Below are 54,741 nucleotides of genomic sequence, written 5' to 3'. Positions count from 1 at the left end.
CTGTCCACCAAGAACACCATTCTGAAAACCTATGACGGCCGTTTCATGCACCTGTTCCAGAAAGTGTTCGACGAGGAATTCGCCGACAAGTTCAAGGAAGCGGGCATCACCTATGAGCACCGCCTGATCGACGACATGGTGGCCTGCGCCATGAAATGGTCCGGCGGCTATGTCTGGGCCTGCAAGAACTATGATGGCGACGTGCAGTCCGACACCGTGGCGCAGGGCTTCGGCAGCTTGGGCCTGATGACCTCGGCGCTGATGACCCCGGACGGTCAGGTGGTCGAGGCCGAGGCCGCCCACGGCACCGTGACCCGCCACTACCGCCAGCACCAGGCGGGCAAGGAGACCTCGACCAACTCCATCGCGTCGATCTTTGCCTGGACCGGCGGGCTGAAGCACCGCGCCAAGCTGGACAACAATGCCGAGCTGCTGCGCTTTGCCGAGACGCTGGAGCGCGTGACCGTCCAGACGGTTGAGGATGGCCATATGACCAAGGATCTGGCGCTGCTGGTTGGCCCGGATCAGAAATGGCTTAGCACCATGGGCTATCTGGAAAAGGTTGACGAATACCTGAACAAGGCACTGGTCAGCTGAGCGCGGCCACTGTGCGACAACCGGAAAAGGGGGGCCACACGCCCCCCTTTTTTCTGCGCGCAGCTGTGAACGCCTGCGGAATTGTCGCGCGGTCGCGGGCACGCTAAACTCCGGCCTGTATCAAAGGGGACAGGTATGCGGAACTTCACCTTGCGCGGCGTGATCGCGGTCATGGCCCTGGCGCTGGCGGCCTGCACGCTGGAGCCTCTGCCCCCGGTCAGCACCGCGCCGCCCTCTGCTCCCGCCCCCTCGGCCCCCGGCACCGCCACCACCCGCGCCGATTTCGCGCAGGTGGTGACCCGGATGCGCCCCGCCGCCAATCAGGTCTGCCGCGAACGTGCCCCGCATCTGGATTGCAACTTCCTGGTGGTGCTCGATGATCGCCCCGGCCAGCCCCCCAACGCCTTTCACACCCGTGATGAACGCGGGCGCCCGGTGATCGGATTTACCCTGGCGTTGATCGATGACATGCGCAGCCCCCATGAGATCGCGCTGGTCTTCGGCCATGAGGCCGCCCACCATATTGCCGATCACCTGCCCCGGATGCAGGAACAGGCCATGACCGGCGCGCTGCTGGGCGGGCTGGTGGCGGCGCTCTCGGGCGTCAGCGACGCCACCGCGCGAGAGTTGGTGAATGTCGGCGCCACGGTGGGCGCGCGGCGCTATTCCAAGGCGTTCGAGCTGGAGGCCGACCGCCTTGGCGCGCTGGTCGCCGCGCGTGGTGGCTACGATCCCCTGCGCGGCGCCGAACTGTTTCGCCGTCTGCCGGATCCGGGCAACCGTTTCCTTGGCACGCACCCGCCCAATGCCGAACGCCTGCGCGAGATCGAGCGCGCCGTCGCCAACATGAACGCCGGCCGCCCGATCTGAGCGCTCACATCACCCGGTCCAGGAAGCGCAGCAGCCCCGACCAGCTGTCGCGGTCGGCGCGCAGATCGTAATCCCCTGACCCCCAGACGGTGAAGGAATGGCGCGCACCGCCAAAGACCTGCGCATCATGGGGCACCCCGGCGTCTTGCAGATCATCCAGAAGCGCTGCCAGATCCGCCATCCCGGACACCGGATCGGCCGAGCCATGAAACAGCATCACCGGCGCGGCGACGGCGCTGTAATCCTGCCCTTCTGGCAGGTCCAGCCCACCGTGAAAGCTGACGAACCCGTCCAGCTCCGCGCCCGCGCGGGCCGCTTCCAGCACCGCCGCCCCGCCAAAGCAATAGCCCATCATCACCACCGGCCCGCCCGCCCCGGGCAGGTCCGCAGCCGCTTCGATCCCGCCCATCAGACGGCTGCGGAACATGTCCCGGTCGGCATACATCTCGCCCGAAAGGCGGCGATAATCCTCGATCCCCTGCGGGTCCGCATCGGCGCCATAGACATCGATGGCAAAGGCGGTGAACCCTTCGGCCGCCAGCATCTCGGCGCGCTGGCGTTCATAGGCGTCAATCCCGTTCCAGTCATGGACAATCAGCACCGTCCCGCGGGACTGCTCTAGATTGCTGTTCCAGGCGACATAGCCCTCATAGGCCATCCCGTCGATCTCGTAACTGACGGTGTCACCCATGATCTCGGCCGCCGCCATGCTGCTACCCATGGCGATCGCCAGCGCCGCAAATCCGGCCAGCGGTGCACGCATCCTGTCCATCGGCTTCATGAAACCCTCCTGTTCGCTGCCGGACTGGACGTAGCGCGAACCCGCCCCCGGTCCAGAGCCGCCGCCCGCTTGCCCCGGGCAACAGATTCTGCGACAGCTTGCGTCTGAAACCCTCGCACCCCGGAGTCCGCCCATGCACTGGCTGTTTCTCGGCCTCGCCGTCCTGTTTGAAACCATCGGCACCACGGCGCTGCAGGCCAGCCAGCAATTCACCCGCGCAGGGCCGTCGGTGGTGGTGGTCTTCGGCTACGGGATTTCCTTCTACCTGCTGTCCATCACCCTGCAATACATGCCCGTGGGCGTGGTCTATGCCATCTGGTCGGGCCTGGGGATCTGCTTCATCGCGGCCATCGGCTACCTGGTCTTTGGCCAGAAACTGGACCTGCCGGCGCTGGCCGGTATCGGCCTGATCATGGCCGGCATCCTGGTGATCAACCTGTTCTCCGACACGGCGATGCACTGATCCGATGACCACGCCAACACCCCCAGCCCCCCAGCCGCATTCCCTGCTCGAAGATGCGCAGGGCCTGCTGTTCGGTTCCCTGATCTGCGCCTTTGGCGTGCATGTGCTGACCTCGGCCGGTCTGGTGACGGGCCAGACCGCCGGGCTTGCAGTGCTGATCTCCTACGCTACGGGCTGGAGCTTCGGCCCGGTGTTCTTCGCCATCAACCTGCCGTTCTATGCCCTGGCGCTCGCGCGCATGGGCATGGGCTTCACGGTGCGCACATTCGTCGCCGTAGGGCTGCTGTCACTCTTCAGCGCTCTCATCCCGCTGCTGATCACCTTCGACAGGCTGCACCCGCTGGGCGCGGCAATCCTGTTCGGCGTGGTGACCGGTCCCGGGCTGCTCGCGCTGTTTCGCCACCGCGCCAGCCTTGGCGGTGTCGGGATCCTGGCGCTCTGGGTGCAGGACAGGCTCGGCGTGCAGGCGGGCTGGGTGCAACTGGCGGTCGATGCAGGCATCTTCGCCCTGGCCTTCGCGCTGATCGACCCGATGCTGGTGCTCTACTCGGCGCTCGGGGCGCTGATCGTCAACCTTATCATCGCCATCAACCACCGCCGCGACCGCTATATCGGCACCTGATCGAACATCGGCAGGAAGGGCTGGAGCGGGTAGCGGGAATCGAACCCGCCTCCTGGGCTTGGGAAGCCCATGTAATAACCACTATACGATACCCGCAGCTTCGGTCCCATTACTCCATCACCCGGCGCTGCGCAAGTGCTCTCACGCAGCGCCGGGCGATGGCGAAAGCGCCAACCGGTCGCGCAGATCGGCAAAGCCCGGATCCTCGGCATATAGCCGCTCAAACGCGCGCCGCGCCTGCGCTCGGCGGCCCATCTGCTCATGGAGCACCGCGCGGTCATACCGGATCTGGCGCATCAAGGTAACGGGGCGGTCCTTGCGGCGCCGGTTCGCCAATGTCAGCACCTTGATCGCGGCCTCCGGCAGGCCCAGCGCCACCAGCGCCCGCGCGCGATACAGCAGCACCGCCGTATCCACCGGGGTCTCATTCACGTGCCCCGCGGTCACCTCCACCACCCGCTCCATCAAAGCGCGGTCCCCGGGTGTATCAAGCGCCAGTTCGGCGAAGGAGAGCACCACCACCGGATCGCCCGGGCCCGCCACCAACAATGCCTCGATATGGCCCATGGCGCTGGCGGGATCGCGCTCGGCCTGGGCTATCTCCACCAAGGCCAGCCGAGTCCCGCGCTCCCGCGGCCGGACATGGGCGGTGATCTCATCGGTCACCGGCAGGCTGATCTGCGCATCGATCCCGTATTTGGCATAGAGCACGCCCAACTCCGCCCGCCCCTCCAGCGCCCGGGTCAGATGTGCGCGGGCAGTGGCCAGATCCTCGCGCTGCAGACGCAGCATCCCCGCCATCCAGGCCGCGTCAGGCAGCGTGCGCGCAGCCTCCAGTTCTTCCAGCGCCACCGCGTCCTTGCCGTCGTTCAGGGCGCGCAACCCATCGACAAAGCCACGCTCATCGGCGGGCGTGACCAACCGGCGAAAGAACCCCAGAGACAGCCGGTCCCGCTGCGGCACCCGCGCGCCGCCCGGCCGGTCATGCACCGTATAGAACAGCCCCGTCCCCGGCAGCCCCACGGTGGAGCGATTGCCCCGCGGGCTGATGGTGTATTTGGCCCCGCGCGGCCCGAACGAGACCGAGGCCGTGGACTTCGACAGGTTCAGCGTGACACCGGGCGCCAGTCGAACGCGCCGCCAGAACCGAAAACTCATGCAACCCCCTTGCAATGCACCCCCCCGAACGTGCCCGAAGGCTGGCATATCCCCGGCCGCCCGGCAACCGCGCCGATCGGTCACGGCAGCGGCGCCCGGGCCGGGCGGCCCGCTCCACGCCCGGTCCAGGGCCGCACCCCCGCGCGCTCGGCCACGCTGACCCCGCGCAGCGCGCCGTTGCGGTCCAGCGCATAGGCCAACGCACCGCTGTCGCGCAGGTCCGAGGGCGCGAGGATCAGACACCCGCCGGGGCGGTCCTCGGGCTCGACCGTGATCACCACCACCCGCCCGGGGCGGCAGGCATCCGCCAGCGCCGCGCGCGCGCCCCGCCCGCTCAGATGCACGAACTCCGTTTCTCCCAGCCGCAGCACCACTGCGCCGCGGTCTTCGGGGGTGAAACGGCGGGCAAAGGCCTCCGCCTGCGCGGCGCCGTCACCATCGCCTGCCAGCCAGTTCGCCGCCGCATAGCCCGAGGATCGCGGCTGGCTCAGCACCCGGCCCTGCGGCGTCATCGCCCCCACCAGAGCTGCATCCCCCGAAATCAGCACGCCCGGCCGCGGCGCCATGCCCCAGCCCAGCAGGGCCAGGGCGCAGGCAGCTACCCCCGTTGCCCGCACCCACCCCGGGATCAGGATCACCCATAACGCCCCCAGCGCCATCACCGGCAAGACCCAGCCCGGGGCGGCGGGGACCGGCATCACCGCCCCCTCCAGCCCCGCCACCCAGGCCGCCACCCAAAGGATCCAGCGGGTGCCCAGATCCATCAGCCACAACCCCACCCACTGCAACCCCAGCGGCGCCAGCACCGCCGCCAGCACCGCCGCCGGCATGATCAGCGACCCCATCAGCGGCACCGCCAGCAGATTGGCCAGCAACCCGTATTCCGAAACCCGGTGGAAATGCGTCGCCGCAACCGGTGCCGTGGCCAGCCCGGCCACCACCGAACAGACCACCAGCCCCACCACTGGCATCGTCCAGCGCGGCATGCGCGCGCGCCAATCCCGTTCCTCGCGCAGGGCGCGGAACACGGCAACCAGCGCAATCGTGGCCGCAAATGACATCTGGAACCCGGCCGAAAGCAATGCCTCGGGCCGCAGGCACAGGATCAGCGTTGCCGCAATCGCCACCGACCGCAGCGAGATCGCGCGCCGGTCCAGCATCACCGCCACCAGCATCACCGCCACCATGACAAAGGCGCGTTCCGTGGCCACATTCCCCCCCGAGAGCAGCAGATAGAACGCCCCTGCCCCCAGCGCCCCCAACGCCGCCATCTTGCGCGTGGGCAGGCGCAGCGCCAGCGGCGGGATCAGCGCCAGCCCCAGCCGCAGGGCGCCAAACACCACCCCCGTCAACAGCCCCATATGCAGCCCCGAGATCGCCAGCAGATGTGCCAGGTTCGAATCGCGCAGGTCCTGCAGCCGCTCACGGCTGATGGCCCCGCGGTCGCCGGTCAGGATGGCGGCGGCAAAGGCGCCGGTATCGCCGGGCAGTTCCGCCTGCACGGCCGCCGAAATCCGCATCCGCAACCGCTGCACCGCCAACCCTGCGCTCCCCTCAACGGCCGGCGCCAGCGCGAGGACGGGCGTGCGCGTGTAACCGACTGCGCCCAGCCCTTCGAACCAGGCATGGCGGCGAAAATCGAACCCGCCGGGTTCCGAGGGCGCGTTGGGCGGCGACAGATGCCCGGTCAGGATCACCCGCATCCCCGGTTCGGGCGTGATGAAGCCCTGCTGCCCGTGCAGCGAGACCCGCACCCGCTCCGGGGTGCGCCCGGGGCTGATCCGCTCCAGCACCACCTGATCCAGCGTCAGCCGCAGCGCATCGCCCGAGGATCGGTCGATCACCACGATCCGCCCCTCGATCGCGCCGTAGTAGTGCCAGCCCAGCACCGGCGCGGCGACCAGATGCGTGCGCAGGCCCGCCACCCCCAGCCCCGCCCCCAGCAGCGCCAGCCCCAGCGCCAGCGGCGCGGCGTTCTCCGGAAGTCGCCAGGCCGCACCCGCCAGGGCCAGAACCGCCAGCCCCAGCGCCGCCCATTCCTGAGGCGTCGGCTCTCGCGGCAGGGAAAAATAGGCGCCGATCCCGCAGGCCAGCACCACCGGCACAAACAGGAACAGCCGCCCCCGCAGCCCCGCCACCCAGGCCAGCGAAAGCCCCCCGGGGGCCAAACCCCGTGGCCACCCCCGCAGGGGCGCGGTGACATCCTGCAGCACTCTTGCCACCCTACTGCCGATTCCCTAAGACATTGCCACTGTGTCCTTGCGCCTTAGCTGACACGCATCTTGGTTACAGAAAGGTTAACACCCGCAATGACACCCCCGAACACCCCGACCCCGGTTGTGACCCGCTTTGCGCCTTCGCCCACCGGGTTCCTGCATATCGGGGGAGCGCGCACGGCGTTGTTCAACTGGCTGTTCGCGCGCGGTCGCGGGGGAAAGTTCCTGCTGCGGATCGAAGACACCGACCGCGCCCGCTCCACCCCCGAGGCGACCGAGAAGATCCTGACCGGCCTGCGCTGGCTGGGGCTGGACTGGGACGGCGAGGCGATCAGCCAGGCCGCCCGCGCCGACCGCCATGCCGAAATCGCCCATGCCATGCTGGCCAGCGGCGCCGCCTACAAATGCTTTGCCACCCAGGACGAGATCGAGGCCTTCCGCGAGGCCGCCCGGGCCGAGGGGCGCTCGACCCTCTATCGCTCGCCCTGGCGCGAGGCCGACCCCGCCACCCACCCCGATGCCCCTTATGCCATCCGCGTGAAGGCCCCGCTGGAGGGTGAGACGGTGATCGCGGATGCGGTGCAGGGGGATGTGCGCATCGGCAATGACCAGCTCGATGACATGATCGTCCTGCGCTCGGACGGGACGCCGACCTATATGCTGGCGGTGGTGGTGGATGACCATGACATGGGCGTGACCCATGTGATCCGCGGGGATGATCACCTCAACAACGCCGCGCGGCAGATGCTGGTCTATGCCGCCATGGGCTGGGAGGTGCCGGTCTGGGCGCATATCCCGCTGATCCATGGCCCCGATGGCAAGAAACTGTCCAAACGCCATGGTGCGCTGGGGATCGAGGAATACCAGCGCATGGGCTATCCCTCTGCGGCCATCCGCAACTATCTGGCGCGGCTGGGCTGGAGCCATGGCGATGACGAATTCTTCACCGATGCCCAGGCGCTGGAGTGGTTCGGGCTGGAGGGGATCAACAAGGCCCCCGCGCGGCTGGACCTGAAGAAACTGGACCATCTGACCGCGCTGCACATGAGCGCGGGCGACGATGCTGCACTGCTGCATGAACTGGAGGAATTCCTGGCAATCACCGGTGCCCCCCCCTTGACCGAAGGTCAGCGCGATGGCCTGATGCGCGCCATGCCCATGGTCAGGGATCGCGCGAAGGGTTTTCCGCAAATTATTGAAAAGGCGCATTTTGTAATGACTTCGCGCCCGATCGAGCCGGACGCGAAAGCGGCCAGGGCACTGGACGATGTATCCCGTGGTATACTGAGGGAATTGACGCCGCAGCTGCAAAATGCTATCTGGCAGCGCGAGGTTCTGGAGGGGGTTGTCACCAAAGCGGCCGAAGCGCGCGACCTGGGGCTGGGCAAGCTGGCCCAACCGCTGCGCGCGGCCCTTGCGGGACGCATGGCCACCCCGAGCGTGTTTGACATGATGCTCGTACTGGGCCGGGAGGAAACCCTGGCCCGGATCGAGGATGCTACAGCCTGACAGCGGCGGCAGATGGCCGCCCATAGAGGGCTCAACCGCCTGCTTGGCGCCCCGGCGCGCAGGCTTCTGGGAAAGGATGTGCTATGGCTGAAAACACCTCGAAGGCGACGCTCAGCTTCAACGGCAAAACGCTTGAACTGCCGATGCAATCGCCCACCGTCGGCCCCGATGTGATCGACATCCGAAAGCTTTACGCCGATGGTGATGTCTTCACCTTCGATCCGGGCTTCACCTCGACCGCATCCTGCCAATCCTCGATCACCTATATCGACGGCGACCTGGGCGAGCTGCTGCACCGCGGATATCCGATCGACGAACTGGCTGACAAGTCACATTACCTGGAGGTCTGTTACCTGCTGCTCTATGGCGAATTGCCCACCGCCGCGCAGCTGGAGGATTTCGAAACCCGCGTCACCCGTCACACCATGCTGCATGAACAGATGCAGTATTTCTTTCGCGGGTTCCGGCGCGATGCCCATCCGATGGCCATCATGGTCGGTGTGGTCGGCGCCATGTCCGCCTTCTACCATGACAGCACCGATATCAGCGACCCCTGGCAGCGCGAGGTCGCCGCGATCCGCATGATCGCCAAGATGCCGACCATCGCCGCCTGGGCCTACAAGTATTCGATCGGCCAGCCCTTCGTGTACCCCAGGAACAACCTGGATTACGCGGCCAACTTCCTGCACATGTGCTTTGCCGTTCCGTCCGAGGAATACGTGGTTGATCCGATCCTGGCCAAGGCCATGGACCGTATCATGATGCTGCATGCCGACCATGAGCAGAATGCCAGCACCTCGACCGTGCGCCTGGCCGGGTCATCGGGGGCCAATCCGTTTGCCTCGATCGCCGCCGGCATTGCCTGCCTCTGGGGGCCGGCCCATGGCGGGGCGAACCAGGCCTGCCTGGAGATGCTGCGCCAGATCGGCACCGTGGACAACATCCCGGAATACATCAAGCGCGCCAAGGACAAGGATGACCCCTTCCGCCTGATGGGCTTTGGCCACCGGGTCTACAAGAATTTCGACCCGCGCGCCAAGGTCATGAAGGAAAGCGCCGATGAGGTGCTCAACCTTCTGGGGATCGAGGATAACGAGACGCTGAAGGTCGCCAAGGAGCTGGAGCGAATCGCGCTGGAGGATGAGTTCTTCGTGGAGAAGAAGCTCTATCCGAATGTCGATTTCTACTCCGGCATCATCCTTGAGGCCATGGGCTTTCCGACCTCGATGTTCACACCGATCTTTGCGCTGTCGCGCACCGTCGGCTGGATCAGCCAGTGGAAGGAAATGATCGGCGATCCCCAGCAGAAGATCGGGCGGCCGCGTCAGCTTTACACCGGGGCGCCGCGTCGGTCCTATTCCGAAGTTGAGGATCGCTGACCCCGGACGGGGTTTTCCGGGCTCAACCGGCGGGCAGGCAGCGCCCATGCGTCGCGCCCGCCCACCCACCCCGCGCCGCATGGGCGCTGCCCGGCACGAATGCGTGCCGGGCGTTTTCCTTTGCAGGGCTACGCGTATATATCCCTGCCTGCAGAGTACTTTGGCAGGTGATGCTCATCCTGTCCGAAGCCCTGCAGGCTTGCCACGGCGGTCTGCCGCTGCACCCTGACCCGCGGTGGCGCATGAAATTGCGATCCCGTCCCGCCCGGGGGGTTTGACAAGCCCTGCTCTGCGCCCTATCGCTTCGCCTGCTCCTTGCGATCAGAGGGGCGCAACATAGCGGAACGTTGATGGACGGCGGTTCCAGTCTGGCCCCGAAAGCGGGGGCAGGCCTATCAGCGGGGCAAGCGCCCCGGAACATGACGCGCAGGGCCGCGCCCGGCATGCGGGAGTGATCGCCTGCTGCCCCGCCCTTGCGCTTTGGCAGGAGGATCGGGGATGACGAAACACACCACCCTTGCGGATTTCCGATTTGATCCCGATGCTCAGCAGGACGGCTATGTCGATGCTGCCTTCATCGCACTGGAAATCACACGCCTGTTGCGCGACAACGAGCTGACGACGGTCCGCGAATTCCTGGAAACGCAGGAACTGGCCGATGTTGCCGCCTATGTCGAAGAGCTGGACGCAGACCATGACCTGCAGGCCATGCGCCTTTTGCCGCTGCATGATCAGGCCGAGTTGATCGGCTATCTGCGCCCTTCCAGCCAGGTGGCGATTGCCACCGCCCTGTCACGGCGCGAACTGGCGCGGCTGATGACCGCCATGAGCCATGACGAACGCGCCGACCTCTACAAGCATCTGGAGCCCGAGGCGCAGGAGGCCATCCTGCCTGCCCTGACCAAGGCGGAGCGCGAGGATCTGCGGCGGCTGGCGGCCTATGAGGAATGGACCGTGGGGTCGGTGATGACCTCGGACTATGCCACGCTGCGCCCGGAGATGACCTCGAGCGAGGCGATCGAGGCCCTACGCGCCCAGGCGCTTGAGGCCGAGACGATCTACAATGCCTATATCGTCAATGACGCGCGCCAGCTGGTGGGCGTGGTCAGCCTGCGCGACCTTCTGACCGCGCGCCCCCGCCAGCCGGTCTCGGACGTGATGGAGACCGATCCGATCTGGATCCGCGCCGAGGCCGAGCAGGAGGAAGCCGCCCGCATGGTCGCCCGCTATGACCTGCTGGCGCTGCCGGTGCTGGATGCCGAGGACCGGCTGGTGGGGATCGTCACCGCCGATGACGCCATGGACGTGGTCGAAGACGAAACCACCGAGGACATTCACAAGAGCGGGATGGTCGCGCCCTTTGAGACCTCGGTGGCCGAAGCGACCATCGCCATGCTTTACAAGGCGCGGATCTACTGGCTTGTGCTGCTGGTCTTCGGCAACATCTTCTCGGGCGCGGGGATCGCGGCCTTCGAGGATACCATCGCCGCGCATCTGTCGCTGCTGTTCTTCCTGCCGCTGCTGATCGCGTCAGGCGGGAATGCGGGCACGCAATCGGCCACGCTGATGGTGCGCGCGCTGGCGACGGGCGATGTGCGGGTCAGCGATTTCGGCTGGCTGTTGGGGCGTGAGGCGGTGATTGCGCTGGCGTTGGGGCTGACCATGGCGCTGGCGGTATCGCTGATCGGGGTCTGGCGCGGGGGGCCGGAAATCGCCGTGGTGGTGGCGCTGTCGATGGTGGCGATCGTGCTGATCGGGGCGCTGCTGGGCATGTGCCTGCCGTTCATCTTCGCCAAGGTTGACCGCGACCCGGCGGCGGCCTCGGGGCCGCTGGTGACCTCGATTGCCGATGTGCTGGGGGTGCTGATGTATTTCGGCATCGCTTCGGTGCTGCTGGATTTCTGAGCGGGCAGCGCGCGGGCAGCGGGGGCTCAGCGTCCTGCCACGGCGGCGACCTCGCTTTCCAGCAGGCTGCGGCAGCGCCGGATCGCCGCGTCTATGGCGGCAAGGCAGGCTGCGGGGAATATGCCGCCGTGCAGGGCCTTTTCCGCCTGAATACACAGCGTGTTCAGATCGTCGCAGCCGGCATTCGAGGCCACGCCGCGCAGGGCGTGCAGGGCAGCGATCACCCCCTCCCGCCGGGAAACCGCCTTGCGCAGGTGTGCGTGTGGCTCCTCCATGTCCTGCAGAACCTGCCGCAGAAGCAGGACATAATCCTTGCCCATGAGGATGCGTAATTCGCGCAGGCGCTTGGGATCATTCATGATGTCACTCTACATGACCACCCCCCCGAGGCAACACCCCCGGGGCTTCAGGCACGGGCGGGTTGCGGCGTTCGGGGCCGCAGCGTGCGGCTCAGGATCAGCAGCATGATGGCAATGTTCATCGCGTTCCAGACGATCCCGTTGATGAAGGCCAACTGGTACGAGCCGGTGACATCATGGATCCAGCCCGACATCCAGCCCCCCAGCGCCATGCCCAGGATGGTGGCCATGATCACGAAGCCCACCCGGGCGCCAGCCTCACGCGCGGGCATGTATTCGCGCACGATCAGCGCATAGGCCGGCACGATCCCCCCCTGCGCCAGCCCAAAGACCAGGCTGACCATATAGAGCGAAACCAGCCCCCCCGCAGGCAGATACAGGAACAGCGCCAGCATCTGCAGCACCGATCCAATCAGCAGCGTCAGCACGCCCCCCAGCCGGTCCGCCACCAGCCCCGAGACCACGCGCGAGACCACGCCCCCCAGCAGCATCAGGGACAGCATCTCGGCCCCCACTGCCGGGCCATAGCCCAGGTCCACGCAGAGCGCCACGATATGCACCTGCGGCATGGACATGGCCACGCAGCACCCCACCCCGGCCAGGGCCAGCAGCCAGGCCAGGGCCCTGGGGGAAAATCCCGTGCCGCCGCGCGGACCCCAGGCATGGCCCGCCGTTGCCGTCATGGTCAGCTCCGGCACCCGGCGGCGCAGCAGCAGCGCCAGCGGGATCACCAGCACCGTGACAATCACCGCCAGCGCCAGGCAGACCGCGCGCCAGCCATGGTCCGCCAGCACCCCCGCCAGCACAATTGGCCAGATCGCCCCGGACAGGTAGTTGCCGCTGGCCGTGACGGCCACGGCAATGCCCCGGCGCCGGAAGAACCAGTGCGAGATATCGGCGATGAGCGGCCCGAAGCTGGCCGCCGTGCCCAGCCCGATGACGAAATGCACCAGCGACAGCATCAGCATCGACCCGCTGGCCGCCGCTCCCAGATAGCCCAGCCCCGACAGCAGGCTGGCCCCGATCAGCGCATAGGTCACGCCAAAGCGGTCCACCGCGCGGCCGATCACCAGATTGCCCAGCGCAAACCCCAGCATGGTCAGCGTATAGGGCAGCGCGCTGTCCGCCCGCGAGACGCCGAACTCCGCCTGCACCGCAGGCAGGATCACGATGACCGACCACATCCCCACATTGCCGATGGTGGCAATGACCAGGGTGACCGCCAACCGGGTCCAGGAATAGCGGCTGTCAAAGATCTGCGGGTCGGACATCGGGGGCTCGGTCTGCTCTGGGGCGGGGCGGGGCAAGGGGCGCGGGGTTACTCAAGCCGGGCGGGGAACCCCTCGGCGCGCAGGTCGGTGTCCAGCAGATCCTCCAGCAACCTGGCGATCATGGGCGATTCCGCCGACCCGCCATAGGCGGCACGCGCGGCCACATAAGTCTGTTCCGTGGCCGATGCCAGATCCAGCGGCACGCCGAATTCGCGTCCGAATCCCAGCGCAAAACCCAGATCCTTGAGCGCCAGATCGATATTGAACCCGATGTCATACGAGCCGTTCAGGATCAGCGCGCCTTCGGTTTCATGCACGAAGGAATTGCCCGAGGACGCCTGGATCGCCGCCCAGGCCTGGCCCAGGTCCAGCCCGCCGCGCTTTGCCAGCATCAGCGCCTCGGCGCTGGCTTTCAGGTGGATGAAGGCCAGCATGTTGGTGATCACCTTGATGATCGACGCAGACCCCAGCGGCCCGATGTGAAAGACCCGGTTGCCCATGGCCTCCAGCGCAGGCATGTGCAGCTCTACAAGATCGACATCGCCCCCGGGCAGCATGGTGATCTCACCCCGCGCGGCCAGATGCACGCCCCCCGTCACCGGCAGTTCCAGCATCCGCACCCCATGGGCGCTGGCGCGTTCGGCAAAGGCCAGCACATCATCGCGCCCCAGGGTGGACATTTCGATCCAGGTTGCGCCGGGGCGCATCTGCGTCAGGATCTGGTCCAGGACCTGCGCCGTCACCGCCGGAGACGGCAGGCAGGTGATGACATGATCCACCGCACCGGCCAGATCGGCGGGACTGTCGGCCCAGGCCGCGCCCAGCGCAATGCACGGCGCGGCCTGGGTCCGGTCCAGATCATGCACGCTCAGCCCAAACCCCGCCTGCGCCAGCCGCGCCGCACAATGCCCCCCCAGATTGCCCAGCCCGATATAGCCATAATGCATCGCCGCTTTCTCCCTTTATTTCAGATTACTGCGCGGCAAAGCTCAGTCATCGCCGTAACCGACCAGCGCCTTCAGTTCGCAGAAATCATGGATGGCCCAATCGGCATATTCGCGCCCGTTTCCGGATTGCTTGTAGCCGCCAAAGGGTGCGTGCACGTCCCAGTCCGGCGCGTTGATCTGCACCTGCCCGGCCTGCAGGCGCCGCGCCACCGCGCGGGCCTCATCGGGGGCGCCCTGGACATAGGCGGCCAGGCCATAGACCGTGTCATTGGCCATGGCCACGGCGTCATCCACGCTGTCATAGGGCAGGACAGACAGCACAGGGCCAAAGATCTCCTCGCGCGCGATGGTCATGGTATTGGCCACATCCCCGAACACCGTGGGCCGGGCGAAATGGCCCCGGTTGAGGCCTTCGGGGCGGCCCGGTCCTCCGGCGATCAGGCGGGCGCCTTCGGCCATGCCGGCCTCGATCAGGGTCTGAACCTTGTCGAATTGCGCGCGGCTGACCAAAGGGCCCATATCGGTTTCGCTGTCCAGCGGATCGCCCACACGCTTGGCATCGGCGCGGGCAGCTGCGGCTTCCAGCGCGCGGGCATAGGTATCGCGGGGCACGAACATGCGCGTGGGCGCGTCACAGCTTTGCCCCGAGTTGTCCATGCAGGCATCGACCCCGGCGGCCACTGCCGCGTCCAGATCGGCCGAGGCCAGGATGATGTTGGGCGATTTGCCGCCCAGCTCCTGCGCGACGCGCTTCACCGTGGGCGCCGCGGCCACGGCCACCTGCACGCCCGCGCGGGTGGAGCCGGTAAAGGACACCATATCCACCATCGGATGCGCGGACATGGCGGCGCCGACCTCGGGGCCGGTGCCGTTGACAAGGTTGACCACACCGGGCGGCACGCCCGCCTCATGCAGGATTTCAGCAAAGATCAGCCCGGAAAGCGGTGCGATTTCCGAAGGTTTCAGCACCATGGTGCAGCCCGCCGCCAGCGCCGGCGCAACCTTGCAGACGATCTGGTTCATGGGCCAGTTCCAGGGCGTGATCAGCGCCGCCACGCCGATCCCCTCGCGGATCAGCCGGGTGGTGCCGCGCGTGTCTTCCCATGCGAAACGCTCGGCGGCCTCGATCGTGGCGGCCATGTGCAGATCGCCCGCCGCCACCTGCGCCTCATGCGAGAAGGTGATGGGCGCGCCCATTTCGGCGGTCATGGCATGGGCCAGATCATCGGCCCGGTCCAGATAGGCGGCGTGGATACGGCGCAGCAGGGCGATACGCTCGGCCACGGGGGTGGCCATGAAGGCGGGCCAGGCATCGCGCGCGGCACCTGTGGCGCGATCCACATCCGCCGAGGTGCCACAGGCGATATGGGTGACGGTTTCCTCGGTCGCGGGGTTTTCGACGGCAAGCGTCTGCGCGCCCGGGGCCGGGTCTACCCATGCGCCACCGATATAGAATTGCGACGGATGCTGCGGCAGGGTCATGGCGGGTCTCCGGTCATCAAGGTCATCTGTGCGCAGTGATGCAGTTTCCCGCCGCGATTCCAAGCGCCTTCTTGCGCCGCGGCGCTGCGCTTTACTTTTCCGTCAGCCGATCGCAGTCTGCGCAGCCTGTTGCCCCGACCAGAGGATCCCCCATGCCCCCCATCCCCGTGAACCCCGACCGTCTTCTGGCCGAACTGGACCACCTGCGCACCATCGGCGCCGTCGGGACCGGCGTTGCGCGCATTGCCTTCAGCGCCGAGGATATCACCGCGCGGCGCTGGCTGGCCGAGCGCATGGCCGCCGCCGGGCTGGAGGTCACGGTGGACGCCTGCGGGAACCTGTTCGGCCTGCCGCCCGGGGATGCGCCCTGCCTGCTGGTGGGATCGCACAGCGATACGCAGCCGCTGGGCGGGTGGCTGGACGGGATCTATGGCGTGGTTTGCGGGCTGGAGCTGGCCCGCGCGGCGCTGGAAACCGGGGGCTCGCGGATTGCCGTGGTGTCCTTTCAGGATGAGGAAGGCCGCTTTGGAGGTCTGGGCGGCAGCGCGGTCTGGGCGGGCCGGATGACCCTGGCCGAGGCGGATGAGACAGTCGATGCCGAAGGTGTCCGCTTTGGCGATGCCCGCCAGGCGGCCGCGCAGATCGGCCCGATGGGAGACATGCCGCCCGCACGCTTTTCGGCCTATGTGGAGCCGCATATCGAACAGGGCCCCGGGCTGGAGGCCGCCGGGCTGGCCCTTGGCGTGGTTGAGGCGATTGTCGGCGTCCGGCGCTGGAGCTTCACCTTCACCGGACAGGCAAATCACGCAGGCACCACGCCCATGGCACTGCGGCGCGATGCGGTGCAGGCGCTGGGGCAGTATATTCACGAGCTTAACGGCGTCTTTGCGCCACTGGTGACCGAGCGCACCGTCTGGACCCTGGGGCGCATCACGGTGGACCCCAATGCGCCCTCGATCGTGCCCGGGGCGGCGACGGTATCGGTGCAGATGCGCGATGCCGAGGCCGCGCGACTGGATGCCATGCGCGATGCGGCGCTGGAACTGGCGCAGCGGGTGGCCGCGCAGCGGGGGCTGCAACTGGCCACCGAGGAGGGGCTGAAGCTGGACCCGGTGCGTATGGATGAGGCCCTGGTGGACCGGCTGGCGGCAGGGGCCGAGGCTGTGGCGCCGGGGCGCTGGCAGCGCCTGCCATCGGGCGCGCTGCATGATGCGTGCAATGTCTCAGCGGTGGTGCCCTCGGCGATGCTGTTCGTGCCCTCCATCGGCGGGATCAGCCATAACCCGGCCGAAGACACGGCCCGCGCGGACCTGCGCACGGGGCTTCTGGCACTGGCCAGCGCCCTGGGCTGAAACGTCACCGGGCCTGGCAAGCGCCGCAGAAGCGCCCCCGGGCCGCGCCCACCCACCCACCCCGCGCGCCCCGGGGGCGCTGCCCCTGCCGATGGCAGGGGCAGGATATCGCAGCCGCGCAGCCCCTTTCGGCACCGCCTGATTTTTGAGCCTGTCGCCCAAATTCCGTGCATCGAAGGACGGTCGAGCGAACGTCCCGCCCCCATCCCCGCCGCGCAAGATTGAGCTTCGCCCGCCCTGGTGTCTTGGTCATGGGCGAACGGGGGAAGGGCATGAACGCGCAGGCCGGGATCGAACAGCTGCAGCGAAGCAAGGGCGCGGCCCATGCGGGGTTTGCCCTGTCGGACCGGCGCATATGTCTGCGAGAACTGCACCAGTCCGGGTCAGCCAAGGCGATCGTGCTGCCGGGACCCGCGCCAGAGGTGGTATTCCTCAACACTTCGGGCGGGCTGACGGGCTGTGACCGGCTGGATTATGCGCTGACCCTGGGCCCCGGCTGCCATCTCACCGCCACCACCCAGACCGCCGAGCGCATCTATCGCAGCCCCGGCGGGCTGGCGCAGATCGGCGTGCGGGCGCAGGTCGGCGCGGGCGCGCATCTGGACTGGCTGCCGCAGGAGACGATCCTCTTCGACCACGCGGCCGCCCGCCGCCGGACCGAGATCGACCTTGCCCCGGACGCCACCTGCCTGATGGCGGAAACCGTGGTTCTGGGCCGCGCCGCCATGGGCGAGAGGGTAGCCCGGACGGCATTCACCGACTGGCGCATCCTGCGGCGGGGCGCGGTGCCCCTGCATATGGAAGTGCTGCGCCTGTGCGATGCCGCCCTGCGCATGGGGGCGGCGGGGCTGGACGGGGTGCGGGCGGTGGCCTCGGTCATTCTGGCGGCGCCGGGGGCGGCGGATGCGCTGGGTCCGGTGCGCGCGTCCCTGGACGTGGATGGTGTGCGGGGGGCGGCCTCGGCCTTCGCGGGGCGGCTGGTGATACGCCTGATGGCCGCCGATGCCTGGCCCCTGCGGCTGCAGATGGTGCGCCTGCTGTCGGTGCTGCGCCCCGGCCCCCTTCCCCGCGTATGGCAATGCTGAAAGGACGCGCATGAACCTGAACCCGCGTGAAAAGGACAAGCTGCTGGTTTCCCTGGCCGCCATGGTGGCGCGCAACCGGCTGGACCGGGGTGTGAAGCTGAACCACCCCGAAGCCATTGCGCTGATCACCGATTATGTCGTCGAAGGCGCCCGCGATGGCCGGTCCGTCGCTGATCTGATGGAGGCCGGTGCCCATGTCATCACCGCCGATCAATGCATGGCCGGGGTGCCCGCGATGATCCATTCGGTGCAGGTTGAGGCCACATTCCCCGATGGCACCAAGCTGGTCACCGTCCACCACCCCATCCGTGAAAGGGCAAGCGCATGATCCCGGGCGAAATCATCACCCCCGAGGCCGAGATCGAGGTCAACACGAGCCAACCCGTCACCAGCCTGATGGTGGCCAATACCGGCGACCGGCCCGTGCAGGTGGGCAGCCACTATCACTTCGCCGAGGCCAACCCGGGGCTGGAGTTCGACCGCACCGCCGCGCGCGGGCAGCGGCTGGACATCCCCGCAGGCACCGCCGTCCGGTTCGAGCCCGGGCAGAAACGCGAGGTGCGGCTGGTCCCCTATGGCGGCGCACGCGCGGTTTATGGGTTCAACGGGCATGTGATGGGGGCGCTCTGATGGCCTACAGCATTTCCCGCGCAGCCTATGCCGACATGTATGGCCCCACGGTGGGCGACAAGGTGCGGCTGGGCGATACCGACCTGATCATCGAGGTCGAGCGCGACCTGATCGCCGAACGCGGCGGCTATGGCGAGGAGGTCAAGTTCGGCGGCGGCAAGGTCATCCGCGACGGCATGGGCCAAAGCCAGATCACGCGGGCGGATGGCGCGATGGATACCGTCATCACCAACGCGCTCATCGTCGATCACACCGGCATCACCAAGGCCGATGTGGGCCTGCGCGACGGGCGCATCCACAAGATCGGCAAGGCCGGCAACCCTGACACGCAACCGGGCGTCGATGTCATCATCGGCCCCGGGACCGAGATCATCGCCGCCGAGGGCAAGATCCTGACTGCGGGCGGGTTTGATGCGCATATCCATTTCATCTGCCCCCAGCAGATCGACGATGCCCTGCATTCCGGCCTGACCACCATGCTCGGCGGCGGCACGGGTCCGGCGCATGGCACGCTGGCCACCACCTGCACGCCGGGGCCGTGGCATATCGGGCGGATGCTGCAGGCGGCGGATGCCTTTGCCATGAACCTCGCCTTCGCGGGCAAGGGCAATGCGTCCCTCCCCGCTGCCCTGCATGAACAGGTCCGCGCGGGCGCCTGTGCGCTGAAACTGCATGAGGATTGGGGCACGACGCCTGCGGCCATCGATTGCTGCCTGTCCGTGGCCGAGGCCACCGATATTCAGGTGATGATCCACACCGACACGCTGAATGAATCGGGCTTTGTCGAAAACACGCTGGCGGCCATCGCGGGCCGGACGATCCATGCCTTCCACACCGAAGGCGCGGGCGGCGGGCATGCGCCGGACATCATCAAGGTGGTGAGCAGCCAGAACATCCTGCCCAGTTCCACCAACCCCACCATGCCCTACACCGTCAACACGATCGAGGAACACCTGGACATGCTGATGGTCTGCCACCATCTGGACCGCAAGGTGCCCGAGGATGTGGCCTTTGCGGAATCCCGCATCCGGCGCGAGACCATCGCCGCCGAGGACATCCTCCATGACATGGGCGCGTTTTCGGTCATTTCCTCGGACAGTCAGGCCATGGGCCGGGTGGGTGAGGTGATCACGCGGACCTGGCAGACCGCGCACAAGATGAAGCTGCAGCGCGGGCGGTTGGAGGGCGAACAGGGCGACAACGACAACCTGCGGGTGCGCCGCTATATCGCCAAATACACCATCAACCCGGCCATCGTGCACGGGCTGTCGGCCCACATCGGCAGCGTCGAGGACGGCAAGCGCGCCGATCTGGTCCTGTGGAACCCGGCGTTCTTTGGAGCGAAGCCCGAGATGGTCCTGATCGGCGGGTCCATCGTGGTGGCGCAGATGGGCGATCCCAATGCCTCGATCCCGGTGCAGCCCATGCATTCGCGCCCCATGTTCGGCGCCTTTGGCCGGTCGGTCGAACGCAACGCCGTCACCTTTGTGTCCCAGGCCGCGCAGGAGGACGGCATCGCCGAGGCGCTGGGCCTGGCCAAGGACACGCTTGCGGTCGAAGGCTGCCGCGGCATCGGCAAGGCGGACATGGTGCTCAACAATGCCACACCGCAGATCGAGGTGGACCCCGAAACCTATGAGGTGCGCGCCGATGGGGTGGTCCTGACCTGCGAACCGGCCAGCGAATTGCCTCTGGCACAACGGTATTTCCTGTTCTGATGGCGGGCATCCGTATTGGGCGGGAACCCGCCGCCCGTGATCTTTCTGCACCGCAGCAAATCGTGATCGGCGCGCGGGGCGCGGCAAGGAGACGTTCATGCTATATCGGTATCAGGGAGGGGATGACCTGCCTGATGGAGATGCCGATGCGCTTTCGTCCAGCAAACTCCCCGCTCAGCCCGGCGCAATCCGCCGCGCTGGACTGGTTTCTTGCCGCACAGGGTCAGGGGTTCAACCCCGGGATTGACCGCCCCGCGCGCGAAGCCGCGCTGGCACAACTGGACGCCCTGCCCGATGGCGCGCTGCGCTCCATGGGGCTGAGCCGCGCCACCCTGCCCGCCCATGTCTATCGTGACCTCATCCCGAAAGGCCCCACATGACCGACCTGCCCCCCGCCGCGCGCCTGCTGCGTGATGCCCCCGCAACCTGCCATGACGTGGTGGTGATGGATTATGACGCCCGGCTGATGCGGCGCAAGCGGCTGGTCACGGCGGGGGGCGACGGCTTCATGGTGGACCTCCCCGAGGTCACGAACCTTGATGCCTTCTGGGGGTTCGAACTGGCCGACGGGCGCTGCATCGGCATCGAACCGGCCGAGGAATCGGTGCTGGTGATCACCGGCGACCTGCCGCGGCTGGCCTGGCATATCGGCAACCGCCACACGCCCTGCCAGATCGCGGCCGACCGCCTGATCATCCGTCAGGACCATGTGCTGGAACGCATGTTGCAGGGCCTGGGCGCCACCATCACCCGCGCGCAACTGCCCTTCACGCCCGAAGGCGGCGCCTATGGCCATGGCCGCACCATGGGCCATGACCATGGGCATTCACACGACCACGGGAATGACCACACGCATCACCACCACACCGCCTGAGCCATGGACAGCGCCACCCTGCAGCTGACGCATTGGCTGTCCCCGGCCTTTCCCACCGGGGCCTTCGCCTATAGCCACGGGCTGGAGCAGGTGATCGCCCAGGGCGCGGTCAGCGATGCCGCCAGCCTGGAGCATTGGCTTTCGGACGTGCTGCACCATGGCGCGGGCTGGCAGGATGGCGTGCTGCTGGCCCTGGCGCTGGAACCCGGCGCCGATCTGGACACGCTGGACGCCATGGCGCAGGCGCTGCAACCTTCGGCCGAACGGTTGCAGGAAAGCACCGAACAGGGCGCCGCATTCGCCCGCACCGTGGCGCGGATCACCGCCCGCCCCCTGCCCCCGCGCGCCCTGCCCATCGCCGTGGCCGAGGCTGCGCGCCCCCTGAACCCGGACCCCGCGCAGGTCATCGCCCTTTACCTGCAGGGCTTTGCCACCAATCTGGTCACCATCGCCATCCGCCATGTCCCCCTGGGCCAGGGCGAGGGGCACGCGGTGCTGGCCCGCCTGCTGCCACCGATCACCGCGCTGGCCGCCCGCGCCGCCCGCGCCGGGATGGAGGATCTGGGCACCGCCTGTCTTGGCGCCGACATGGCCGCCATGGACCACGAAACCAAGGAAGTGAGGCTGTTTCGCACATGAGCATCAACGGACCCCTGCGCGTCGGCATCGGCGGCCCGGTCGGCGCGGGCAAGACCACCCTGACCGAACATCTGGCCCGCGCCCTGGCGCCGCGCCTGTCCATGGCCGTCATCACCAATGACATCTACACGCGTGAGGATGCCGAGGCCCTGATGCGCGCCCAGGTCCTGCCGCAGGCGCGCATTCGCGGCGTGGAAACCGGCGGCTGCCCCCATACCGCCATCCGTGAAGACGCCAGCATCAACCTGGCCGCCGTGGCCGATCTGACCGCCGCCATCCCGGATCTGGAGCTGATCCTGATCGAATCGGGGGGCGACAATCTGGCCGCCACCTTCTCGCCCGAACTGGCGGATCTGACGATCTATGTCATCGATACCGCCGCCGGGCAGGATATCCCGCGCAAGAAGGGGCCGGGGCTGGTGAAATCGGACCTGCTGGTGGTCAACAAGACCGACCTTGCCCCCCATGTGGGCGTTGATCTGGCGCTGCTGGAGGCCGACACCCGCGCCGCCCGCGGCCCTCGGCCCTATGTGCTGGCCAGCCTGCGGGACGGCACAGGGGTTGGCGCGATCATCGACATCCTGGCGCGCGAAGGCGGTCTGGCCCTGCGCCCGCTTGTGGCCGAATAGCGCGGGCTTGCGCCCCGCGCGGCCCTGTGGAAACTGTGCGCACGCGCCGCAACCCGGGATACCACCTCATGGGCCACGCCATGTTCTACCACCTCACGCGATCCTCGCTGGAGGACACGGTGCCCATGCTGCTGGGCAAGACCCTGCAAGCGGGCTGGCGCGTGCTGGTCCGGGGCACCGATGCGGGGCGGATGGACTGGCTGGACGAACAGCTCTGGCTGCGCCCCGAGGACAGCTTCCTGCCCCATGGCCGGGCCGGCGGGCCGCATGACGCCGACCAGCCGGTGCTGCTGACCACCGGGGCGGATTTGCCCGATGGGGTGCAGTACCTCATGGCCATCGACGGCGCCCGGATCACCCCGGGCGAGGTCCGCCAGATGGAGCGCGCGGCGATCGTGTTCGACGGCAATGATGCAACGGCGGTCGAGGCCGCCCGCGCCCAGTGGCGCGCTCTCACCGGCGCCGGGGTCAAGGCGCAATACTGGTCCGAAGACTCGGGCCGCTGGCAGAAAAAGGCCGAGGCCTGACACCGCCCCGGCACGCAATCGCCCCCTGATCGGCATTGAACCGCCCCGCCCGCGCCCGGTTTGTCTGGTCTGATGGACAGTAGTCATCATCCCGGAGAGGTCCAATGCCCAACCCCCCCGCCCAGCCCCCGCGCACATCGGCGCGCCGCCCCGCAGGTTCCGGCCTGAGCGCCGACCCGCGCCCCGGCCATCCGCGCAACGCCCGGACCACCACCTTCCGGTTCCGTGACTGGGCGATGCTCTAGGCTTCGCCACCTTGGGAATGCACCCCGCGCCCGGGCCGTTTCGACCGCGCGCGGCAGCACTACGCAGCACTCCCGCCGTTGGCGCCTTTCGCGCGAAACCGCGTGGCGCATGACTGCAGTGTTGCGACAGGCGATCAGAGAGCCAATGCACCTGACGGCAAGCAAATCCGCAGCGGCTCAGGGCTGCGCACGGGTCGCGGCCCGATCACCGGCCCGGGCGCGGCGTCATGCCAAAGTCATGCCTTCGGCATGGCGCGAGGCGGCGGGATGGCGCCTGCGCTCCGCGCCAGAATGCGCGCTCCGGGCGCCAGCCCGTCAATGGATGACCTGTGTCAGGTGGCGGGGATCAGCCCGCAGGGGTGGAGCTGACGCCAACCTGCGCGGGGCGCAAGAGCTGGTCATGCAGCTTGAAGCCTTCGGCCATGACCTGGATGATCTGCCCGGCCTTGTAATCCGGCACCGGGGCTTCGAACATGGCCTGATGGTGATGCGGGTCAAAGGCATCGCCGGGTTCGGGGCAGATGCGGGTTACACCGTGCTTTTCCAGAATGTTGGTCAGCTCGCGCAGGGTCAGTTCGATCCCCTGCACCAGGCCGGGCGCGGCCGTGCGCGCCTCGTCCGAGGCGGAATTCAGCGCGCGGGCCAGGTTGTCATAGACCGGAAGCATGTCGCGGGTCAGCTTGGAACCGCCGTAAAGCGCGGCGTCGCGGCGGTCCTTTTCGGCGCGCTTGCGGGTGTTTTCAGCATCCGCCAGCGCGCGCATCAGACGGTCGCGCATGGCATCGCGCTCAGCCTCCAGGGCAGCAACGGGGTCCGGCTCGGCCCCCTCCGGCGGGGTGTCGTCCCGGGGTTCGGTGCCCTGGGCTTCGGCCGGGTCATATGCGGGATCTTCCTGCGGCTTTGCCTGCTGGTTTGCCATGGTTTTCCTTCACCTCAGTCCTGGGCGCGGTCGGTGAGCATGCGACCCACCAGCTGCGCCGTGTAATCCACGATGGGCACGATCCGCCCATAGTTCAGCCGGGTGGGACCGATAACCCCAACCGCGCCGACAATCTTTCGATCCGCGTTCATATATGGAGAAACCACCAGAGAGGAACCCGAAAGCGAAAAAAGTTTGTTCTCGGCCCCGATGAAGATGCGCACCCCGTCGCCGGTCTCGGTCAGTTCCAGAAACTCGGCGATATCGCGCTTGCGCTCCAGATCGTCGAACAGGCGGCGGATGCGTTCAAGATCCTCGGCATGGGGGCTTTCGGCCAGCAGGTTGGCGCGCCCGCGCACGATCAGCCGCTCCTGCGGCTCACCCTCATTCTCCCAGACGGCGAATCCGCTTTCCACCAGGGCCTGCGCCAGATCGTCGATCTCGGCGCGGCGGGTGGCGATTTCGCTGCGAAAACGGCTGCGCAGCTCCGACAGCGTCAGCCCTTCGATCATGGCGTTGAGGAAATTCGCGGCCTCGCGCATGGAACTGGCGGTCTGGCCGGGCGGCGGGGTGAAGACGCGGTTCTCCACATGGCCGTCGGAAAACACCAGCACCACCAGCGCGCGGTCGGGGGCCAGGCTGACGAATTCGATATGGCGGATCGGCGCCTCATGCTTGGGCGACAGCACCAGCGAGGCGCCCTGCGTGATCCCCGACAGCGCCGTGCCCACCCGGTCCAGCAGCGTGCCCACATCGCGTTCATTGCTGCCGAAGGTGGCCTCCAGCGCGGCGCGGTCGCGGTCATCGACGGGGGCGATCTCCAGCAGGCTGTCCACGAACAAGCGCAGGCCCAGATTGGTGGGCACCCGCCCGGCGGAGATATGGGGGCTGTCCAGCAGGCCCAGGTATTCCAGGTCCTGCATTACGTTGCGGATGGTCGCGGCGGAAACACGCTCGCTCATATCGCGGGTCAGGGAGCGCGAGCCGATGGGACTGCCGCTGTCCAGATACCCTTCGACGACGCGGCGAAACACCTCGCGCGAGCGGTCATTGAGCTGTTCCAGCACCCTGGTGCCTTCGGTCTGGATGGTCATTGTGTTCCAGCGGTCTCCTGTCAGGCCCGGGCCTGGGTCCTTGTCATTATGACGGGACGAACGGGCCGGTAAAGGGTTGCATCGGCGCGCACCCGGCCTGTATCTGGCCGCAGCTTGCAAGAAAGGACCCCTGATGCGCCCCTCTGGCCGGAACTTAAGCGATTTGCGCGCGATTTCAATCGAACCGGGCGTGGTGAAACATGCCGAAGGGTCATGTCTGATCCGCATGGGCGACACGCAGGTGATCTGCACCGCCTCGATCGAGGAGCGCACGCCGCCCTTCCTGCGCAACACCGGGCTGGGCTGGGTGACGGCGGAATACGGCATGTTGCCGCGCGCCACCAACACCCGCAACCGGCGCGAGGCTGCCAGCGGCAAACAGACCGGGCGCACGGTGGAAATCCAGCGCCTGATCGGGCGGTCCCTGCGCGCGGGCATTGACCGCTCGGCCCTGGGCGAACGGCAGATCACCGTGGATTGCGATGTGATCCAGGCCGATGGCGGCACCCGCTGCGCGGCCATCACCGGCGGCTGGGTGGCGCTGCGGCTGGCGGTGAACAAGCTGCTGAAGGCGGGCGATGTGGTGTCTGACCCGGTGGTGGATCATGTGGCCGCGATCAGCTGCGGCATCTATGCGGGCCAGCCGGTGGTGGATCTGGACTATGCCGAAGACAGCGTGGCCGGGGTGGACGGCAATTTCATCATGCTGGGCTCAGGCCGTCTGGTCGAGGTGCAGATGTCCGCCGAAGGGGCCACCTTCTCGCGCGGGGAAATGGGCCAGCTCATGGATCTGGCCGAGGCCGGCTGTGCGGAGCTGGTGGCCGCGCAAAGGGCGGCGCTGTGACCCGGCGGCTGGACGGGGGCGCGCTGCTGGTCGCCTCGCACAATGCGGGCAAGCTGATGGAGTTCGGCCAGATCCTGGCCCCGCGCGGGATCACCGTGACCGGGGCCGCCGACCACGGCCTGCCCGAACCCGAGGAAACCGAGAGCACATTCGTCGGCAATGCCCGGATCAAGGCCCATGCGGCGGCGCGCGCCACCGGCCTGCCGGCGCTGGCCGATGACAGCGGGCTGGTGGTCGATGCGCTGGACGGGGCCCCGGGCGTCCTGACCGCCGACTGGGCCGAAACGCCGACGGGGCGCGATTTCGGCATGGCGATGGAAAAGACCCATGGCCAGCTGATCGCCCGGGGGGCGCCGCGCCCCTGGCGCGCGCGCTTTGCCTGCACCCTGGTCCTGGCCTGGCCCGATGGCCATGACGAGGTGTTCACCGGCACCGCCGAAGGTCAACTGGTCTGGCCCATCCGCGGGCGCGACGGTCATGGCTATGACCCGATGTTCCAGCCCGATGGCGAAACCCGCACCTTCGCGGAAATGAGCTGGGACGAAAAGAACGCCATCAGCCACCGCGGCCAGGCCATCGCCGCGCTGCTGGCGGGCCTGTTCGACTGATGCGCGCCCCCGCGCGTCGCCCACCCGCCCACCCCGACGCGCGGGGGCGCGCGGCGGCGCAAAGCGCCGCCGGAGGGGTTGCGCAGGCGGCGCGGGGGGGCGATGTACCGCGCGAAGACTGGCAGGAGGCGGGTTTCGGGATTTACCTGCACTGGCCGTTTTGCGCGGCCAAGTGCCCCTATTGCGATTTCAACAGCCATGTCAGCGACCGGATAGACCAGCATCGCTGGGCCCGCGCCTATTGCGCCGAGATCGACCGCCTGGGCACCTTGCTGCCCGGACGCGTGGTGCAGACGGTGTTTCTTGGCGGCGGAACGCCCAGCCTGATGGACCCAGAGCTTGTCGCGCAAGTGCTGGGGCGGATACGCGCCACCTGGCCCATGGCGAACGATCCTGAAGTCACGCTGGAGGCCAATCCCACCTCGGCCGAAGCGGGTCGCTTTGCCGCCTATGCCCAGTGTGGGGTCACGCGGCTGTCGCTGGGCGTGCAGGCGCTGAATGACGATGACCTGCGCCGTCTGGGCCGGTTGCACAGCGTGGCCGAGGCGCGCACCGCCTATGACATGGCCCGCGCCGTCTTCGACCGGGTCAGCTTTGACCTGATCCATGCCCGCCAGTACCAGACCCTGGCCCAATGGCGCGCAGAACTGACCGAGGCGCTGGCCATGGCGGTGGATCACCTCTCGCTCTATCAGCTGACCATCGAGGATGGCACCGCCTTTGGCGCACGTCATGCCCGGGGGGGCTTGCGCGGCCTGCCCGATGATGACCTGGGCGCCGACATGTATGCCCTGACGCAGGACCTGTGCGATGCTGCCGGACTGGCCGCCTATGAAGTGTCAAACCACGCCCGCCCCGGCGCCGAATCGCGCCACAACCTGATCTACTGGCGCAGCGGCGACTGGGCGGGGATCGGACCTGGCGCCCATGGGCGGCTGAGCATCGGCGGACAGCGGCTTGCCACGTCAACCCCGCTGGCACCGGGGGCCTGGCTGGCGGCGGTGGAGCGCCAGGGCAGCGGCGCGCTGCCCGATGAGCCGCTCCCGGCCGAGGAACAGGCCACGGAATACCTGATGATGAGCCTGCGCCTGGCCGAGGGGTGCGATCTGGCCCGCCATGCGCGGCTGGCCGGAGCGCCGCTGGACCATGCCCGCATTGCCCCGCTGGCCGAAGCCGGACTGGTGCAGCAGCACGCAGACCGCCTGCGCTGCACGCCGCAGGGGCGCGTGGTCCTGAACGGGGTGCTGCGCGCGCTGCTGGGGTGAGCGCGCGCAGGTGCCGGGGCGGCGCTAGCCTGCCGACATCTCGGCCCGCAGCCCGTTGGTGACCCGCACCAGTTCGGCGGTGATCCCCGGTTCGGACAGGGCGTGCCCTGCCAGCGGGACCAGATTCATCTGGCTGCCTGGCCAGGCCCGATGCAGGTTCCACGCGGCAACCGGCGGGCAGATCATGTCATAGCGCCCCTGCACGATCGTCCCCGGCACATCGGCCAGCCGCGCGGCGTTGTTCAGCAGCTGCCCGTCTTCCTCGAAGAAGCAGTTGTTGCTGAAATAGTGATTCTCCAACCGGGCAAAGGCGCGGGCATATTCGGCCGGCCCCTCGGCCCCGGTCAGGCTGCGCGTTTCGATCGAGGCCAGCGCATTTTCCCACCCCGCCCAGGCGCGGGCAAAGCGGGTTTCGGTGCGGATATCGCCGCAGAAAAGACGCCGGTTGTAGGCCGCGATCAGGTTGCCGCGCTCGTCCTCGGGGATCATCTCGGCGAAACGGGCCCACAGGTCCGGAAAGAACCGCCCAGCGCCGCCGCCATAGAACCACTCCAGCTCCGTTGCCCGACCCAGAAACACGCCGCGCAGGACCAGATGGGCCACCCGATCAGGATGCGTCTGGGCATAGGCCAGCCCCAGAGTGGCGCCCCAACTGCCGCCAAAGACCATCCAGCGGTCGATCCTCAGGGTCTGGCGAATCGCCTCGGCGTCCTGGACCAGATGCCAGGTGGTGTTGGCGGTCACGCTGGCATGGGGGCGCGAACGCCCGCAGCCGCGCTGGTCGAACAGCACCACGCGGTAATGGCCGGGATCGAAATAGCGCCGCATGGCCGGGCTGCATCCGCCGCCGGGGCCGCCATGAAACACCACCACCGGCGCGCCGCGGGGGTTGCCGCATTGCTCGACATAGATGCTGTGACCATCGCCCACATCCAGCATGCGCTGGTCAAACGGATCGGTCAGCGGATACAACATGCCTGCTGCGCTGTTCTGGCCAGAGGATTTATCCATTTCCGCCCTATATAGTTGCCTGAACGGCTCCATCATCCGGAGCATACAGGATTTGGCACGGAGGCACCATGCAGACCACGATCGACCCGGGCGAAGTTGCGAAATTCGAGGCCATGGCCGCCGAATGGTGGGACCCCAACGGCAAGTTCAAACCGCTGCACATGCTCAACCCCTGCCGGCTGGACTATATCACCCGCCAGATCGCCGCGGAGTTCGACCGCGACCTGTCCGCGCCCGCCCCCTTCAAGGGGCTGCGCATTCTGGATATCGGCTGCGGCGGCGGGCTGCTGAGCGAACCCATGGCGCGCCTGGGCGCCGATGTGGTGGGGGCCGATGCCGCCGAACGCAACATCCCCGTGGCCCAGGTCCATGCGCAGGCGCAGGGGCTGGAAATCGACTATCGCCATACCACCGCCGAGGCCATGGCCGCCGCGGGCGAAGCCTTCGATGTCGTGCTGAACATGGAGGTGGTGGAACATGTGGCCGATCCGCTGGCCTATCTGACCGCCTGCCAGCAGTTGCTCAAACCCGGCGGGCTGATGATCTGTTCGACCATCAACCGCAATTCGAAATCCTATGTCATGGCGATCATCGGGGCCGAACATGTGATGCGCTGGTTGCCGAAGGGCACCCATGAATGGTCCAAGTTCATCACCCCCGATGAGCTGTATGACCTGATCCGCAAGGCCGGACTGTCCCCGGTGGACCGCAAGGGCTTTGTCTTCAACCCGCTGCGCTGGGACTGGTTACTGTCCGAACGCGACCTGTCGGTGAACTATGTCACCGCAAGCGTGAAGCGATAACCGGCAGAGAGCGGGCGTCCGGTATCTGCAGTGCGGCGGGCTGAAGTTTTTGATCCCCGGCCGGGGACCGTCCAGCCTGTCGCCCGGGCGCGGATGGGTGTTCTGTGTCAGGCGGCAAAGACCGGGCACAGCGCCCATGCCATGGGCGAAATCCTGCCCGAGAGTTGCCCAGAGGCGCCATCGGTTCTGGACGCAGCCTGAAATTGCAGGAATAAAGTTGCGCAGCAGTCATATCAGGCACCCCAGCATGAGCGATCCCGTCTCAGCGATCCGCAATATCGGCCCGGCCATGGAAAGCGCCCTGGGCCGTGCGGGGATCGGCAGCGCCGCCGAATTGCGCGCCCTGGGGGCCGATGCCGCCTATGCCCGGCTGCTGGAGACCGGCACCCACCGCCCACATTTCATTGCCTATTACACGCTGGAAATGGGGTTGCATGGCCGCCCCTGGAATGATTGCAAGGGCACCGAGAAGGAGCGCCTGCGCGCCCGGTTCGATACCCTGTGCGCCCGCCACTACCGCCCCGCGTCCGGCACCGCCGCGCTGGAACCGATCCTCGAATCGCTGGGCGTTGTCCCTGCCTCCAGATTGCACAAGGACCTGCCATGACCCCGCTTGCCCGCCGCCTGGCCCTTGCCGCCGCTGTGGCCACCCTTGCCGCCTGCGGTGGCAGCCCCGATGTCGCCTCGCGCGCGGCCAGTTCATCGAGCGACCTCTATCCCGGCGAAACCCAGCAGATGCGCCAGATGATCCGCCGCGCGGCCCGGGAACATGGCATCCCCGAACGCCTGCTGCACCGGGTGATCCAGCGCGAAAGCGACTACCGCGCCCATGCGCGCAACGGACCCTACTGGGGGCTGATGCAGATACTGCCGCAGACCGCCCGCACCATGGGCTTTCGCGGCAACCCGCCCGAGCTTCTGGACCCCGAGGTGAACCTGCGCTACGCGGGCCGCTATCTGCGCGGGGCCTGGCTGGTGGCCGATGGCGATATCGACGCCGCCGTCATGTGGTATGCCCGCGGCTATTACTATGAGGCGCGCAACCGCTGCATGCTGGTGAAGACCGGCCTTCTGGATCGTGAGATCCGCCGCGATTGCAGCAGCCGCCGGCGCCGGTCGGCGTAAAACACCCGGCAGCGGCCTGGACCTGCCGCCCGCGCGGACCCTGATGCGCGGCATGGCGGGCTCAGGGCGGTGACCCTGCCTGCCGGGTTGCAGATTTGCGCGGCGCATCGCTTACCTGCGCGGCATCCATGCCGATGCGGGGCGCCCTGATGCCACGGCCGTTGGCAGGCGCCCCGCCCCGGTCGTGGGTCAATGCAGCGCACCCTGCAGCGAAATCCTTGCATCCGCCCCTAGACCCCGGAAGGTTTTGCGTTACCTCCCGCAGGTCATCGACAGGAGGCCGCCATGACCCCGATCCGCATCCTCTGGCTGGTGCTGGCCGTCTGGGGCACCATTCACCCCATGTACTGGTTCATCACCTGGTTCATGGAGAACGAATGGTCGATCATGGCCATGGTGGACGCCTGGCATGCCAACGCGGCGACCTCGGGGCTGGTGTGGGACCTGACGGTGGCCGCCGTGACCCTGACCCTGTGGGTGATCATCGAATCGATCCGCACCCGCAACTGGCGCGGGCTGCTGGCGATCCCGGCGACCTATTGCATCGGCGTCAGTTGCGGGCTGCCGCTGTATCTGTTCCTGCGCCGGGGCTGATCCGGCGGGGCACGTCCCCGGGCAGTCCCCGGCAGTCTGCGCCACCACTTGCCCCAACCGGCGCTAGGCCCCTGGCGCCGCTGTGCAACCGCGATCATGGCAACCGTGCATGATCTACAGGGTCGGTTGCGTGTCGATCCGCGCCTGCAGGGCACGGACGAGCATCTGGCTGCGGTTTGTCAGCTCGGCCGCTTCGGCCACCGCGCGCAGGGCGGTGTCACCCGTGCAGCGGGCCAGACCGCCGACAAAACGGCTTGTGTAGGACAGGGTTTCGTCATCGGCCGCGCGGGACAATGCCCGTGCGGCGCGGGCAAAGTCATCGCGCAGCGCCAGCGGGTCCGGGCGGGGCAGCGCCCGGTCCTGCGCGGTCAGGGCAGCGCAGAGCCAGGGCATGACGGGTTCAAAGGCGCTCTGGAATTCGGCCAGCGTTTCAAGGGGCTTGGGCAGGAACACATCGGCCCCGGCTTCGAGCGCGAGATGCTCCAGCTCCGGGTGCCCCGAGGTGGCGACGACATGGACGCCCATGCCCTGCCGGGCGCGCAATTCGGCGATCAGTGACGCGCCCGAGCCATCGGGCAGGCCCATGTCGATCATCACGGCCTCGGGGCGGTACAGGAGCAGATGGCGCCGGGCATCGCAAAGGGTTTCGGCCCGGCGCATGCGCGCCCCGCTGGCGCGCAGAAACATGCGCACGGCATCGGCGCTGAAGCGGCTGTCTTCGACCACCAGGACCGTGCAGCCGGGCATCCTGGCCTGCCCCTCGGCCGACGGGACGGTTGGGCTGTGGGGGGCGCCCCTGTGCCAGCGGGCGGGTTGGGCTGTACCTTGCGTCAGGGGCATTCTGCAATCTCCTTCCACGATCCTGCGCCATGACAGACGATTCTCGCTAATGTGACGTTAACGCACAGGGGGGCGCGGCTTGCATGCGCGGCCCGTAGCCGTCATAACCCCGTCCACACCCGTGAGAGGAGACGCGCATGATCGGTCGGTTGAACCATGTCGCCATTGCCGTGCCGGACCTTGAGGCGGCGGCGGAGCAGTATCGCGCCACCCTGGGCGCCGAGGTCGGCCCGCCGCAGGATGAGCCCGACCATGGCGTGACCGTGGTGTTCATCACCCTGCCTAACACCAAGATCGAGCTGCTGTATCCGTTGGGCGAGAACAGCCCCATTGCCGGGTTTCTGGAAAAGAACCCCGCGGGCGGGATCCACCATATCTGCTATGAGGTCGAGGATATCCTGGCCGCGCGGGACCGGCTGAAGGCGGCGGGCGCGCGGGTTCTGGGCACGGGCGAGCCGAAGATCGGCGCCCATGGCAAGCCGGTGCTGTTCCTGCACCCAAAGGATTTCAACGGCTGCCTGGTCGAACTGGAGCAGATCTGATGTCTGTCATGTCCGCAATTGCCCTGTTCGGCATCATCTGGTTTCTGGTGCTGTTCATCGTGCTGCCGATCCGGCTGGAAACCCAGGCCGAGACCGGCGAGGTAGAACCGGGCACCCCCGCTTCGGCCCCGTCAGACGCGAAGATCGTGCAGAAGTTCAAGATTGTGACCGTGGTGGCCGTGGCCCTGTGGTGCGTGGCAGCCGCGGTGCTGATTTCCGGGCTGCTGACCCTGGAAAGCATCGATTTCTTCCAGGAGTGGCGCGAAAGCTACTGAGCGGTCCCGGGCGCGGCTGTCGCCAGCGGTGCCACTGAATCGCCCCCCCCCAGAGGAACAGCCGCCGGGATCAGTCGCTGCTGTCTGCCGGGGCTGCGTCCTCGGACGCGGGTTGCGCCATGTCCATGGGGCGCGCCACGCCGACATAGGGGGCGATCAGATCGGCCAGAAGGCCGGTGGCCGGGTCCGGGGCCACGATCTGCGCAAATATCCCATCGGCGGGCTGATCCTGCACCAGGGGCGCGGTGATTTGCGCGTAACCATCCGGGCCGTGATAGGCCAGCAACAGGCCCTTGGCCGCGAACCCCAGCACCCCCAGCGCAATCACCACGCTGAAAAGGACGCGCAGCGCGCCGGGCCTGCGTTCACGCTGGAAGGCCTGCCATTCGGGGTCCAGAGCGGCGTGCTTTTTCAGGATGCGCGCGCGGCGTTGCAGAAAGGCGTTCTTCTGTTCGATGCTCATGGCTTCTGCCCCTGCTGTCATGGTGAGGCCGCGCGCGCAGACCCACAGGGTCCGGCGCGTGGCCATGTTCAGCCTGCACCCTGACAGGCGAATCGGGCAGAAATCAGGCCTAAACAGGCTGCTGAAATAGAAAGTTGGACAGCGCCTGTCAGGAAAACTGTTCCTGTTCTTGCATCGAAACCCGGAGCGAAGGGACGCGCCTGACCCTGGGTGGGCGCTTTGGGACCTTGGGGTTAATGCGGTTTATGCTGGCCAAACCCCTCCATGAACTGAGCTTTTTGCAGCGTTGCAATGCGCCCTCCCGCGGGAGGGTCGGGCGCGTCCCGGGCTGGTCGCCCGGGACAGGGCTTGTGGAAAGCGTGCCGAGGAACAGTTTCCCGGTCCCGTGCCTGACCATTCGGAGGCGGGCGGCTTTCTCAGCAGCCTGTTAGGGCGCAATTACGCGGCGCGGCGCAGGGTCAGGGTGCTCCAGCCTTCGATATCCAGCCGGGTCTGCAGGGTGAAGCCCTGCGCATCATAGGCGGCCAGCACCTCTTCCGCCTGGCGCTCCAGCAGCCCCGAGAGGATCACATGCCCGCCGGGCGCCGCATGGGCGGCCATGGCCGGGGCAAGGTCGATCAGCGGCCCCTTCAGGATATTGGCCAGGATCAGGTCAAAGGGCGCGGCGGCGGCGATCTGCGGGTGGTCGAAGCCCACCGCCTCCAGGCACTGCACCCGCCCGTCCAGCCCGTTGGCGGTCACATTGGCCTGCGCCACATCCACGGCGACCGCGTCGATATCGCTGGCGATCACCGGGTCGCACTCCCATATCCGCGCCGCGCCCATGGCCAGCACGGCGGTGCCGCAGCCGATATCGGCGATCCGGCGGGGGCGGTGGCCGGCGCTGTCCAGCGCATCAACGGCGCAGAGGCAGCCCTGGGTGGTCCCGTGATGGCCGGTGCCAAAGGCCATGGCGGCCTCGATCAGCAGGCCCACGCGGCCTTCGGTCAGCTTGTCGGCGTCATGGCTGCCATAGACGAAGAAGCGCCCGGCCTCGACCGGGGTGAGTTCGCGCCGCACCTTGGCAACCCAGTCGATATCCGGCAACTCGGACACGGCAAAGGGGCGGGCGCCGAATGCGGCGGCCAGAAGGGCCAGTTCGGCCTCGGAGGGGGGGGCGGTGAAGTAGCCGCCGACCTCCCACAGGTTTGAACCGTCCTCGAGTTCGAACACGCCCACGCCCGCAGGCGCGGGGGTCATGTCCTCCATCGCCACGCCCAGGGCCTGCGCATTGGCGGGATCAGGCAGCGTGGTCAGGGCGGAATAGGTGGGCATGGGCGGAACCTGCGGCTTGGGGGGTTGCGCGCCCTTAACCGCCGCCCCGCCCCGGGTCAAGCGCGCGTCCGTTCAGGCGTTCAGCCCCACCGGGCAGGTCACGCCGGTCCCGCCGATCCCGCAATAGCCGCCGGGGTTCTTGGCCAGATACTGCTGGTGGTAATCCTCGGCGTGGTAGAAGTCGGGGGCGGGCAGGATTTCCGTGGTGACGGTGCCATAGCCCGCATCGCGCAGCCGGGCGGCATAGGTATCGCGGCTGGCCTGCGCGGCGGCCAGTTGACCGTCGCCATAGGCATAGATCCCCGAGCGGTACTGCGTGCCGGTGTCATTGCCCTGGCGCATGCCCTGGGTTGGGTTGTGACCTTCCCAGAACAGCCGCAGAAGCGCGTCATAGCTGATGACCGCCGGGTCAAAGATCAGATGCACGACCTCATTATGGCCGGTGCGCCCCGAGCAGACCTCCTCATAGGTGGGATTGGGCGTGTAGCCGCCCGCATAGCCCACGCGGGTCATCCAGATGCCGGGCTGCTGCCAGAAGATACGCTCCACCCCCCAGAAGCAGCCCATGCCGAACATGGCCTGGTCCATGCCCTCGGGGACGGTGCCGGTCAGGGGGCGGTCAAGGGTGTAATGCCGCGTGGCGGTGGGGATCGGCGCGGCGCGTCCGGGCAGCGCGGCATCAGGGGCAACCATGGTGGTCTTGGCGGCAAGGAAAGAGAACATGGGCTGGATCCTTTCTGAAGTTGCCCTAGACATAGCAATTCGCTGCGCCGGGACAACCGGGCATGCGCCGCTGTGGTTGGCGCACCACGCGCCGCAAGCGATATGGGCGCAGCGGCGCAAAACCGCTTGCATCCGGCCCCCGGCGCGTGATGAACCGAGCGGATAGCGCGCATGATAGCGCCAACATCTCTGGCCCCGAACGGGTGCAGACCGACAAGAGGCTGCAATGACTGCTCAGGAACTGCAAAAGGCCGTGCTGCGCCATCTGGAACTCTCGCTTGGCAAGGACCTGGCCCATGCCACGGTCTATGACATCCGCATGTCATTGACGCTGGCGGTGCGTGATCAGGTGATCGCGCCCTGGTTCGAAAGCACGCGCAAGACCTATGCCGCGCAATCCAAGCGGGTCTATTACCTGTCCATGGAGTTCCTGATCGGACGGCTGCTGGAGGATGCGGTCAATAATCTGGGCCTGAAGCAGACCGCGCAGGAGGCCCTGGACGCATTGGGGTTTGATCTGACGCAGGTGATTGCGGATGAACCCGATGCCGCGCTGGGCAATGGCGGGCTGGGACGGCTGGCGGCCTGTTTTCTGGACAGCATGTCCACCATCGGCTGCCCGGGCATGGGTTATGGCATCCGCTATGAACACGGGCTGTTCCGCCAGAGCTTTCACGATGGTGTCCAGATCGAGGAGCCCGAGGACTGGCTGCGCCAGCCCCACGGATGGGAGTTCGCGCGCCCGGAAGCGGTCGAACGCATCGGTTTTGGCGGCACGGTCGAAGCGCATGACGGGCGGATGCGCTGGTCGCCCGCCGATGCCGTGCTGGCCAAGGCCCATGACACGCCGATCATCGGCTGGCAGGGCCAATGGGCCAACACCCTGCGCCTGTGGGGAGCCGAGCCGATCCAGGCGTTTGACCTGGAGGCCTTCAACCGCGGCGATTTCGTGGGCGCGGCAGAGCAGGAGGCCTTTGCCCGCACCATCAGCCGTGTGCTCTACCCCGATGACACCAACGGCGAGGGCAAGGAACTGCGGCTGAAGCAGGAGTATTTCTTTACCGCCGCCAGCCTGCGCGACATCCTGCGCCGCTTCCTGAGCGAACATGACGACCTGGAGCTGCTGCCGCAGAAAGTTGCGATCCAGCTCAATGACACGCACCCCGCCATTGCCGGGCCGGAACTGATCCGCATCCTGCATGACGAACACGGGCTGGAGTTTGACCACGCCATGGCGCTTGCCCGCAACACGCTGTCCTTCACCAACCACACGCTGCTGCCCGAGGCGCTGGAACGCTGGCCGCAGGCGCTGATGGCCCGCGTGCTGCCCCGCCATCTGCAGATCATCGCCCGGATCGAAGAGGCGTTCCTGGCCGCGCAGCCCGAAAGCCCCGTGCGCATCCTGGAAGACGGCGATGTCCGCATGGGAGAGTTGAGCTTCATCATGGCGCACCGGGTCAACGGGGTCTCGGCGCTGCATACGGGGCTGGTGAAATCCACCGTCTTTGCCCAGTTGCACCGGACCTTCCCCGACCGGATTGTCAACCAGACCAACGGCGTGACCCCGCGCCGCTGGGTGCTGGGCGCCAACCCGCGCCTGTCGGCGCTGATCACCGACCGTATCGGGCCGGGCTGGGTGGATGACCTCGAACAGCTTGGCGCGCTGGAACCGCATGTCGAAGACGCGGGCTTCATGGCGGACTATGCGGCGTCCAAGGCCGGGAACAAGGCCGATCTGGCCGCATGGATCGCGGATACAACCGGGATCGCCGTGGACCCGGCGGCCATGTTCGATGTGCAGATCAAGCGCATCCATGAATACAAGCGCCAGCATCTGAACATTCTGGAAACCATCGCGCTCTGGCAGGACATGCGCGCCAACCCGCGCGCGGGCTGGGTGCCGCGGGTCAAGATCTTCGGCGGCAAGGCCGCGCCCGGCTACGTGCGCGCCAAGGAAATCATCCGTCTGATCAACGATGTCGCCCGCGTGATCAACGCCGACCCGGTCACGGGCGATCTGCTGAAGGTGGTCTATCCCGCAAATTACAATGTCTCGATGGCCGAGAAGCTGATCCCCGCCTCGGACCTGTCCGAGCAGATCTCGACCGCGGGCAAGGAGGCCTCGGGGACCGGCAACATGAAATTCGCGCTCAATGGTGCGCTGACCATCGGCACGCTGGACGGCGCCAATGTGGAAATCCGCGAACATGTCGGGGCCGAGAATTTCTTTCTCTTCGGCATGACCGCCGAAGAGGTCGTTGCCCGGCGCGAGGACCCGCAGCATCAGGCGAAGGCCATCGCGGCCTCGCCCCGGCTGGCAGGGGCGTTGAAAGGGATCGCCGATGGCACCTTCAGCGACGGGGATGGCGCGCGCTATGCCGCGCTGCTGGCCGATCTGCGCGGACATGACTATTTCACCATCTGCGCCGATTTCGACAGCTACTGGAACTGTCAGCGCCAGGTTGACGCCGCCTTTGCCGATCCGGCGCGCTGGATGCGCATGGCGGCGCTGAACACGGCGCGGTCGGGGTGGTTTTCATCGGACCGCACCATCCGCGGCTATATGGCCGATGTCTGGGATATCACGCCGTTGATCTGAGACTGAGAGGCGCGGCGGGCCGCGCCCGCCCGGTGCAGGCGCGCATTGGCCAGTGTCGGCAGCGCCCCCGAGCCGCGCCCACCCACCCACCCTGCGCGCCTCGGGGGCGCTTTCCCGGGCGCGCGGGCGCCCGGGAAGGGCGGGCTGCAGCGGCAATGCCTTGTTCAGGGCCACGATCAGGCCCTGTTCAGGCGCCGGTGTCGGCGGTTTCGGTCCAGCCCACGGTGGCCTCGGCGGCAGTCATGGGGCCCTTGGCACGCGCGGCGCGGTCAAAGCGCAGATAGGCGATCCCCTGCCCCCCTGACTGGGTGTAAAGGGTACCGATTGCCTTGCCATCGGCGGTGATTTCGGTCCCCGGTGGGGCGCTGCCTTCGACGGTGACGGTGGTCAGGCCCTTGCGCAGCTCGGTCTTGTGGCGCATGCGGGCGGTGACCTCCTGGCCGACATAGCAGCCCTTGCGGAAATCCACACCGTTGAGCCGGTCAAACCCGCATTCCAGGATGAAGCTTTCGCCGGGGATCAGCTCGACCCCCGTTTCGGGGATGCAATGGGCCACGCGCAGCGCCTCCCAGTCGGTGCCATCGCAGCCCCCCTCGGGACCATAGAGCCGCCAGCCCAGCGCGGGGTGGCGGGGGTCTGCCAGCGCGCCTTTGGGGGCCGGGCCGGTGCCGCGGCGCACGGACAGATCCGTTGCCTCCAGCGTAACCGGGGTGCGCAGCTTGTACATGGTCAGCCGCTTGAGCACATCCGCCCCAAGGGGTGCGGCGACATCCAGCAGCACATCCGGCCCATCGGCCAGAACCAGGAAATCGGCCAGATACTTGCCCTGCGGGGTCAGCAGGGCGGCATAGACCAGACCCTTCTGATCCAGCGCGTTCAGGTCATTGCTGACCAGCCCCTGCAGGAACCGTACCGGATTGTCTCCGCTGATCCGCAATATGCTGCGCTCTGCCGCTTCGGTGCCCATTCAGTTACCGCCTGCCTTGTGTTATCTTCCGGGACTGTTGATATAGGTATGTTCTCGGGCAGGAACAGGGGCGACAGGACCTGGGGCGGCAGGGGCCTTGCGGGATCAAGGCGCGGCCCCTCTCTGGCGCCTCTTTTAACGATTGACGATGGATCATCCGGTGAAGGATCATCACGGCACAGGGGTCGATGACCCGCAGGGCGATGGGCCCGGGGCGGCGCAGTCCCGGCAGCGGCTGGAGCAGATGCAGCGGCTGGTGGTGCTGACCATCAATGACCTGCTGTCGGCCGATGGTCCCAGCCTCAACCGGCGGATCAGGGCCGCGCTGCACCAGCTTGGCCGCGTCACCGGAACGGACCGGACCTATGTGTTCCAGTTCCAGGACGAGATCTACATGAACAACACCCATGAATGGTGCGCCCAGGGGATCCCCCCGATGCGGGCCCTGCTGCAGGATGTGCCGATCGCCATGGCGCCGCATTGGTGGGCGCGGATGGGCAGCCAGGGCTGTCATGTCCTTGCCGACCTTGACGAAGAGCCCGATGACGAATTGCGCGACCTGCTGGCGCAACAGGGGATCCGCTCGCTTCTGACGGTGCCGCTGATGCGCGGGCCGGAACTGGTGGGCTTTGTCGGCCATGATGCCGTGCGCGCCCATCGCCGCTTCAGCCGCGCCGAGATCGAGCTGGTGCGCTCGGTGTCCAATGTCATCGGCACCGTCCTGCACCGGCAGGCGATCGAGACGGAGCGCCGCCACGCCCAGCGCGCCCTCGCGCAGGAGCGTTCGCGCCTGCATGCCATGATGCGCGCCCTGCCCGATCTGGTGCTGGAAGCCGACCATGACGGCATCTTCACCGGCTTTCGCCAGAACGCGCCCATGGCCAGGACGCTGGAGGCCGAGGATGTTGTCGGCAAGTCGCCCGAACAGACCCTGCCCGCGCCCGTCGCGGCCCTGGCCCGGCGCATGATGCGGACCATCGACCGTGATGGCCATGCCGGCCCCGAGGAGTATTACCTGGACGCCCCCGATGGGCGGCGCTGGTTTGTGGCGGTGGGGTCGGCACGGCTGGCCGAAACACGCAACGCGCCCCACAGCTATGTCTTTCTGGTCCGCGATATCACCCATGAGATCGAACAGCGCCGCCAGATTGCCCGGCTGAGCGCCATGGCCCAGCAAAGCACCAACAGCGCAATCCTGACCGATTCCGAATTGCGCGTGACCTGGATCAATGCCGAAGGGGAAAACCGCACCGGGCTGACCGCCGGGCAGGTCATGGGCCGTGACCTGGCCGCGGTGCTGCGTCTGGATGTCGATGGCAAGCTGCAGCTGCGGCGGCTGCGCGACCGGCTGTACAACGGCGATTCGGTCCTGGTTGAGCTTTGCGCCACCGACGATGACGGCAATGGCTGGTGGTGCGAACTGGGGGCACGCACCTTGCGGCTGAAGGGCGATGAGGCGCCCAGCTTCATGTTTGTTCTCAGCGACATCACCCAGCGCAAGCAGAGCGAGGCCGCCAAGGAACAGGCCGCCGCCGAAGCCCAGGCCGCGCGGCTGCGGCTGGAGGAGGCCGTCGGCGCCCTGCGCGATGCCTTTGTGTATCTGGACCGGGACCGGCGGATGGTGCTGTGCAATGCGCCCTATCGCGCGCTTTACCCGCGCACGGCCCACGCCATGGTGCCGGGGGCGCATTTGCATGACCTCATCGCCGAAGCCGACCGCAATGATGAGCTGACGCACCCCCTGAACGGCGCCCCGCCTGCGTCCCACCCGGTCGCGCGGCGCTTCGGCACCTCGGCCCGGTTCGAATCCGAAAGCCAGCGCCCGGACGGCCGCTGGATGCGCGTGGTGGAACAGGCCACCGCCGATGGCGGGCGCGTGGCCATGCTGGTCGATATCACCGCCCTGAAGGATGCCGAGGCCCGCGCCGTGAGCGACCGCGCAACCCTGCTCGATGCCTCGCACGAAGGGATCGCCTTTGTCGGCCCCTCGGGGCGGCTGACCCATGCCAACCCGGCCTTTCTGGCCCTGTTCGGTGCCGAAGACGCCGCGCAGGTCGTTGGCCTGCACTGGACCATGGTCTATCCGGCAGCGATTTCGCAGTTTCTGGAGGACACGGTGACACCGGCGCTGCGGGCCTGCGGCTTCTGGCGGGGCGAGTTACATGATGTGACCGGCACCGGCGATGACACGGTCCATGACCTTTCCATCACCCGCGCCAGCGGCGGGATGCTGCTGTGTATCCTGCGTGACATCACCCGCCAGCGCCGCTCACAAAAGGAACAGCTGCGCCTGCGCGAGGAGTTGCAACTGGCCCAGCGCCGCGAGGTGATCGCCCAGCTTGCCGCCGAAATGGCGCATGATTTCAGCAACCTGCTGTCTGCAATCTCCGGCTCGGCAGAGCTGATCCAGTCCGACAGGGGCGGGAATGCCGGCGCCGAACACGCGCGCCGGATCTCTGCCGCCAGCCAACAGGCCAGCGATCTGCTGCGCCGCCTGATGGCCCTTGGCCAGCGCAACAGCCAGCCACGGTGCATGGACCTGCGCCAACCCGTGCGCGAGGCCGTGGACCTGGTCCAGGCGAGCGCCCCCCGGTCCGGGATCGTGCAACTGTCCCTGCCCGATACTGCCGTGATGATCTCCGCCGACCCGACCGAGGTGATGCAGGTCACGCTGAACCTGATCATCAACGCCCGCGATGCGGTGCTGGACCCGGCCGCCCATCTGCCCCGGCCCCGCATCGCAGTCAGCCTGCGCCCCGCCGATGCCGCAGATCTGGCCCAACCCTATGACAACGGCGCCCCCGCGCCCGGACGCGCCTATCTGCGGCTGGAGGTTTCGGACAGCGGGCCGGGCATGGATGCCCCGACCCGCGCCCAGGCCTTCCAGCCCTATTTTTCCACAAAGGGCCGCGCCGGCAGCGGGCTGGGCCTGACCATCGTGGCCAATGTGGTGAATGCCAACGAAGGGCTGATCAGCATGCAAAGCACCCCGGGACAGGGTTGCACGGCGGTGGTGCTCTGGCCGGTGCATCGCAGTGCCGACCGCCCCGCCAGTCCCGCAGCGCCCCCGGCCCGGACCGACACGCTTCAGGGGCTGCGGGTGCTGGTGGTCGATGATGAAGATGACGTTCTGGCCATGCTCTGCGCCATGATCGAAAGCGCCGGCGGGGAAACCGCGGGCTGCATCAGTGGCGCCGACGCGCTGGAGGCGCTGCATGATGACCCGGGGGGCTGGGATATCGTGCTGACGGATATGAACATGCCGCAGATGACCGGTGCCGATCTGGCGCGCCGCCTGCGCCAGATGCCCGGACAGGCTCCGGCAATCGTGTTGATCAGCGCCCTTGCGGACGACGTCCTGAACCATCAAGTGAATTCCCAAATTTTCGATGCCGTCTTGTCCAAACCCGTTCCGCGCGCGGGTCTGGTCAGCACGTTGCGCCGCGTGATGAGACCGCGCTGACCGGAGCCACCCCATGCGATTGCTTGTTGCCGATGATCACGAACTGCTGCTGGATACGCTGGAAAGCTATCTTGCCGCAGAACCTGCCTTCACGGTCATCCGCGCCCCTGACCTGGACATGGCGCTGACCCATCTGCGCAATGAACCGCCTTTCGATCTGGTGCTGCTGGATTACAACATGCCTGGCATGGACGGGCTGTGCGGGCTGCGCCATGCGCTGGACCTGGCCCATGACCGGCCCGTGGCGCTGATGTCCGGCATCGCCACCCGCGCTGTCGCCGAGCAGGCGCTTGACATGGGCGCGGCGGGCTTCCTGTCCAAGGCCATGCCGGCGCGTTCGCTGCTCAATGCCATCACCTTCATGGGCCAGGGCGAACGCTTCGTCCCGGTGGAGCTGTTCCTGACCGGCCCGGCCGCCGAAGCCGAGGCGCCGGGCCAGCCGCTGGAGCGGTTGACCGAACGGGAACGGGACGTGCTGCTGGGCCTTTGCCAGGGCCATTCCAACAAGCAGATCGCCCGCGACCTCGACCTCAGCGAGGCGACGGTGAAACTCCATGTCAAGACGCTCTACCGTCGGCTGGGGGTCAGCAACCGCACCCAGGCCGCGATGCTGGGCCGCCAGAGCGGGCTGCTCTGAGCACCCTGCCCCGCGCAGGCCACGGCCGGACCTGCGCGCCGGTCACAGGTCCAGACTCAACTGCCCCTCCGGCACCCGCCGCCGCCCCCGCTTGCGCGGCTCGGGCGCGGGCTTGCGGCTTGCATGGCGCCGGGCCACGCGGGCGGCCTCTTCGGCAAATCCATGGCCGCGGCGCAGGACCCCGATCGCCTGACGCGCGGCGCGGGCCGCGGCCTCGGGGTCCACCAGCGGTTCAGGATACCCGCGCGGCGCTGCGGGCCATTTCCACGGCTCATGGACAAACCCGTCCGGCACCCCCGCCAGTTCCGGCACCCAGCGACGTATGAACCGCCCCGAAGGGTCCTGATCATGCCCCTGCTTCACCGGGTTGTAGATGCGCGGAATATTGATCCCCGTGGTGCCCGATTGCATCTGGCACTGGCTCCAGTGGATGCCCGGTTCATAATCGGTGAACAACCGCGCCAGATGCTGCCCCACGGGGCGCCAATCCAGCCACAGATGATGCGCCGCCACGGACACCAGCATGGCGCGCATGCGGAAATTCAGCCAACCCGTGGCTTGCAGATAGCGCATGCAGGCATCGACAAAGGGCAACCCCGTCTCGCCCGCCGCCCAGGCCGCCAGGCGCGTGACATCCGGCGCACGCGGGCGCAGCCCTTCGCAGGCAGCGTGCAGGCAATGATGCTCCAGCGCGGGCTCGTCCTCCAGCTTCTGGATGAAATGATCCCGCCAGGCCAGCCGCTTGTCGAAACTGGCCAGCGAAGCCCCCCAGCCCGGCCCTGCGGTCCGCGCCTGCGCCCGTTGCGCGGCCGTGGCCTGCACCACCTCGCGCACCGAAACGGCGCCCAGCGCCAGATGCGGCGATAACCGCGAACAGGCCCGCTCCGCTTCCCGCGGCGAAGACATGGCCTGCCGGTAGCGTTGCCCGCGCTCGGTCAGGAAACTCTCCATCAACGCCAATGCCTCGGCCCGCCCGCCGCGCTGCCGGTGCGGACAGGGATCGGCGGCCAGGCCCGGCGCCGGCGCCACCGGGATCGCGCCGGGTTCGATCCCCAGCGGCGCCAGCGCCACGGGCGCGGCAAGGGGCGGCGCGGCCACGAAGCGGTCCCGCCGCCCCTGCCATCCATCCCGCGTGCCCAACCGCCGCACCACCCCGCATTGGGGCAGCTCTTCCCAGACCACCCCGTGGCGCCGCGCCGCATCGGCCACCCGCAGATCGCGCTCATAGGTCCAGCCATTCCCGGTTTCCTGATGCGAGACCATGCGCCGAACCCCGAAGCGCCGCCACATGCGCTCCAGCACCGCCACCGCCGCGCCCTGCCGGACCACCAGCGGCTGACCCAGCGCCGCCAGTTCGGCGCGCAATCCGGCCAGAGCCTCGGCCAGGAACGCCCATTGCCGACCGGAAACATCGGGCAACCCCCAATAGTCCGGCTCCACCACATAGAGCGGCAACACCGGCCCCAGCGCCGCCGCCCGGGCCAGCGCCGGGTGGTCATCCACCCGCAGATCACGTTTGAACCATACCAGGACAGGAGACGTCATTCAGGATAGCTATCGCCCATGAACCCCGGGTCAACCCGGCACATGTTCACGATTTACCCCAATGCCGCTCCCCCGACAACCCTGCGCTTCATCTTGCCGGAAGTACTCCGGGGGGGCCCGCGCCGACGGGGGCTTCCCCCCGCTGCGCCATCGGCCAGTCAGATCCGCCGCAGGGCCAGCACCGCGTTCAACCCGCCAAAGGCGAAAGCGTTGGACAGCACCGCCCGCACATCAACCCCATGCCGCGCCACATTGGGCACCGCGTCCACGGCACACTCCGGGTCGGGGGCATCGAAATTCACGGTGGGCGCGATCACCCCCTCGCGCAGGGCCAGCAGGCAGGCCAGCAGTTCCACCGCGCCGGTTCCGCCGATCAGATGCCCATGCAGGGATTTGGTCGAAGACACCGGCACATGCGCGGCCTGCGCGCCCAGCACGGCATTGAGGGCCCGGGCCTCGGTCCGGTCATTGGCGGTGGTGCCAGTGCCATGGGCGTTGACATAGCCGATATCCTCGGCCGCCAGCCCCGCATCGGCCAGCGCCAGCTGCATGGCGCGCACCGGCCCGTCCTGCGTCGGCGCCACGATATCGCCCGCGTCCGAGGTCATGCCGAAGCCCGCCACCTCGGCCAGCACTTCGGCGCCGCGCGCGCGGGCGTGCTCCAGTTCCTCGAAGACGAAGACCGCGCCCCCCTCGCCCATCACCAACCCGTTGCGCGAGGCCGCGAAGGGCCGACAGCCATCGCGCGACATGACCCGCAACCCCTCCCAGGCCTTCAACCCGCCAAAACACAGCATCGCCTCGGACCCGCCGGTCAGGATCACATCCGCCGCCCCGCCCCGGATCAGCTGCAGCGCCAGCCCCATGGCATGGTTGGACGAGGCGCAGGCCGTGGACACCGCCAGCCCCGGCCCGCGCAGGCCGAACTCCATCGACATATGCGATGCGGCCGCATTGTGCATCAGCCGCGGCACCACGAACGGATGCACGCGGTTCTTGCCCTCGGCGTGGACGGTTCGGTAATTGTCATCGACGGTGGTGTTGCCGCCCCCGGCGGTGCCCATGACCACCCCCGACCGGTCCGCCAGCGCCCCGTCAAAGGCCAGCCCCGATTGCGCCACCGCCTGCCGGGCAGAGACCAGCGCGAATTGCGCGAAGCGGTCCAGAAGCGGCAGGCGCTGGCGATCAAAATGCGCGGCCGGGTCAAACCCCGTGACCTGCGCGCCGATCTGCACCGCCAGCCGGTCCTGATCCACCAGCCCCGACAGCGGACCGATTCCACAGCGGCCAGAGCGCATGGCGGCCAGCGTTGCGGGCACATCATGGCCCAGCGGGTTCACGCTCCCCGCCCCGGTGATGACAACACGCCTCATGCGGCCACCCCTCTCACGGCGCAGGCAACCCGGCCAGAGCGCGCCGCGCGCGTCATCCGCGCTGCTGCGCCACCAGCTTTTCGACCTCGGCGATCACCGAGCCGACGGTCGAGATGTCAAAGGCGCTTTCCTCGGGGTTGTTGGCGTTGAACGGCACCGCCACGTCGAATGTCTCTTCGATCTGGAAGATGCATTCGACCACGCCCAGGCTGTCGATGCCCAGATCCTGCAGGCTGTCTGCGGCCGTCACATCCCCGGGCGCGCGCATGGCCTGTTCGGCGATGATGGCGATCACCTGTTCGGCAATGGCTCTGTCTTTGGTCATCAGGTCCTGTTCCAACGGGGGCGGCTCCTATTCCGTGTCGGCGCCACCCTTGTCGCTGCGGTTTGTAACAGTTTTCTGAAGCGCGGCAACCTGTTTCACCAGACGTGGCAGGCGGCGGATCGCCTTGTAGATCTCGATCTGGGTTTCCATCTTCGTGGCCGGTGTGCCGAACATCACCCGCCCCGCAGGCACGTCCGACAGCACCCCGGTGCCCCCGCCGGTGACCACATCATCCCCCACGGCAATGTGGTCGCTCACCGCCGTGCGCCCGCCCAGCACCACCCGGTCACCGATCCGCGCCGACCCCGCCACGCCCGCCTGCCCGCAGACCAGACAATCACGCCCGATCTGCGCGTTGTGGCCGACCTGCACCAGGTTGTCTATCCGCGTGCCGCTGCCGATTTCGGTGTCACGGATGGTGCCACGGTCGATGGTGCTGTTGGCGCCGATTTCCACATCATCGCCCAGTCGCACAGACCCCAGGCTGTGGATCCGCGTCCAGGACTGGCCCTGCGTGTCACCTCGGTCGCCCAGGGTTTCGCGCACCGCCTCGACCGCCGATCTTTCCGGCGTCACAAAGGAAAACCCGTCAGCGCCGATCACCGCGCCCGGCTGGGCAATGAAACGCGCGCCGATCTGTACCCGCGCGCCAATGCGCACGCCGGAATGGATCAGCGCATCATCGCCGATCCGCGCGCCTTCGGCGATGGACACATGCGCGGCAATCCGCGCCCGCGCCCCCACCACCGCCCCGGGTCCGATCCAGACAAAGGGGCCGATGGCCGCGCCCGGGCCAATCGTCGCCCCCGGGTCGATCACCGCCGATGGATGCACCCCCGGTGCGATGACCGGGCCGGGGTCCATGGCCGCGGTCAGCCCGGCCAGCGCATAGCGCGGACGGGGGGCAAAGATCGCCGCCTCCAGCCCCAGCGCGCGCCAGTCGGCCCCTTCCCACAGCAGCGCCGCGCGCGCCCGGCCCTGGCCCAGCCCTTCGGCGTATTTGGGGTCGGCGGCGATGGCCAGTGCATCCGGCCCGGCCGCGGCAGGCTCGGCGGCATGGGTGAATTCGATCGCGCCCTGCCCTTCGAAACGCGCGCCCAGGGCCTGCGCGATGGCGTCGATGCGGTAGCTCATGGCAGCCTCGGCTTTGGGGGCGCGCCGGGGGCGGCGCGCCTTGCCCTGCGAGGGTTAACTGCGAACGCCCGGCATTTCCACCCCGGCATTGACCAGCGCCCGGAAGATCGCCGCGTCACGGTCATAGACATCATCGCGGAAATTCAGTGCGCCGCGGGCATCGGTGAACGCAGTGCGATAGACCAGATGCGTGGGCACCGGCGTGTCCAGGAAGATCCGCGTCTGCTGGCCGGAATTGCGGGTGCGGTGGAACAGCCCCTGCGGGTCATCGGTCTGGCGGCCCAGCAGCTCATAGGCAAATTCCTCGGGGTCGCTCAGCCGGATGCACCCCGAGGAATGGGTCAGCACCTGAGTGTTGAACAGCGACCGCGCGGGCGTGTCATGAAGATAGATCGCCCAGGGGTTGGGGAACATGAATTTCACCGTGCCCAGCGGGTTCGTCGGCCCCGGAGGCTGGCGCACGTTGAAGGGAAAGTTGCGCGGCGTGTAGCGCGAAAAGTCGATGGCGCTGCGTGGCACCTGACGTCCGCGCGCGTCCAGGATCTGCAGATGCTGCGCGCCCCCCGCCGACAGCGCCCCCCAATAGCTGCGGGCCAGGATGGACCGTGGCAGCGTCCAGTCGGGGTTGATTTCCAGATAGGTCATGTCCTCGGAAAACTCGGGCGTGCGCTGGTCGCTGTTGCGCGCGCCGATGATGGAGACGGTTTCAAAGGTCACCTCATCGAAATCGACAATGCGCGAGGAGAAATCGGCCAGGTTCACCCAGATATGCCGGTCGCCGCGCTCGATATTCAGCCAGCGCTCGCGCTCCATGGCGACGACGACGGATTGCAGGCGCTCCTCGGGCGGGGTGTTGAGCGCGCGAAGCGTGGCCGGTCCGGCCACACCGTCAGCTTCCAGCCCGTGGTTGATCTGGAAGCGCTGCACTGCCGATTGCACCGCCGCGTCATAACTGGCCACCGCTGTGCGATGCAGATAGCCCATGGCGATCAGACGGTTGCGCAGCGCCACCACGCCCGCCCCGCTATCACCCGGCGACAGCGAGGACACCGGCACCGTCGGCCCCCAGCCGCCCTGCGCGATCACCGCTTCAAGGTTGCGCTTGGCCCGGAACAGGCGGGCATACTCCGGTGCGGAAGGCGCCAGGTTGCGGATGAAGGACACCGGCTCGGCGGCGGCGAAATCCCGCAGCAGGGTCTCCGGGTCCGGGCGCGGCAGGGTGCGCACGATGTCGCTGTCCACGCGTGAGGGGGTCAGCACACCGCTGGTCAGGTCTCGGGCAAAGCGCAGGAAGGTCTCGCTGACCTGTGCCTCCAGAAACCCGCGGTCACGTTCGGTTTCCACCGCGTCAAAGGCCGCCAGCAACCCGTCCAGATCATAGCGCGCCACCGGCAGGCCATGGTCGGCGGCGCGGCTGATGGCGGTGATCAGGGCGCGGCGGCGGATCTCATCGCCGGGGCCGGTCCAGAGCGGCTGGTAACCATGGTCGCGGTAGAAAGCCGACAGACGCCGGTCTTCGGCCACACCTTCGGCCAGCGCCTGCTTGTAGGCGCTGAACTGCTGCGCCTGCCCCTGCGCGGGCGATAGCGCCAGCAGCGCCGCAACCGCCATCCCCCCGAAAAACCGGCGCATTCCCGCCGCCGACACCGCCATTCTGACCATGACCCCCCCATCCGATTCTTGACAATATCCGTACCCGCTTCCTGCAGGCACAATGACTTGGCCGATGATTGCGCCGAAAATCGCCCTGCGCAACCGCCTGAGACATACGCGCAGGACGAAAACGCCCGATTCATCCGAAATTCACCTTTGCGGCACATGTTCGCCACAGGACGGGCCAGAAGGCGGCTTCGCGGGCAATGGGCAGAATCCCGCCGATGGCAAAACCGAGTGAATGATTCGGGGTTTGGTTTGATCACGCGGCTGTGGCATACACTTGTCAGCAACAAACGACAGGGGAAACAACCTCTTCGAAGGCTGAGGCGTCCGGGCATCTTGCCTGAAGATACAGACGGCCTTGCCGCGCTGGCCAGCCTGCGTGATCGAAGGGATTTTAACCTCGGCGAACCAGAAGCAACCGGGACAGGCAGAGTAATGACCGACATGTCAACTGGGGTAACACGCCGCGCGCTGCTGGGGGCCTTTGCGGCAACCGCTGTCAGCGCAGCACCGTTCTTTCCGGGGGTGACCGCCTATGCGCGCGGCTCGGGCGATATCCGCCGCCTGCGCATGCACTCCGGTCGGACCGGAGAATCCATCGACATCATCTACTGGATCGATGGCAAGTACATCCCCGAAGCACTGCGTGAAATCAATCACTTCAGCCGCGACTGGCGCAACAATGAGGTGCACCAGATCGACACGCGGACCATCGACATCATGGCTGCGACAGCGCAAATCCTGCGGGTCAATGAACCCTATATGCTGCTGTCAGGCTTCCGCTCCCAGGCGACGAACCGGATGCTGCGGGCGCGGTCGCGCAATGTGGCACAGAATTCGCTGCATCTGACGGGCCGGGCCGCCGATGTGCGGCTGCGCTCGCGCTCGGTGTCGGAAATGGCGCGCGCCGCCGCGGCCTGCGGCGCGGGCGGTGTGGGGCGCTACTCACGTTCGGATTTCGTCCACGTGGATTGCGGCCCGGTGCGCACCTGGGGCAGCTGATCCATCCGATGTTCGGCGATGCAGGGGCGTGACAGCGCCCCTCTTTACCATTGCTTCAGCTGAATGTGATTGTCTGGTCACGGCAATCTGCGGCATACTGCGCGCAAGCTGCCACCAAGATGCAGCGCCTGAGGCCATGCCCTGCCGGTCGGCGCGGCATGTCACAGGGGATGATATCCGGGGCCGTGCAGCGAAGCGATGATCGAATTCCGCAATGTCAGCAAGTCCTTCTGGACCGGCACCCAGCGCAAGGTCATCCTGGACCGGGCCAGCTTCACCGTGCGCCTGGGCCAGTCCATCGGCATCCTGGCGCCCAATGGCAGCGGCAAGACCACGATCATCAACATGATGGCCGGGCTGGAAAAACCGGACGAAGGGCAGATCCTGCGCTCCAGCCGCGTATCCTTTCCGCTGGGCTTCATGGGCGGCGTGGTCAACCGGCACACGGGCACGGAAAACGCCCGCTACATCGCGCGGCTCTATCAGCTTGAAGCGGATGAGGTAGAAGCCTTTTGCCGCTGGCTCTGTGATATCGGCGAATATTTCGACATGCCCGTGGGCACCTACAGCCAGGGGATGCGCGCGCGGTTCTCCTTTGCGCTGATGCTGGCGATCGAGTTCGACATCTATCTGATTGACGAAGGCATGCCCAGCACGACCGACGTCCGCTTCAACCGTCGCGCCGGGCAGGTCTTGCGCGAAAGGCTGGAACGGGGCACCGTGGTAATCGTGTCCCATCAGGCAAAGACATTGGAACGATACTGTTCGCAGGCAGCTGTATTGCGCGACGGGCAGTTGTTCCTGTTCGACACGCTGGAAGAGGCGAAGGTGCTGTATGACTACGCAGATTAAGGGGCGCCGGTTCCGGCTGAAGCGCGGCACCGGCCCGACTGGCCAGGATGCGACCCCGGCCACGACGCCCGAGGACACCGCCGAAAGCCGCACCCCCGCCGAACAGCCTCCGGCGGCGCGGGAAGACGCCCCGCCCCAGCACCCTCCCCGCGAAGACCCGGCGGCGGTGGCCGAGGCCGCCGCCCCCGCCGATCCCCCGCAACATGGCGCCGATGTCACCGGCGACCCGCAGACCGATGCCGAACTTGCCGCCATCCGGGCCGAGCAACTGACCGCGCGCCAGTTGCGCATGGCCATGCGCGTGGCCACACGGCACGGGATTCGCGCAACTTCGGGGCTGGATGCGGTGCGGCTGTTGCGCCGCCGCGGGATCGACCCTTTCGAACGCTCCACCCTGCTGGACCTGGTCCGCGCAGAAACACCCCCACAGACCCAGCAGGGCCGCAACCTCGCGGTGGTTGAGGACAAGCTGCCGCAGGCCAAGCGCGGGCCCGAACTGCCCCAGCACGCCGCCGACAGCCGGATGAAGCAGCTTGCCGCCGAGCGTGAGAGGGAGCTGGGCAAGATCAAGCGCGACATCACCCGCCGCCGCCGCCGCAGGCTGTTGCAGCTGGGCGCGCGGCTGTTGCTCTTCGTCTCATTGCCCACAACGCTGCTGGGCTACTATTTCTACGTCATCGCCACACCGCTCTACGCAACCGAGGCCGAATTCATCATCCAGCAGGCCGACAGCGCCATGCCAGCCGCAGCCGGCGGGCTGGGCGGGATGATGGGCGGCGGCCTGGGCTTGGGCAATTCGCAGGATTCCATAACCGTTCAAAGCTATCTGCAATCACGCGGCGCCATGCGACGGCTGGACGCCGAAGAAGGCTTTCGCGCCCATTTCAGCACCGAAGAAATCGACCCGCTGCGCCGCCTGGCCCCCGATGCCAGCGAAGAGGCGATGTATCGCCTCTATCAGCGCCAGGTCCGCATCAGCTTCGACCCCACCGAAGGCATCGTGCGCCTGGAAGTCAGTGCCGCCACCCCCGAAGACAGCGAACGCTTCGCCAGCGCGCTGATCGCCTATGCCGAGGAACAGGTGGACCTGATGACCGCGCGCATGCGCGAAAACCAGATGCAGGACGCGCGCGACAGCTACCTGGAGGCCGAGGAACGCATGCAGGAGGCCCGCCGCCGGGCAGTGGAGCTGCAGGAAAGCTTTGCCGTGCTTTCGGGCGAGGTCGAGGTGTCGCTGCTGTCGCAGCAGATCGTCACGCTTGAAACCGAACTGACCCAGAACCGTCTGAGCCTGCAGGAGCTTCTGTCGAACCCGCGGCCCAACCAGGCGCGGGTGGACCAGTTGCAACGCCGGATCAGCAACCTGGAATCGCAGATCGGCGCGCTGCGGGGCTCGATGACCCAGGGGTCCGACGACGGCGGATCGCTGGCCCGCATCCAGAGCGAACTGGTCATGGCCGAGGCCGATATCCAGACCCGCCAGATGCTGCTGAGCCAGGCGCTCCAGCAACTCGAATCCGCCCGGATCGAAGCCAACCGCCAGGTTCGCTACCTGTCTCTGAGCGTGACCCCGATCGCCCCGGATGAAGCCACCTATCCGCGCGCCTTCGAAAACACCGCGCTGGCATTTCTTGTCTTTTCAGGGATTTACCTGTTCCTGTCCATGACGGTCGCCATCCTGCGCGAACAGGTCTCGGCGTGAAGCGGGCACGCGCAGGCAACAGAAAGGAACCGGACACCAGCGCGCAATTTTGCCCTTGAAGCCCGCCCATGGCTTGGATAAACAGCGGCTCAGTTGGGGTGTAGCCAAGTGGTAAGGCAGCGGTTTTTGGTACCGTGTACCGTAGGTTCGAATCCTACCACCCCAGCCATCACACATTATCAAGCAAAATCAATATATTGGCGGATCGCTGATCAGGCCATGTGTAGCAGTCGGGTGGATGCTCCACATGGGTCTTGGGGCCGTTTTCTACTCGAGAGCCGACCACAACGAAAGAGGCAGGCACCGTGAAGGTGCCCGCCATGTATGAGTCGACCGCAGGTGATCAGGTCAGGTGTCTGGCCAGCCGTTTCGCGCGACTTGAACGAGGACTGCCTCCATTGCATTCTCGCTCTCCGGATGTTCAACTCGCTTGTAGGAAAAGGCTAGCTAGCCCTCCGAGCGCGCCTCAGCCGCCGCCCCGTCCCGCGCCCTCCCGTCCAATGTCGAGCGCCTCGCGCAGCGCGCGCATCCGCGCAGGCGTGACCCTCGGATCACTGCCACAGCTGATGATGCGGATGAACTCGACCCACGCGCGCTCGTTCGGGGTCAGCTCCTCCCACGACCCGGACGGGGCCGTGGGAAGCGTGAAGGTGGTATCGTCCATGTCGTGGTCCATCATGCGAACCTGTCCCCCTGTCCCACCTGTCCACGCGCAGCAGACGTCAGATCACAGCTCATTTGCCGAAGATCCCCCGCAGCGCCGTGCGCGCGCGTCCAGTCAGACGCGGGTCGCTGTTGTCGGAAGCGTCTCGGATCTCGGCCAGCCAGCCGCGCTCGTTCTGCGTGACGGGCGTGCCGAAGATCTCGGTGATGGCCTGCGCTGCGGTTGCACCCACCGCCTGGTCGAGCGCCAAACGCATGAGCATCGCGGGGTCGACCTCCAGCGCCTTGGCGAGCGAGGGCACCCGGTCGAGCGGCACCTTGTTGCGCCCGTTCTTGAGGAAGGTCATCATGTTGGCATTGGCGAAGCCCGCCTCGCTGGCGATCTCGGCCTGGGTCTTGCGGTGCGACAGGTCGCGGATGCGGTCTGCGATCAGCTTCGCGGTCGGGGTATTCTCGTAAGGATTCATGCTGTGCTTTCTGCTGTGTGTGGTTGGTCACAGCACATACTTACCGCGTTGTGTCAGCGCAGTCGGGTGGGGAGTGCGCACTGGTCGTCGGGAGTTGCAGCTGCGACCGAAGTCCTAGGAAAAGCGCGCTCGGTGCATGGGGGGTCAGCCGGTGCGCGGCGGTCGGGAGCGGCTGAACCCTCCGGGTTTGGGAAGCTGAGGGAACGGTCAACAGCAGTCGCTCGTCCGTAGGTGGCAGGCCACAATGACCACCCGGCAGCCGTCCAACGCCATGCCGTCAGGAACCAATCTCGATGGTGCGTCGTTGACAACATGAATTCGTCGGCCCGCCAATTCGCAGGCGATGCGTCGACACCGACGGTCGCACCACCATGCGCCCACACAATCAGCTACCCACACCCAAGGCTGCCTCAATTTGACCAACCATAAGAGAAAGCATCATGCAGATTCAGGTAAATACCGATGACAATATCAAAGGAGACGATGCGTTGATCGCACAGGTCGAGGCTGACATTCGAGAGGGACTGTCGCGCTTTGCCGACCAGATCACTCGCGTTGAGGTGCATCTGAGTGATGAGAACGCAGGCAAGGGGGGAAGCGGTCGTGTCGCGGAGTTGGTGGAAATTCGATGGCGGCGTAATCTCCGGGTGAACTGAAACCCACCCAACCGGCGGC

General features: G+C 67.3%; 56 protein-coding genes and 2 tRNA genes (1 of these 58 only partly in view). 34 read left to right on the top strand and 24 right to left on the bottom strand.

Annotated features, from left to right (window positions below; genetic code table 11):
• Nucleotides 1-597: the 3' portion of an NADP-dependent isocitrate dehydrogenase gene (locus tag HUK65_RS09590; RefSeq protein WP_179905942.1), read on the top strand. Its footprint begins 618 nt before the window's first position; the window shows 597 of its 1,215 coding nt (coding positions 619-1,215); its start codon lies off the left edge, out of view; it ends in the stop codon at nt 595-597.
• 135 nt (nt 598-732) lie between these two features.
• On the top strand, nt 733-1,467 hold the full coding sequence (locus HUK65_RS09585) for a M48 family metalloprotease (RefSeq protein WP_179905941.1): 735 nt from the start codon (nt 733-735) through the stop codon (nt 1,465-1,467).
• A 4-nt stretch (nt 1,468-1,471) separates the two neighbouring features.
• Here HUK65_RS09585 and HUK65_RS09580 read toward each other — a convergent pair whose 3' ends face one another.
• A complete protein-coding gene (locus tag HUK65_RS09580) occupies nt 1,472-2,248 on the bottom strand; it encodes a dienelactone hydrolase family protein (protein WP_235441871.1) in 777 nt (258 codons plus the stop codon).
• A 133-nt stretch (nt 2,249-2,381) separates the two neighbouring features.
• Between HUK65_RS09580 and HUK65_RS09575 the strand changes: the two genes are divergently transcribed.
• Nucleotides 2,382-2,711: a DMT family transporter gene (locus HUK65_RS09575; protein ID WP_179905940.1), complete on the top strand. Its 330-nt coding sequence runs from the start codon at nt 2,382-2,384 to the stop codon at nt 2,709-2,711.
• 4 nt (nt 2,712-2,715) lie between these two features.
• Nucleotides 2,716-3,333, top strand: a complete 618-nt coding sequence (locus tag HUK65_RS09570) for a YitT family protein (RefSeq protein ID WP_179905939.1) — start codon at nt 2,716-2,718, stop codon at nt 3,331-3,333.
• A 21-nt stretch (nt 3,334-3,354) separates the two neighbouring features.
• On the opposite strand, the gene HUK65_RS09565 is transcribed toward HUK65_RS09570, so the two are convergent.
• The 3 genes from HUK65_RS09565 to HUK65_RS09555 form a co-directional block, all read right to left on the bottom strand.
• Nucleotides 3,355-3,429: transfer RNA gene (locus HUK65_RS09565), tRNA-Gly, on the bottom strand.
• Nucleotides 3,430-3,474: 45 nt separating this feature from the next.
• Nucleotides 3,475-4,491 (bottom strand): DUF4236 domain-containing protein, encoded by a 1,017-nt coding sequence (locus HUK65_RS09560; RefSeq protein ID WP_179905938.1) that lies wholly within the window; start codon nt 4,489-4,491, stop codon nt 3,475-3,477.
• An 80-nt stretch (nt 4,492-4,571) separates the two neighbouring features.
• Nucleotides 4,572-6,704 carry a ComEC/Rec2 family competence protein gene (locus HUK65_RS09555; protein ID WP_327787087.1) on the bottom strand — a complete coding sequence of 711 codons (2,133 nt, stop codon included), beginning with the start codon at nt 6,702-6,704 and terminating at the stop codon, nt 4,572-4,574.
• 96 nt (nt 6,705-6,800) lie between these two features.
• Here HUK65_RS09555 and gltX point away from each other — a divergent pair, with 96 nt between their 5' ends.
• From gltX to mgtE, 3 genes are all read left to right on the top strand, one after another.
• The gene (gene gltX, locus HUK65_RS09550) at nt 6,801-8,216 is read left to right on the top strand and encodes a glutamate--tRNA ligase (RefSeq protein WP_179905937.1); all 1,416 of its coding nucleotides are present in this window, start codon (nt 6,801-6,803) and stop codon (nt 8,214-8,216) included.
• An 83-nt stretch (nt 8,217-8,299) separates the two neighbouring features.
• Nucleotides 8,300-9,595, top strand: a complete 1,296-nt coding sequence (gene gltA / locus HUK65_RS09545; protein ID WP_179905936.1) for a citrate synthase — start codon at nt 8,300-8,302, stop codon at nt 9,593-9,595.
• 498 nt (nt 9,596-10,093) lie between these two features.
• A complete protein-coding gene (mgtE, locus tag HUK65_RS09540) occupies nt 10,094-11,500 on the top strand; it encodes a magnesium transporter (RefSeq protein ID WP_179905935.1) in 1,407 nt (468 codons plus the stop codon).
• A 26-nt stretch (nt 11,501-11,526) separates the two neighbouring features.
• On the opposite strand, the gene HUK65_RS09535 is transcribed toward mgtE, so the two are convergent.
• Genes HUK65_RS09535 through HUK65_RS09520 form a run of 4 tightly spaced genes read right to left on the bottom strand, consistent with a single transcriptional unit; the run spans nt 11,527 to nt 15,559 of the window.
• A complete protein-coding gene (locus tag HUK65_RS09535; protein ID WP_179905934.1) occupies nt 11,527-11,859 on the bottom strand; it encodes an Hpt domain-containing protein in 333 nt (110 codons plus the stop codon).
• A gap of 47 nt (nt 11,860-11,906) precedes the next feature.
• Nucleotides 11,907-13,130, bottom strand: a complete 1,224-nt coding sequence (locus tag HUK65_RS09530) for an MFS transporter (RefSeq protein ID WP_179905933.1) — start codon at nt 13,128-13,130, stop codon at nt 11,907-11,909.
• Between the two features lie 47 nt (nt 13,131-13,177).
• Nucleotides 13,178-14,077 carry an NAD(P)-dependent oxidoreductase gene (locus HUK65_RS09525; protein ID WP_179905932.1) on the bottom strand — a complete coding sequence of 300 codons (900 nt, stop codon included), beginning with the start codon at nt 14,075-14,077 and terminating at the stop codon, nt 13,178-13,180.
• A gap of 42 nt (nt 14,078-14,119) precedes the next feature.
• Nucleotides 14,120-15,559: an aldehyde dehydrogenase family protein gene (locus tag HUK65_RS09520; RefSeq protein WP_179905931.1), complete on the bottom strand. Its 1,440-nt coding sequence runs from the start codon at nt 15,557-15,559 to the stop codon at nt 14,120-14,122.
• Between the two features lie 152 nt (nt 15,560-15,711).
• Here HUK65_RS09520 and HUK65_RS09515 point away from each other — a divergent pair, with 152 nt between their 5' ends.
• The 11 genes from HUK65_RS09515 to HUK65_RS09465 all read left to right on the top strand — a co-directional run bounded on the left by HUK65_RS09515 (nt 15,712) and on the right by HUK65_RS09465 (nt 23,258).
• Nucleotides 15,712-16,911: a M20 family metallo-hydrolase gene (locus tag HUK65_RS09515; RefSeq protein WP_179905930.1), complete on the top strand. Its 1,200-nt coding sequence runs from the start codon at nt 15,712-15,714 to the stop codon at nt 16,909-16,911.
• Between the two features lie 272 nt (nt 16,912-17,183).
• Nucleotides 17,184-17,996, top strand: a complete 813-nt coding sequence (locus HUK65_RS09510) for an urease accessory protein UreD (protein WP_179905980.1) — start codon at nt 17,184-17,186, stop codon at nt 17,994-17,996.
• Nucleotides 17,997-18,006: 10 nt separating this feature from the next.
• The gene (locus HUK65_RS09505; protein ID WP_179905929.1) at nt 18,007-18,324 is read left to right on the top strand and encodes an urease subunit gamma; all 318 of its coding nucleotides are present in this window, start codon (nt 18,007-18,009) and stop codon (nt 18,322-18,324) included.
• A complete protein-coding gene (locus HUK65_RS09500; protein ID WP_179905928.1) occupies nt 18,321-18,626 on the top strand; it encodes an urease subunit beta in 306 nt (101 codons plus the stop codon). The genes HUK65_RS09505 and HUK65_RS09500 overlap by 4 nt, the downstream gene beginning before the upstream one ends.
• A complete protein-coding gene (gene ureC, locus HUK65_RS09495; protein WP_179905927.1) occupies nt 18,626-20,344 on the top strand; it encodes an urease subunit alpha in 1,719 nt (572 codons plus the stop codon). The genes HUK65_RS09500 and ureC overlap by 1 nt, the downstream gene beginning before the upstream one ends.
• Nucleotides 20,345-20,490: 146 nt before the next feature.
• A complete protein-coding gene (locus HUK65_RS09490; protein ID WP_179905926.1) occupies nt 20,491-20,724 on the top strand; it encodes a hypothetical protein in 234 nt (77 codons plus the stop codon).
• A complete protein-coding gene (locus HUK65_RS09485; RefSeq protein ID WP_179905925.1) occupies nt 20,721-21,218 on the top strand; it encodes an urease accessory protein UreE in 498 nt (165 codons plus the stop codon). The genes HUK65_RS09490 and HUK65_RS09485 overlap by 4 nt, the downstream gene beginning before the upstream one ends.
• A 3-nt stretch (nt 21,219-21,221) precedes the next feature.
• Nucleotides 21,222-21,857: an urease accessory protein UreF gene (locus HUK65_RS09480; protein ID WP_179905924.1), complete on the top strand. Its 636-nt coding sequence runs from the start codon at nt 21,222-21,224 to the stop codon at nt 21,855-21,857.
• The gene (gene ureG, locus HUK65_RS09475; protein WP_179905923.1) at nt 21,854-22,486 is read left to right on the top strand and encodes an urease accessory protein UreG; all 633 of its coding nucleotides are present in this window, start codon (nt 21,854-21,856) and stop codon (nt 22,484-22,486) included. The genes HUK65_RS09480 and ureG overlap by 4 nt, the downstream gene beginning before the upstream one ends.
• A gap of 68 nt (nt 22,487-22,554) precedes the next feature.
• A complete protein-coding gene (locus HUK65_RS09470) occupies nt 22,555-23,013 on the top strand; it encodes a DNA polymerase III subunit chi (protein WP_179905922.1) in 459 nt (152 codons plus the stop codon).
• A gap of 104 nt (nt 23,014-23,117) precedes the next feature.
• Nucleotides 23,118-23,258 (top strand): hypothetical protein, encoded by a 141-nt coding sequence (locus HUK65_RS09465; protein WP_179905921.1) that lies wholly within the window; start codon nt 23,118-23,120, stop codon nt 23,256-23,258.
• A 346-nt stretch (nt 23,259-23,604) separates the two neighbouring features.
• Here HUK65_RS09465 and HUK65_RS09460 read toward each other — a convergent pair whose 3' ends face one another.
• Together HUK65_RS09460 and hrcA are read right to left on the bottom strand one after the other, a co-directional pair.
• Complete coding sequence (locus HUK65_RS09460; protein WP_179905920.1) at nt 23,605-24,177, bottom strand: nucleotide exchange factor GrpE; 573 nt, start codon at nt 24,175-24,177, stop codon at nt 23,605-23,607.
• 14 nt (nt 24,178-24,191) lie between these two features.
• Nucleotides 24,192-25,271: a heat-inducible transcriptional repressor HrcA gene (hrcA, locus tag HUK65_RS09455; RefSeq protein ID WP_179905919.1), complete on the bottom strand. Its 1,080-nt coding sequence runs from the start codon at nt 25,269-25,271 to the stop codon at nt 24,192-24,194.
• Between the two features lie 133 nt (nt 25,272-25,404).
• Here hrcA and rph point away from each other — a divergent pair, with 133 nt between their 5' ends.
• Genes rph through hemW form a run of 3 tightly spaced genes read left to right on the top strand, consistent with a single transcriptional unit; the run spans nt 25,405 to nt 27,988 of the window.
• A complete protein-coding gene (gene rph / locus HUK65_RS09450) occupies nt 25,405-26,115 on the top strand; it encodes a ribonuclease PH (RefSeq protein WP_179905918.1) in 711 nt (236 codons plus the stop codon).
• A complete protein-coding gene (locus tag HUK65_RS09445) occupies nt 26,112-26,723 on the top strand; it encodes a non-canonical purine NTP pyrophosphatase (protein WP_179905917.1) in 612 nt (203 codons plus the stop codon). Before rph ends, HUK65_RS09445 begins: the two co-directional genes overlap by 4 nt.
• Nucleotides 26,723-27,988 carry a radical SAM family heme chaperone HemW gene (hemW, locus tag HUK65_RS09440; RefSeq protein ID WP_179905916.1) on the top strand — a complete coding sequence of 422 codons (1,266 nt, stop codon included), beginning with the start codon at nt 26,723-26,725 and terminating at the stop codon, nt 27,986-27,988. Before HUK65_RS09445 ends, hemW begins: the two co-directional genes overlap by 1 nt.
• A gap of 24 nt (nt 27,989-28,012) precedes the next feature.
• Here hemW and pip read toward each other — a convergent pair whose 3' ends face one another.
• Nucleotides 28,013-28,999, bottom strand: coding sequence for a prolyl aminopeptidase (gene pip, locus HUK65_RS09435; RefSeq protein WP_179905915.1), 987 nt, complete (start codon nt 28,997-28,999; stop codon nt 28,013-28,015).
• A gap of 68 nt (nt 29,000-29,067) precedes the next feature.
• Here pip and ubiG point away from each other — a divergent pair, with 68 nt between their 5' ends.
• The 4 genes from ubiG to HUK65_RS09415 all read left to right on the top strand — a co-directional run bounded on the left by ubiG (nt 29,068) and on the right by HUK65_RS09415 (nt 31,521).
• Complete coding sequence (ubiG, locus tag HUK65_RS09430) at nt 29,068-29,802, top strand: bifunctional 2-polyprenyl-6-hydroxyphenol methylase/3-demethylubiquinol 3-O-methyltransferase UbiG (RefSeq protein WP_179905914.1); 735 nt, start codon at nt 29,068-29,070, stop codon at nt 29,800-29,802.
• Between the two features lie 247 nt (nt 29,803-30,049).
• Complete coding sequence (locus HUK65_RS09425; RefSeq protein ID WP_179905913.1) at nt 30,050-30,409, top strand: TfoX/Sxy family DNA transformation protein; 360 nt, start codon at nt 30,050-30,052, stop codon at nt 30,407-30,409.
• Nucleotides 30,406-30,927 (top strand): lytic transglycosylase domain-containing protein, encoded by a 522-nt coding sequence (locus tag HUK65_RS09420; protein WP_179905912.1) that lies wholly within the window; start codon nt 30,406-30,408, stop codon nt 30,925-30,927. Before HUK65_RS09425 ends, HUK65_RS09420 begins: the two co-directional genes overlap by 4 nt.
• A gap of 285 nt (nt 30,928-31,212) precedes the next feature.
• Nucleotides 31,213-31,521, top strand: a complete 309-nt coding sequence (locus HUK65_RS09415; RefSeq protein ID WP_235441869.1) for a DUF2834 domain-containing protein — start codon at nt 31,213-31,215, stop codon at nt 31,519-31,521.
• A gap of 114 nt (nt 31,522-31,635) precedes the next feature.
• Here the strand turns inward: HUK65_RS09415 and HUK65_RS09410 are convergent, their stop codons facing one another.
• Nucleotides 31,636-32,361, bottom strand: coding sequence for a response regulator (locus tag HUK65_RS09410; protein ID WP_179905911.1), 726 nt, complete (start codon nt 32,359-32,361; stop codon nt 31,636-31,638).
• 137 nt (nt 32,362-32,498) lie between these two features.
• Here HUK65_RS09410 and mce point away from each other — a divergent pair, with 137 nt between their 5' ends.
• Together mce and HUK65_RS09400 are read left to right on the top strand one after the other, a co-directional pair.
• Complete coding sequence (gene mce, locus HUK65_RS09405) at nt 32,499-32,903, top strand: methylmalonyl-CoA epimerase (RefSeq protein WP_179905910.1); 405 nt, start codon at nt 32,499-32,501, stop codon at nt 32,901-32,903.
• An 8-nt stretch (nt 32,904-32,911) separates the two neighbouring features.
• Nucleotides 32,912-33,178: a DUF1467 family protein gene (locus HUK65_RS09400; protein ID WP_235441868.1), complete on the top strand. Its 267-nt coding sequence runs from the start codon at nt 32,912-32,914 to the stop codon at nt 33,176-33,178.
• A 70-nt stretch (nt 33,179-33,248) separates the two neighbouring features.
• Here HUK65_RS09400 and HUK65_RS09395 read toward each other — a convergent pair whose 3' ends face one another.
• From HUK65_RS09395 to msrA, 3 genes are all read right to left on the bottom strand, one after another.
• A complete protein-coding gene (locus HUK65_RS09395) occupies nt 33,249-33,641 on the bottom strand; it encodes a hypothetical protein (RefSeq protein WP_179905908.1) in 393 nt (130 codons plus the stop codon).
• 438 nt (nt 33,642-34,079) lie between these two features.
• On the bottom strand, nt 34,080-34,955 hold the full coding sequence (locus HUK65_RS09390) for a 50S ribosomal protein L11 methyltransferase (RefSeq protein WP_179905907.1): 876 nt from the start codon (nt 34,953-34,955) through the stop codon (nt 34,080-34,082).
• 72 nt (nt 34,956-35,027) lie between these two features.
• Nucleotides 35,028-35,678, bottom strand: coding sequence for a peptide-methionine (S)-S-oxide reductase MsrA (gene msrA, locus HUK65_RS09385; RefSeq protein ID WP_179905906.1), 651 nt, complete (start codon nt 35,676-35,678; stop codon nt 35,028-35,030).
• 226 nt (nt 35,679-35,904) lie between these two features.
• On the opposite strand from msrA, the gene HUK65_RS09380 reads away from it, so the two are divergent.
• On the top strand, nt 35,905-38,277 hold the full coding sequence (locus HUK65_RS09380) for a glycogen/starch/alpha-glucan phosphorylase (RefSeq protein WP_179905905.1): 2,373 nt from the start codon (nt 35,905-35,907) through the stop codon (nt 38,275-38,277).
• 187 nt (nt 38,278-38,464) lie between these two features.
• On the opposite strand, the gene ygfZ is transcribed toward HUK65_RS09380, so the two are convergent.
• Nucleotides 38,465-39,244: a CAF17-like 4Fe-4S cluster assembly/insertion protein YgfZ gene (gene ygfZ, locus HUK65_RS09375; RefSeq protein WP_179905904.1), complete on the bottom strand. Its 780-nt coding sequence runs from the start codon at nt 39,242-39,244 to the stop codon at nt 38,465-38,467.
• 160 nt (nt 39,245-39,404) lie between these two features.
• Here ygfZ and HUK65_RS09370 point away from each other — a divergent pair, with 160 nt between their 5' ends.
• Both HUK65_RS09370 and HUK65_RS09365 read left to right on the top strand, forming a co-directional pair.
• Nucleotides 39,405-42,707 (top strand): PAS domain S-box protein, encoded by a 3,303-nt coding sequence (locus tag HUK65_RS09370; RefSeq protein WP_179905903.1) that lies wholly within the window; start codon nt 39,405-39,407, stop codon nt 42,705-42,707.
• A gap of 13 nt (nt 42,708-42,720) precedes the next feature.
• Nucleotides 42,721-43,344 carry a LuxR C-terminal-related transcriptional regulator gene (locus HUK65_RS09365; RefSeq protein ID WP_179905902.1) on the top strand — a complete coding sequence of 208 codons (624 nt, stop codon included), beginning with the start codon at nt 42,721-42,723 and terminating at the stop codon, nt 43,342-43,344.
• 42 nt (nt 43,345-43,386) lie between these two features.
• Here the strand turns inward: HUK65_RS09365 and HUK65_RS09360 are convergent, their stop codons facing one another.
• The 5 genes from HUK65_RS09360 to HUK65_RS09340 form a co-directional block, all read right to left on the bottom strand.
• Nucleotides 43,387-44,889: an FAD-binding domain-containing protein gene (locus HUK65_RS09360; protein WP_179905901.1), complete on the bottom strand. Its 1,503-nt coding sequence runs from the start codon at nt 44,887-44,889 to the stop codon at nt 43,387-43,389.
• A 158-nt stretch (nt 44,890-45,047) separates the two neighbouring features.
• Nucleotides 45,048-46,262 (bottom strand): beta-ketoacyl-[acyl-carrier-protein] synthase family protein, encoded by a 1,215-nt coding sequence (locus tag HUK65_RS09355; protein ID WP_179905900.1) that lies wholly within the window; start codon nt 46,260-46,262, stop codon nt 45,048-45,050.
• 52 nt (nt 46,263-46,314) lie between these two features.
• Nucleotides 46,315-46,587: an acyl carrier protein gene (locus tag HUK65_RS09350; protein WP_179905899.1), complete on the bottom strand. Its 273-nt coding sequence runs from the start codon at nt 46,585-46,587 to the stop codon at nt 46,315-46,317.
• Between the two features lie 27 nt (nt 46,588-46,614).
• The gene (gene lpxD / locus HUK65_RS09345; RefSeq protein WP_179905898.1) at nt 46,615-47,721 is read right to left on the bottom strand and encodes a UDP-3-O-(3-hydroxymyristoyl)glucosamine N-acyltransferase; all 1,107 of its coding nucleotides are present in this window, start codon (nt 47,719-47,721) and stop codon (nt 46,615-46,617) included.
• Between the two features lie 54 nt (nt 47,722-47,775).
• A complete protein-coding gene (locus HUK65_RS09340; RefSeq protein ID WP_235441867.1) occupies nt 47,776-49,383 on the bottom strand; it encodes a L,D-transpeptidase family protein in 1,608 nt (535 codons plus the stop codon).
• A 432-nt stretch (nt 49,384-49,815) separates the two neighbouring features.
• Here HUK65_RS09340 and HUK65_RS09335 point away from each other — a divergent pair, with 432 nt between their 5' ends.
• The 4 genes from HUK65_RS09335 to HUK65_RS09320 all read left to right on the top strand — a co-directional run bounded on the left by HUK65_RS09335 (nt 49,816) and on the right by HUK65_RS09320 (nt 53,105).
• Nucleotides 49,816-50,382 (top strand): YcbK family protein, encoded by a 567-nt coding sequence (locus HUK65_RS09335; RefSeq protein WP_179905897.1) that lies wholly within the window; start codon nt 49,816-49,818, stop codon nt 50,380-50,382.
• Between the two features lie 198 nt (nt 50,383-50,580).
• Nucleotides 50,581-51,234, top strand: a complete 654-nt coding sequence (locus HUK65_RS09330) for an ABC transporter ATP-binding protein (RefSeq protein WP_179905896.1) — start codon at nt 50,581-50,583, stop codon at nt 51,232-51,234.
• Nucleotides 51,218-52,936, top strand: coding sequence for a capsule biosynthesis protein (locus HUK65_RS09325; RefSeq protein WP_179905895.1), 1,719 nt, complete (start codon nt 51,218-51,220; stop codon nt 52,934-52,936). The genes HUK65_RS09330 and HUK65_RS09325 overlap by 17 nt, the downstream gene beginning before the upstream one ends.
• A 94-nt stretch (nt 52,937-53,030) precedes the next feature.
• Nucleotides 53,031-53,105, top strand: a tRNA-Gln gene (locus tag HUK65_RS09320).
• Nucleotides 53,106-53,402: 297 nt separating this feature from the next.
• On the opposite strand, the gene HUK65_RS09315 is transcribed toward HUK65_RS09320, so the two are convergent.
• The 3 genes from HUK65_RS09315 to HUK65_RS18735 form a co-directional block, all read right to left on the bottom strand.
• Nucleotides 53,403-53,600, bottom strand: a complete 198-nt coding sequence (locus HUK65_RS09315) for a hypothetical protein (RefSeq protein WP_179905894.1) — start codon at nt 53,598-53,600, stop codon at nt 53,403-53,405.
• A gap of 70 nt (nt 53,601-53,670) precedes the next feature.
• Nucleotides 53,671-54,066, bottom strand: a complete 396-nt coding sequence (locus HUK65_RS09310) for a helix-turn-helix domain-containing protein (RefSeq protein WP_179905893.1) — start codon at nt 54,064-54,066, stop codon at nt 53,671-53,673.
• 410 nt (nt 54,067-54,476) lie between these two features.
• Nucleotides 54,477-54,741, bottom strand: a 265-nt coding sequence (locus HUK65_RS18735; protein WP_235441866.1) for a hypothetical protein, incomplete at its 5' end; no start/stop codon positions are given.

The sequence above is a fragment of the Rhabdonatronobacter sediminivivens genome (assembly GCF_013415485.1).
Taxonomy (GTDB): domain Bacteria; phylum Pseudomonadota; class Alphaproteobacteria; order Rhodobacterales; family Rhodobacteraceae; genus Rhabdonatronobacter; species Rhabdonatronobacter sediminivivens.
The sequence above is the reverse complement of the archived record's forward strand: the minus strand, read 5'-3'. Positions and strand labels throughout refer to the sequence as shown.

Excerpts from the sequence above, each read along its gene's own strand:
- HUK65_RS09585 (WP_179905941.1), top strand. The coding sequence starts at position 733 with ATGCGGAACTTCACCTTGCGCGGCGTGATCGCGGTCATGGCCCTGGCG.
- HUK65_RS09580 (WP_235441871.1), bottom strand. The coding sequence starts at position 2,248 with ATGAAGCCGATGGACAGGATGCGTGCACCGCTGGCCGGATTTGCGGCG.
- HUK65_RS09575 (WP_179905940.1), top strand. The coding sequence starts at position 2,382 with ATGCACTGGCTGTTTCTCGGCCTCGCCGTCCTGTTTGAAACCATCGGC.
- HUK65_RS09570 (WP_179905939.1), top strand. The coding sequence starts at position 2,716 with ATGACCACGCCAACACCCCCAGCCCCCCAGCCGCATTCCCTGCTCGAA.
- HUK65_RS09560 (WP_179905938.1), bottom strand. The coding sequence starts at position 4,491 with ATGAGTTTTCGGTTCTGGCGGCGCGTTCGACTGGCGCCCGGTGTCACG.
- gltX (WP_179905937.1), top strand. The coding sequence starts at position 6,801 with ATGACACCCCCGAACACCCCGACCCCGGTTGTGACCCGCTTTGCGCCT.
- gltA (WP_179905936.1), top strand. The coding sequence starts at position 8,300 with ATGGCTGAAAACACCTCGAAGGCGACGCTCAGCTTCAACGGCAAAACG.
- mgtE (WP_179905935.1), top strand. The coding sequence starts at position 10,094 with ATGACGAAACACACCACCCTTGCGGATTTCCGATTTGATCCCGATGCT.
- HUK65_RS09535 (WP_179905934.1), bottom strand. The coding sequence starts at position 11,859 with ATGAATGATCCCAAGCGCCTGCGCGAATTACGCATCCTCATGGGCAAG.
- HUK65_RS09530 (WP_179905933.1), bottom strand. The coding sequence starts at position 13,130 with ATGTCCGACCCGCAGATCTTTGACAGCCGCTATTCCTGGACCCGGTTG.
- HUK65_RS09525 (WP_179905932.1), bottom strand. The coding sequence starts at position 14,077 with ATGCATTATGGCTATATCGGGCTGGGCAATCTGGGGGGGCATTGTGCG.
- HUK65_RS09520 (WP_179905931.1), bottom strand. The coding sequence starts at position 15,559 with ATGACCCTGCCGCAGCATCCGTCGCAATTCTATATCGGTGGCGCATGG.
- HUK65_RS09515 (WP_179905930.1), top strand. The coding sequence starts at position 15,712 with ATGCCCCCCATCCCCGTGAACCCCGACCGTCTTCTGGCCGAACTGGAC.
- HUK65_RS09510 (WP_179905980.1), top strand. The coding sequence starts at position 17,184 with ATGAACGCGCAGGCCGGGATCGAACAGCTGCAGCGAAGCAAGGGCGCG.
- HUK65_RS09505 (WP_179905929.1), top strand. The coding sequence starts at position 18,007 with ATGAACCTGAACCCGCGTGAAAAGGACAAGCTGCTGGTTTCCCTGGCC.
- HUK65_RS09500 (WP_179905928.1), top strand. The coding sequence starts at position 18,321 with ATGATCCCGGGCGAAATCATCACCCCCGAGGCCGAGATCGAGGTCAAC.
- ureC (WP_179905927.1), top strand. The coding sequence starts at position 18,626 with ATGGCCTACAGCATTTCCCGCGCAGCCTATGCCGACATGTATGGCCCC.
- HUK65_RS09490 (WP_179905926.1), top strand. The coding sequence starts at position 20,491 with ATGCGCTTTCGTCCAGCAAACTCCCCGCTCAGCCCGGCGCAATCCGCC.
- HUK65_RS09485 (WP_179905925.1), top strand. The coding sequence starts at position 20,721 with ATGACCGACCTGCCCCCCGCCGCGCGCCTGCTGCGTGATGCCCCCGCA.
- HUK65_RS09480 (WP_179905924.1), top strand. The coding sequence starts at position 21,222 with ATGGACAGCGCCACCCTGCAGCTGACGCATTGGCTGTCCCCGGCCTTT.
- ureG (WP_179905923.1), top strand. The coding sequence starts at position 21,854 with ATGAGCATCAACGGACCCCTGCGCGTCGGCATCGGCGGCCCGGTCGGC.
- HUK65_RS09470 (WP_179905922.1), top strand. The coding sequence starts at position 22,555 with ATGGGCCACGCCATGTTCTACCACCTCACGCGATCCTCGCTGGAGGAC.
- HUK65_RS09465 (WP_179905921.1), top strand. The coding sequence starts at position 23,118 with ATGCCCAACCCCCCCGCCCAGCCCCCGCGCACATCGGCGCGCCGCCCC.
- HUK65_RS09460 (WP_179905920.1), bottom strand. The coding sequence starts at position 24,177 with ATGGCAAACCAGCAGGCAAAGCCGCAGGAAGATCCCGCATATGACCCG.
- hrcA (WP_179905919.1), bottom strand. The coding sequence starts at position 25,271 with ATGACCATCCAGACCGAAGGCACCAGGGTGCTGGAACAGCTCAATGAC.
- rph (WP_179905918.1), top strand. The coding sequence starts at position 25,405 with ATGCGCCCCTCTGGCCGGAACTTAAGCGATTTGCGCGCGATTTCAATC.
- hemW (WP_179905916.1), top strand. The coding sequence starts at position 26,723 with ATGCGCGCCCCCGCGCGTCGCCCACCCGCCCACCCCGACGCGCGGGGG.
- pip (WP_179905915.1), bottom strand. The coding sequence starts at position 28,999 with ATGGATAAATCCTCTGGCCAGAACAGCGCAGCAGGCATGTTGTATCCG.
- ubiG (WP_179905914.1), top strand. The coding sequence starts at position 29,068 with ATGCAGACCACGATCGACCCGGGCGAAGTTGCGAAATTCGAGGCCATG.
- HUK65_RS09425 (WP_179905913.1), top strand. The coding sequence starts at position 30,050 with ATGAGCGATCCCGTCTCAGCGATCCGCAATATCGGCCCGGCCATGGAA.
- HUK65_RS09420 (WP_179905912.1), top strand. The coding sequence starts at position 30,406 with ATGACCCCGCTTGCCCGCCGCCTGGCCCTTGCCGCCGCTGTGGCCACC.
- HUK65_RS09415 (WP_235441869.1), top strand. The coding sequence starts at position 31,213 with ATGACCCCGATCCGCATCCTCTGGCTGGTGCTGGCCGTCTGGGGCACC.
- HUK65_RS09410 (WP_179905911.1), bottom strand. The coding sequence starts at position 32,361 with ATGCCCCTGACGCAAGGTACAGCCCAACCCGCCCGCTGGCACAGGGGC.
- mce (WP_179905910.1), top strand. The coding sequence starts at position 32,499 with ATGATCGGTCGGTTGAACCATGTCGCCATTGCCGTGCCGGACCTTGAG.
- HUK65_RS09400 (WP_235441868.1), top strand. The coding sequence starts at position 32,912 with ATGTCCGCAATTGCCCTGTTCGGCATCATCTGGTTTCTGGTGCTGTTC.
- HUK65_RS09395 (WP_179905908.1), bottom strand. The coding sequence starts at position 33,641 with ATGAGCATCGAACAGAAGAACGCCTTTCTGCAACGCCGCGCGCGCATC.
- HUK65_RS09390 (WP_179905907.1), bottom strand. The coding sequence starts at position 34,955 with ATGCCCACCTATTCCGCCCTGACCACGCTGCCTGATCCCGCCAATGCG.
- msrA (WP_179905906.1), bottom strand. The coding sequence starts at position 35,678 with ATGTTCTCTTTCCTTGCCGCCAAGACCACCATGGTTGCCCCTGATGCC.
- HUK65_RS09380 (WP_179905905.1), top strand. The coding sequence starts at position 35,905 with ATGACTGCTCAGGAACTGCAAAAGGCCGTGCTGCGCCATCTGGAACTC.
- ygfZ (WP_179905904.1), bottom strand. The coding sequence starts at position 39,244 with ATGGGCACCGAAGCGGCAGAGCGCAGCATATTGCGGATCAGCGGAGAC.
- HUK65_RS09365 (WP_179905902.1), top strand. The coding sequence starts at position 42,721 with ATGCGATTGCTTGTTGCCGATGATCACGAACTGCTGCTGGATACGCTG.
- HUK65_RS09360 (WP_179905901.1), bottom strand. The coding sequence starts at position 44,889 with ATGACGTCTCCTGTCCTGGTATGGTTCAAACGTGATCTGCGGGTGGAT.
- HUK65_RS09355 (WP_179905900.1), bottom strand. The coding sequence starts at position 46,262 with ATGAGGCGTGTTGTCATCACCGGGGCGGGGAGCGTGAACCCGCTGGGC.
- HUK65_RS09350 (WP_179905899.1), bottom strand. The coding sequence starts at position 46,587 with ATGACCAAAGACAGAGCCATTGCCGAACAGGTGATCGCCATCATCGCC.
- lpxD (WP_179905898.1), bottom strand. The coding sequence starts at position 47,721 with ATGAGCTACCGCATCGACGCCATCGCGCAGGCCCTGGGCGCGCGTTTC.
- HUK65_RS09340 (WP_235441867.1), bottom strand. The coding sequence starts at position 49,383 with ATGGTCAGAATGGCGGTGTCGGCGGCGGGAATGCGCCGGTTTTTCGGG.
- HUK65_RS09335 (WP_179905897.1), top strand. The coding sequence starts at position 49,816 with ATGACCGACATGTCAACTGGGGTAACACGCCGCGCGCTGCTGGGGGCC.
- HUK65_RS09330 (WP_179905896.1), top strand. The coding sequence starts at position 50,581 with ATGATCGAATTCCGCAATGTCAGCAAGTCCTTCTGGACCGGCACCCAG.
- HUK65_RS09325 (WP_179905895.1), top strand. The coding sequence starts at position 51,218 with ATGACTACGCAGATTAAGGGGCGCCGGTTCCGGCTGAAGCGCGGCACC.
- HUK65_RS09315 (WP_179905894.1), bottom strand. The coding sequence starts at position 53,600 with ATGGACGATACCACCTTCACGCTTCCCACGGCCCCGTCCGGGTCGTGG.
- HUK65_RS09310 (WP_179905893.1), bottom strand. The coding sequence starts at position 54,066 with ATGAATCCTTACGAGAATACCCCGACCGCGAAGCTGATCGCAGACCGC.